At 72.8% G+C, this 57,671-nt stretch carries 42 protein-coding genes and 1 tRNA gene (2 of these 43 cut by a window edge); 28 read left to right on the plus strand and 15 right to left on the minus strand.

All coding sequences use genetic code 11. The annotated features are described in order from the left end of the window. On the minus strand, positions 1-525 hold the 5' end (the start) of the coding sequence (locus ACGRHY_RS20895; protein ID WP_394636853.1) for a monocarboxylic acid transporter. The gene continues 1,176 nt to the left of window position 1, outside the view; 525 of the gene's 1,701 nt are visible here — the first part of the coding sequence; it begins with the start codon at positions 523-525; the stop codon falls past the left edge of the window. Further along, a complete protein-coding gene (locus ACGRHY_RS20900) occupies positions 522-911 on the minus strand; it encodes a DUF485 domain-containing protein (protein WP_394636854.1) in 390 nt (129 codons plus the stop codon). The genes ACGRHY_RS20895 and ACGRHY_RS20900 overlap by 4 nt, the downstream gene beginning before the upstream one ends. Positions 912-1,275: 364 nt before the next feature. Here ACGRHY_RS20900 and lgt point away from each other — a divergent pair, with 364 nt between their 5' ends. The 6 genes from lgt (at position 1,276) to pepN (ending at position 12,751) form a co-directional block, all read left to right on the plus strand. Next, positions 1,276-2,277: a prolipoprotein diacylglyceryl transferase gene (lgt, locus tag ACGRHY_RS20905; RefSeq protein WP_394636855.1), complete on the plus strand. Its 1,002-nt coding sequence runs from the start codon at positions 1,276-1,278 to the stop codon at positions 2,275-2,277. 220 nt (positions 2,278-2,497) lie between these two features. Next, on the plus strand, positions 2,498-3,253 hold the full coding sequence (locus tag ACGRHY_RS20910; RefSeq protein ID WP_394636856.1) for a VIT1/CCC1 transporter family protein: 756 nt from the start codon (positions 2,498-2,500) through the stop codon (positions 3,251-3,253). Positions 3,254-3,610: 357 nt separating this feature from the next. Next, positions 3,611-8,179: a glutamate synthase large subunit gene (gene gltB, locus ACGRHY_RS20915; protein WP_394636857.1), complete on the plus strand. Its 4,569-nt coding sequence runs from the start codon at positions 3,611-3,613 to the stop codon at positions 8,177-8,179. Further along, positions 8,172-9,635: a glutamate synthase subunit beta gene (locus ACGRHY_RS20920; protein WP_394636858.1), complete on the plus strand. Its 1,464-nt coding sequence runs from the start codon at positions 8,172-8,174 to the stop codon at positions 9,633-9,635. Before gltB ends, ACGRHY_RS20920 begins: the two co-directional genes overlap by 8 nt. A 190-nt stretch (positions 9,636-9,825) precedes the next feature. Beyond that, positions 9,826-10,131: a chorismate mutase gene (locus ACGRHY_RS20925; protein WP_394636859.1), complete on the plus strand. Its 306-nt coding sequence runs from the start codon at positions 9,826-9,828 to the stop codon at positions 10,129-10,131. A 103-nt stretch (positions 10,132-10,234) separates the two neighbouring features. Further along, entirely contained in the window at positions 10,235-12,751 is a 2,517-nt protein-coding gene (pepN, locus tag ACGRHY_RS20930; protein WP_394636860.1) for an aminopeptidase N, read from the plus strand. 113 nt (positions 12,752-12,864) lie between these two features. Here the strand turns inward: pepN and ACGRHY_RS20935 are convergent, their stop codons facing one another. After that, entirely contained in the window at positions 12,865-13,155 is a 291-nt protein-coding gene (locus ACGRHY_RS20935) for a hypothetical protein (RefSeq protein WP_394636861.1), read from the minus strand. A 347-nt stretch (positions 13,156-13,502) separates the two neighbouring features. Between ACGRHY_RS20935 and pyk the strand changes: the two genes are divergently transcribed. Beyond that, positions 13,503-14,936: a pyruvate kinase gene (gene pyk, locus ACGRHY_RS20940; protein WP_394636862.1), complete on the plus strand. Its 1,434-nt coding sequence runs from the start codon at positions 13,503-13,505 to the stop codon at positions 14,934-14,936. An 87-nt stretch (positions 14,937-15,023) separates the two neighbouring features. Here pyk and ACGRHY_RS20945 read toward each other — a convergent pair whose 3' ends face one another. After that, entirely contained in the window at positions 15,024-15,806 is a 783-nt protein-coding gene (locus ACGRHY_RS20945; protein ID WP_394636863.1) for a transcriptional regulator, read from the minus strand. Positions 15,807-15,916: 110 nt separating this feature from the next. After that, a tRNA-Leu gene (locus ACGRHY_RS20950) sits at positions 15,917-15,991 on the minus strand. 123 nt (positions 15,992-16,114) lie between these two features. On the opposite strand from ACGRHY_RS20950, the gene ACGRHY_RS20955 reads away from it, so the two are divergent. The 6 genes from ACGRHY_RS20955 (at position 16,115) to ACGRHY_RS20980 (ending at position 22,629) form a co-directional block, all read left to right on the plus strand. Further along, positions 16,115-16,768 carry an ANTAR domain-containing response regulator gene (locus ACGRHY_RS20955; RefSeq protein ID WP_394638138.1) on the plus strand — a complete coding sequence of 218 codons (654 nt, stop codon included), beginning with the start codon at positions 16,115-16,117 and terminating at the stop codon, positions 16,766-16,768. Between the two features lie 487 nt (positions 16,769-17,255). Beyond that, positions 17,256-18,416, plus strand: coding sequence for a branched-chain amino acid ABC transporter substrate-binding protein (locus ACGRHY_RS20960; RefSeq protein ID WP_394636864.1), 1,161 nt, complete (start codon positions 17,256-17,258; stop codon positions 18,414-18,416). Positions 18,417-18,588: 172 nt separating this feature from the next. Continuing rightward, positions 18,589-19,512, plus strand: coding sequence for a branched-chain amino acid ABC transporter permease (locus ACGRHY_RS20965; RefSeq protein WP_394636865.1), 924 nt, complete (start codon positions 18,589-18,591; stop codon positions 19,510-19,512). After that, positions 19,509-20,909 carry a branched-chain amino acid ABC transporter permease gene (locus ACGRHY_RS20970; RefSeq protein ID WP_394636866.1) on the plus strand — a complete coding sequence of 467 codons (1,401 nt, stop codon included), beginning with the start codon at positions 19,509-19,511 and terminating at the stop codon, positions 20,907-20,909. Before ACGRHY_RS20965 ends, ACGRHY_RS20970 begins: the two co-directional genes overlap by 4 nt. Then, positions 20,906-21,868 carry an ABC transporter ATP-binding protein gene (locus tag ACGRHY_RS20975; RefSeq protein WP_394636867.1) on the plus strand — a complete coding sequence of 321 codons (963 nt, stop codon included), beginning with the start codon at positions 20,906-20,908 and terminating at the stop codon, positions 21,866-21,868. The genes ACGRHY_RS20970 and ACGRHY_RS20975 overlap by 4 nt, the downstream gene beginning before the upstream one ends. Then, positions 21,865-22,629: an ABC transporter ATP-binding protein gene (locus tag ACGRHY_RS20980; protein ID WP_394636868.1), complete on the plus strand. Its 765-nt coding sequence runs from the start codon at positions 21,865-21,867 to the stop codon at positions 22,627-22,629. Before ACGRHY_RS20975 ends, ACGRHY_RS20980 begins: the two co-directional genes overlap by 4 nt. A 105-nt stretch (positions 22,630-22,734) precedes the next feature. On the opposite strand, the gene ACGRHY_RS20985 is transcribed toward ACGRHY_RS20980, so the two are convergent. From ACGRHY_RS20985 to ACGRHY_RS20995, 3 genes are all read right to left on the minus strand, one after another. Beyond that, the gene (locus tag ACGRHY_RS20985) at positions 22,735-23,625 is read right to left on the minus strand and encodes a trypsin-like serine protease (protein WP_394636869.1); all 891 of its coding nucleotides are present in this window, start codon (positions 23,623-23,625) and stop codon (positions 22,735-22,737) included. A gap of 111 nt (positions 23,626-23,736) precedes the next feature. Continuing rightward, the gene (locus ACGRHY_RS20990) at positions 23,737-24,210 is read right to left on the minus strand and encodes a PaaI family thioesterase (RefSeq protein WP_394636870.1); all 474 of its coding nucleotides are present in this window, start codon (positions 24,208-24,210) and stop codon (positions 23,737-23,739) included. Between the two features lie 79 nt (positions 24,211-24,289). Next, positions 24,290-26,590: an FdhF/YdeP family oxidoreductase gene (locus tag ACGRHY_RS20995; protein ID WP_394636871.1), complete on the minus strand. Its 2,301-nt coding sequence runs from the start codon at positions 26,588-26,590 to the stop codon at positions 24,290-24,292. Between the two features lie 91 nt (positions 26,591-26,681). On the opposite strand from ACGRHY_RS20995, the gene polA reads away from it, so the two are divergent. Both polA and ACGRHY_RS21005 read left to right on the plus strand, forming a co-directional pair. After that, positions 26,682-29,426, plus strand: coding sequence for a DNA polymerase I (polA, locus tag ACGRHY_RS21000; RefSeq protein WP_394636872.1), 2,745 nt, complete (start codon positions 26,682-26,684; stop codon positions 29,424-29,426). A gap of 426 nt (positions 29,427-29,852) precedes the next feature. After that, complete coding sequence (locus ACGRHY_RS21005) at positions 29,853-31,352, plus strand: lytic transglycosylase domain-containing protein (RefSeq protein ID WP_394636873.1); 1,500 nt, start codon at positions 29,853-29,855, stop codon at positions 31,350-31,352. A gap of 51 nt (positions 31,353-31,403) precedes the next feature. Here ACGRHY_RS21005 and hrpB read toward each other — a convergent pair whose 3' ends face one another. Then, positions 31,404-33,953, minus strand: a complete 2,550-nt coding sequence (gene hrpB, locus ACGRHY_RS21010; RefSeq protein ID WP_394636874.1) for an ATP-dependent helicase HrpB — start codon at positions 33,951-33,953, stop codon at positions 31,404-31,406. Between the two features lie 42 nt (positions 33,954-33,995). Further along, a complete protein-coding gene (locus ACGRHY_RS21015) occupies positions 33,996-34,814 on the minus strand; it encodes a class I SAM-dependent methyltransferase (RefSeq protein WP_394636875.1) in 819 nt (272 codons plus the stop codon). A 422-nt stretch (positions 34,815-35,236) separates the two neighbouring features. On the opposite strand from ACGRHY_RS21015, the gene rpsA reads away from it, so the two are divergent. From rpsA to ACGRHY_RS21035, 4 genes are all read left to right on the plus strand, one after another. Then, positions 35,237-36,739, plus strand: a complete 1,503-nt coding sequence (rpsA, locus tag ACGRHY_RS21020; RefSeq protein ID WP_394636876.1) for a 30S ribosomal protein S1 — start codon at positions 35,237-35,239, stop codon at positions 36,737-36,739. A 275-nt stretch (positions 36,740-37,014) separates the two neighbouring features. After that, entirely contained in the window at positions 37,015-38,010 is a 996-nt protein-coding gene (locus tag ACGRHY_RS21025) for a PAC2 family protein (protein ID WP_394636877.1), read from the plus strand. A 124-nt stretch (positions 38,011-38,134) separates the two neighbouring features. After that, complete coding sequence (gene coaE / locus ACGRHY_RS21030) at positions 38,135-38,740, plus strand: dephospho-CoA kinase (protein ID WP_394636878.1); 606 nt, start codon at positions 38,135-38,137, stop codon at positions 38,738-38,740. Between the two features lie 252 nt (positions 38,741-38,992). Then, positions 38,993-39,364, plus strand: a complete 372-nt coding sequence (locus ACGRHY_RS21035) for a tetratricopeptide repeat protein (RefSeq protein ID WP_241712776.1) — start codon at positions 38,993-38,995, stop codon at positions 39,362-39,364. Positions 39,365-39,463: 99 nt separating this feature from the next. Here the strand turns inward: ACGRHY_RS21035 and ACGRHY_RS21040 are convergent, their stop codons facing one another. After that, the gene (locus tag ACGRHY_RS21040) at positions 39,464-40,252 is read right to left on the minus strand and encodes a hypothetical protein (RefSeq protein WP_394636879.1); all 789 of its coding nucleotides are present in this window, start codon (positions 40,250-40,252) and stop codon (positions 39,464-39,466) included. 169 nt (positions 40,253-40,421) lie between these two features. Between ACGRHY_RS21040 and ACGRHY_RS21045 the strand changes: the two genes are divergently transcribed. From ACGRHY_RS21045 to ACGRHY_RS21065, 5 genes are all read left to right on the plus strand, one after another. Next, a complete protein-coding gene (locus ACGRHY_RS21045; RefSeq protein ID WP_394636880.1) occupies positions 40,422-41,186 on the plus strand; it encodes an HNH endonuclease family protein in 765 nt (254 codons plus the stop codon). 111 nt (positions 41,187-41,297) lie between these two features. Then, a complete protein-coding gene (locus tag ACGRHY_RS21050) occupies positions 41,298-41,996 on the plus strand; it encodes a S1 family peptidase (protein WP_394636881.1) in 699 nt (232 codons plus the stop codon). Between the two features lie 143 nt (positions 41,997-42,139). Beyond that, complete coding sequence (locus ACGRHY_RS21055) at positions 42,140-43,381, plus strand: hypothetical protein (RefSeq protein WP_394636882.1); 1,242 nt, start codon at positions 42,140-42,142, stop codon at positions 43,379-43,381. A gap of 1,082 nt (positions 43,382-44,463) precedes the next feature. Continuing rightward, positions 44,464-44,922 carry a type II toxin-antitoxin system PemK/MazF family toxin gene (locus tag ACGRHY_RS21060; protein ID WP_394638139.1) on the plus strand — a complete coding sequence of 153 codons (459 nt, stop codon included), beginning with the start codon at positions 44,464-44,466 and terminating at the stop codon, positions 44,920-44,922. A gap of 85 nt (positions 44,923-45,007) precedes the next feature. Then, the gene (locus ACGRHY_RS21065; protein ID WP_394638140.1) at positions 45,008-45,724 is read left to right on the plus strand and encodes a PIG-L deacetylase family protein; all 717 of its coding nucleotides are present in this window, start codon (positions 45,008-45,010) and stop codon (positions 45,722-45,724) included. An 88-nt stretch (positions 45,725-45,812) separates the two neighbouring features. On the opposite strand, the gene ACGRHY_RS21070 is transcribed toward ACGRHY_RS21065, so the two are convergent. The 3 genes from ACGRHY_RS21070 to ACGRHY_RS21080 all read right to left on the minus strand — a co-directional run bounded on the left by ACGRHY_RS21070 (position 45,813) and on the right by ACGRHY_RS21080 (position 48,978). Continuing rightward, a complete protein-coding gene (locus ACGRHY_RS21070) occupies positions 45,813-47,099 on the minus strand; it encodes an MFS transporter (RefSeq protein ID WP_394638141.1) in 1,287 nt (428 codons plus the stop codon). Between the two features lie 202 nt (positions 47,100-47,301). Beyond that, entirely contained in the window at positions 47,302-47,862 is a 561-nt protein-coding gene (locus ACGRHY_RS21075; RefSeq protein WP_394636883.1) for a methylated-DNA--[protein]-cysteine S-methyltransferase, read from the minus strand. A 78-nt stretch (positions 47,863-47,940) separates the two neighbouring features. Continuing rightward, positions 47,941-48,978, minus strand: a complete 1,038-nt coding sequence (locus ACGRHY_RS21080; protein ID WP_394636884.1) for a glycerophosphodiester phosphodiesterase — start codon at positions 48,976-48,978, stop codon at positions 47,941-47,943. Between the two features lie 204 nt (positions 48,979-49,182). On the opposite strand from ACGRHY_RS21080, the gene uvrB reads away from it, so the two are divergent. The 4 genes from uvrB to ACGRHY_RS21100 all read left to right on the plus strand — a co-directional run bounded on the left by uvrB (position 49,183) and on the right by ACGRHY_RS21100 (position 55,288). Continuing rightward, entirely contained in the window at positions 49,183-51,339 is a 2,157-nt protein-coding gene (gene uvrB, locus ACGRHY_RS21085) for an excinuclease ABC subunit UvrB (RefSeq protein WP_394636885.1), read from the plus strand. 159 nt (positions 51,340-51,498) lie between these two features. Then, positions 51,499-52,077, plus strand: coding sequence for a TerD family protein (locus ACGRHY_RS21090; RefSeq protein ID WP_394636886.1), 579 nt, complete (start codon positions 51,499-51,501; stop codon positions 52,075-52,077). Between the two features lie 78 nt (positions 52,078-52,155). Further along, a complete protein-coding gene (locus ACGRHY_RS21095; protein ID WP_394636887.1) occupies positions 52,156-54,108 on the plus strand; it encodes a TerD family protein in 1,953 nt (650 codons plus the stop codon). Between the two features lie 196 nt (positions 54,109-54,304). Beyond that, positions 54,305-55,288: a TerC family protein gene (locus tag ACGRHY_RS21100; RefSeq protein ID WP_394636888.1), complete on the plus strand. Its 984-nt coding sequence runs from the start codon at positions 54,305-54,307 to the stop codon at positions 55,286-55,288. A 66-nt stretch (positions 55,289-55,354) separates the two neighbouring features. Here the strand turns inward: ACGRHY_RS21100 and ACGRHY_RS21105 are convergent, their stop codons facing one another. Next, a protein-coding gene (locus ACGRHY_RS21105; protein ID WP_394638142.1) for a phosphodiester glycosidase family protein crosses the window boundary here: on the minus strand, positions 55,355-57,671 show its 3' portion. Its footprint extends 953 nt past the window's final position; only the last 2,317 of its 3,270 coding nucleotides appear in the window; its start codon lies off the right edge, out of view; its stop codon occupies positions 55,355-55,357.

Below are 57,671 nucleotides of genomic sequence, written 5' to 3' on the forward strand. Positions count from 1 at the left end.
GCCCAGGTACGTCTCGCCCGGCCGGATGCCCAGCAGAAGGGCGACGACCGCGCCGGCGCCGACCATCTGGGCCAGCAGGTAGAAGATCGACACGGTGATGGTGGACACGGCCGCGGCGGTGCGCACCGGGCGCTGCTGCATCCGGTACGACAGCACGTCGGCCATGGTGAACCGGCCGGAGTTCCTCAGCAGCTCGGCGACCAGCAGCAGGGCCACCAGCCAGGCGACGAGGAAGCCGATGGAGTAGAGGAAGCCGTCGTAGCCGAACAGCGCGATCATGCCCGCGATGCCCAGGAAGGACGCGGCGGACATGTAGTCGCTGCCGATGGCGAAGCCGTTCTGCATACCGGAGAACTCGCGTCCGCCGGAGTGGAAGTCGGTCGCGGACTTCGTCTGGCGTCCCGCCCACACCGTGACGCCGAGCGTCACGGCGATCATCACGATGAACACCAGGATGGTGAGGGTGCGGCCGCTGGAGCTGACCTCCTCGGCCGCCAGGAGCATGCCGGAAGCAGTGGTCGTCATGCCTGTCCTCCCGTCCGGCCGGCGGACGCGCCCGCGGGCGCACCGGTCAGTTCGGCCCTCAGGCCGTCCGCGAGCGGGTCGACCTTCCGGTCGGCGTAGCGCGCGTACATGATCGCGATGCCGAAGGTGCTGGCGAACTGGAGGATCCCGAACACCAGGGCCACGTTGACATCGCCGAAGAGGACCGTGGACATCACGTCACGGGCGTAGGCGGACATCAGCACGTACAGCAGGTACCAGGCGAGGAAGCCGACGCTCACCGGGAGCACGAACCTCATCAGGCTCCGCCTGAGCTGGTCGAAACGCGGATCGCTGTGCATGGCCACCATGCGGTCCTCCGCGTCCCCGGCGGGGTCCAGGGTTTGTTGTGGACGGTCTGCGGACACTGCCGCCTCCTTCATCGACACGACGCGATACGACACGACGTACGGGAGCGGAAAAGGAATGCGGGGAACGTAAGGTGCGTCACACTCGCGGTGAAGAAGCTGATCGGGGTGTGCGGCGAACGCCGGATACGCGCGCCGAACGGTAGACCGTCGTGCGCCGAACGGTCGCCTTTCCGCGCCGAGCGGTCACCCCTGCGGGGGAAACGGCGGCGGAGCACGCACCCGGGCGCGGCGACGGCCCGCCCCCGAACCCGGGCCTCCCCGCACGTGTCGCGGGGCTCGACGACGTCCGCACGCGCGTTACGCACCCGTTGCCGGTCGAAGCGGCGCCTCCGGGGCCCGACACGGTAGCGTTCGTGACGTCATGGAAACCCTTGCCTTCATCCCCAGCCCGTCGTCGGGCGAGATCGTCATCGGACCGATCCCGCTGCGGGGCTACGCGTTCTGCATCATCCTCGGCGTCTTCGTCGCGGTCTGGCTCGGCGGGAAGCGCTGGGTCGCCCGTGGCGGACAGCCCGGCACGGTCGCCGACATCGCCGTGTGGGCGGTGCCGTTCGGCCTGGTCGGCGGCCGTCTCTACCACGTCGTCACCGACTACCAGCTCTACTTCGGCGAGGGCCGCGACTGGGTCGACGCCTTCAAGGTCTGGGAGGGCGGCCTCGGCATCTGGGGAGCGATCGCGCTGGGCGCGGTGGGCGCCTGGATCGCCTGCCGCAGGCGGGGCATCCCGCTGCCCGCCTACGCGGACGCCATCGCGCCCGGCATCGCGCTCGCCCAGGCCATCGGCCGCTGGGGCAACTGGTTCAACCAGGAGCTGTACGGGCGCCCCACGGACCTGCCGTGGGCCGTGGAGATCGACAACGGCGTCGACACCGGCACCTTCCACCCCACCTTCCTGTACGAGTCGCTGTGGTGCGTGGGCGTCGCCCTGCTGGTGATCTGGGCCGACCGCCGCTTCCGTCTCGGCCACGGCCGCGCCTTCGCCCTGTACGTCGCGGCGTACACGGCGGGGCGCTTCTGGATCGAGTACCTGCGCATCGACGAGGCCCACCAGTTCTGGGGCCTGCGTCTGAACAACTGGACCTCGATCGCCGTCTTCCTGGCGGCGGTGGTCTACATCGTCCTCTCGGCCAGGCTCCGTCCGGGGCGTGAGGACGTGGTGGAGCCGGCGGCGGAGAAGACCGGCGACAGCGCGGACGGTGACACCGGTGGTGACACCGGCGGCGGCGCCAAGGGCTCCGCCGAGGGGCAGGAGAGGGCCGGAAAGGGCCCGGAGGCCGGGCCGGAGCGTGCCGAGCCCGCCGAGTCCGCCGGGCCCCCGGAATCCTCCTCAGCCGGCGGGACGTCCGCCTCCACCACCGGCTGACCCCGGCCGCGGGACGAGAACCGCACCGGCCCCGGCCGCGCCCGTCCGGCGCGGCCGGGGCCGGAGCCTTTCCCGCTCAGAGATCCCCCCGCTCACCGCGCCGAAGCGAAAGCCCAGGTCAGGGAGGTAAGTTCGGCCTGCCTTGCTGGAATCGCACCCCGGGATGGACGTACGGTCGAGACATCGGGCACCAGACGGGGGAAACAGGAGGCGTAGGCGGATGTCGTCCATAGCCGGAGACGGGACCGAGATCACCCTGCGGCCCGGAGCTCCGAACTCCGCGCACCGCGACAACCACACCCACCGCGACGTGACCGGCGGCTGGCTGCGCCCGGCCGTCTTCGGGGCGATGGACGGGCTGGTCTCCAACCTCGCACTGATGACGGGCGTCGCCGGCGGTGACGTGGACCGCACCGTGATCATCATCAGCGGTCTGGCCGGACTGGCCGCCGGAGCCTTCTCCATGGCGGCCGGCGAGTACACCTCGGTGGCCTCCCAGCGCGAGCTGGTCCTGGCCGAGCTGGACGTGGAGCGGCGCGAGCTGCGCCGCAACCCCGAGGGCGAGCAGCAGGAGCTGGCCGAGCTGTACGTGGGCCGGGGCGTGGAACCCGGGCTGGCGGCGAAGGTCGCCGAGCAGCTGTCCAGGGACCCCGAACAGGCCCTGGAGATCCACGCCCGCGAGGAGCTGGGCGTGGACCCGGGCGAGCTGCCCTCGCCCGCGGTCGCCGCGGTCTCCTCCTTCGGCGCCTTCGCGGTGGGCGCCCTGATACCCGTACTGCCCTATCTGCTGGGGGCCGCCGCGCTGTGGCCCGCCGTGCTGGTGGCGCTGTTCGGCCTGTTCCTGTGCGGCGTGCTGGTCTCCAAGATCACCGTGCGCCCGTGGTGGTACAGCGGGCTGCGGCAGCTCACCCTGGGCGGCGCGGCCGCCGCGGTGACCTACGGGCTCGGTACCCTGTTCGGAGTGGCCGTGGGGTGAGCCCGCGGAGCGGGCCCGCACCCGGCCCGGCCCATCCGGTGTGAGCTGTTCAACTCCGAAATCCTCCGCTCATCTGTTACCCGCCGGTTTCAGCCGTGTCACCGTTGGGAATGAACAACGAGCGCTTCTGGCAGTGTCGCCGGCGCCATCCGGATCCACGCAGCGGCTGTACGCCGTATGTCCGATTCGACCTCTTTCGTAGGTCCGCATGATGGACCGAGGTGTCCGCCCTTCGGGAGAAACCTCATCATGTAACCTGCACGAAAATTTGTTCCGCAGAGGGCCAACGTCGTCCCTCGGCGCCCCGGACCCGGTCCGCGAGGCGCCACCAAGCCCCACAAGACGACGGGAGAGCCGATGCGTGCTGCGCCCCTGACGGCCTACCCTGCCAAGCAGGGAATGTACGACCCGCGCGACGAGCACGACGCCTGCGGCGTCGGCTTCGTGGCCACCCTCACCGGTGAGGCGAGCCACACGCTGGTCGACCAGGCGCTGACCGTCCTGCGGAACCTGGAGCACCGCGGCGCCACCGGCGCCGAGGCCGACTCCGGCGACGGCGCGGGCATCCTGGTACAGGTCCCCGACGCCTTCCTGCGCGAGACCACCGGCTTCGAGCTCCCCGAGGCGGGCTCGTACGCCGTGGGCATCGCCTTCCTCCCCAACGGTGAGACCGACAGCGCCGAGGCCGTCACGCGCATCGAGGCGATCGCCGCCGAGGAGGGCCTGAACGTCCTGGGCTGGCGCGAGGTCCCCGTCGCCCCGCAACTGCTGGGCAGCGGAGCGCGCGCGACCATGCCCGCCTTCCGCCAGCTGTTCGTGGCCGACGGCGTCAACACCGGCCTGGCCCTGGACCGCAAGGCGTTCGTGCTGCGCAAGCGCGCCGAACGCGAGGCCGGCACCTACTTCCCGTCGCTGTCAGCGCGGACGATCGTCTACAAGGGCATGCTGACCACCGGGCAGCTCGAACCCTTCTTCCCCGACCTGTCCGACCGCCGCTTCGCCAGCGCCATCGCCCTGGTCCACTCGCGGTTCTCCACCAACACCTTCCCCAGCTGGCCGCTGGCCCACCCCTACCGCTTCGTCGCCCACAACGGCGAGATCAACACCGTCCGCGGCAACCGCAACTGGATGCGCGCCCGCGAGTCCCAGCTGGTCTCCGACCTCTTCGGGGACAGGGACGCCAAGGGTCTCGCGCGGATCTTCCCCGTGTGCACCCCGGACGCCTCCGACTCCGCCTCCTTCGACGAGGTCCTGGAACTGCTCCACCTCGGCGGCCGCCCCCTGCCCCACGCGGTGCTGATGATGGTCCCCGAGGCGTGGGAGAACCACCCCTCCATGGACCCCGCCCGCCGCGCCTTCTACCAGTACCACTCCACGATGATGGAGCCCTGGGACGGACCGGCCTGCGTCACCTTCACCGACGGCGTCCAGGTCGGCGCCGTCCTGGACCGCAACGGACTGCGCCCGGGCCGCTACTGGGTCACCGACGACGGCCTGGTCGTCCTCTCCTCCGAGGTCGGCGTCCTGGACATCGGCCAGGACAAGGTCGTCCGCAAGGGCCGCCTCCAGCCCGGCCGCATGTTCCTGGTGGACACCGCCGAGCACCGCATCATCGAGGACGACGAGATCAAGGCATCCCTCGCCGCCGAGCACCCCTACCAGGAGTGGCTCGAGGCCGGGATCATCGAGCTGGAGGACCTGCCCGAGCGCGAGCACATCGTCCACACCCACGCCTCGGTCACCCGCCGCCAGCAGACCTTCGGCTACACCGAGGAGGAACTGCGCGTCCTGCTCGCCCCGATGGCCCGCACCGGCGCCGAGCCGATCGGCTCGATGGGCACCGACTCGCCCATCGCCGCGCTCTCGACACGCCCCCGGCTGATCTTCGACTACTTCACCCAGCTGTTCGCCCAGGTCACCAACCCGCCGCTGGACGCCATCCGCGAGGAACTCGTCACCTCGCTGATCTCCTCCCTCGGCCCCCAGGGCAACCTGCTGGAGCCCACCGCGGCCTCCTGCCGCAGCGTCACCCTGCCCTTCCCGGTGATCGACAACGACGAGCTCGCCAAGCTCGTCCACATCAACGCCGACGGCGACATGCCGGGGATGACGGCCGTCACCCTCTCCGGTCTCTACCGCGTCGGCGGCGGGGGAGCGGCCCTGGCCGAGCGGATCGACGAGATCTGCGCCGAGGCCGAGGCCGCCATCACCGACGGCGCCCGCCTGATCGTCCTGTCCGACCGCCACAGTGACGCCGAGCACGCGCCGATCCCGTCACTGCTGCTCACCTCCGCCGTCCACCACCACCTCATCCGCACCAAGCAGCGCACCCAGGTGGGCCTGCTGGTCGAGGCCGGAGACGTCCGCGAGGTCCACCACGTCGCCCTGCTCATCGGCTACGGCGCCGCCGCGGTCAACCCCTACCTGGCCATGGAGACCGTCGAGGACCTCGTCCGCGCCGGCACCTTCCTGCCCGGCGACACGGACCCCGAGACCGCCATCCGCAACCTGATCAAGGCACTCGGCAAGGGCGTGCTGAAGGTCATGTCCAAGATGGGCATCTCCACCGTCGCCTCCTACCGCGGCGCCCAGGTCTTCGAGGCCGTCGGCCTGGAGCAGGAGTTCGTCGACACCTACTTCCACGGCACCGCCACCAAGATCGGCGGCGCGGGCCTGGACGTCATCGCCAGGGAGGTCGCCGCCCGCCACGCCAAGGCCTACCCGGCCTCCGGCATCGCGCCGGCCCACCGCAACCTGGACATCGGCGGCGAGTACCAGTGGCGCCGCGAGGGCGAACCGCACCTGTTCGACCCGGAGACGGTCTTCCGCCTCCAGCACGCGACCCGCACCCGCCGCTACGACATCTTCAGGCAGTACACCCGGCGCGTGGACGAGCAGTCCGAACGCCTGATGACGCTGCGCGGCCTGTTCGGCCTCAAGTCCGGGCGGCCCTCGATCCCCGTCGAGGAGGTCGAGCCCGTCTCCGAGATAGTCAAGCGGTTCTCCACCGGTGCCATGTCCTACGGCTCCATCTCCCAGGAGGCCCACGAGACCCTCGCCATCGCCATGAACCGGCTGGGGGGCAAGTCCAACACCGGCGAGGGCGGCGAGGACCCCGAGCGGCTGTACGACCCGGCCCGCCGCTCCTCGATCAAGCAGGTCGCCTCCGGCCGCTTCGGCGTCACATCCGAGTACCTGGTCAACTCCGACGACATCCAGATCAAGATGGCCCAGGGCGCCAAGCCCGGCGAGGGCGGCCAGCTGCCCGGCCACAAGGTCTACCCGTGGGTCGCCAAGACCCGGCACTCCACGCCCGGCGTGGGACTCATCTCCCCGCCGCCGCACCACGACATCTACTCCATCGAGGACCTCGCCCAGCTCATCCACGACCTGAAGAACGCCAACCCCGCGGCCCGCATCCACGTGAAGCTGGTCTCCGAGGTCGGCGTCGGCACGGTCGCGGCCGGCGTCTCCAAGGCCCACGCCGACGTCGTACTGATCTCCGGCCACGACGGCGGCACCGGCGCCTCCCCGCTCACCTCCCTCAAGCACGCGGGCGGCCCCTGGGAGCTGGGCCTGGCCGAGACCCAGCAGACCCTGCTGCTCAACGGTCTGCGCGACCGCATCGTCGTCCAGACCGACGGCCAGCTCAAGACCGGCCGCGACGTGGTCATCGCCGCCCTGCTGGGCGCCGAGGAGTACGGCTTCGCCACCGCCCCGCTGGTCGTCTCCGGCTGCGTGATGATGCGCGTGTGCCACCTGGACACCTGCCCCGTGGGCATCGCCACCCAGAACCCGGTGCTGCGCAGCCGCTACAGCGGCAAGGCCGACCACGTGGTGAACTTCTTCGAGTTCATCGCCGAGGAGGTCCGCGAACTCCTGGCCGAACTCGGCTTCCGCAGCCTGGACGAGGCCGTCGGGCACGCCGAGGTCCTCGACGTCAGCCGCGCGGTCGACCACTGGAAGGCCCAGGGACTGGACCTGGCCCCGCTGCTGCACGTCCCCGAACTGCCCGAGGGCGCCGCCCGCCACCAGGTCGTCCCCCAGGACCACGGCCTGGCCAAGGCCCTGGACAACCAGCTCGTCAAGCTCGCCGCCGACGCGCTGTCGGCCGAAACCGCCGAGGACGCCCGGCCGGTACGCGCCCAGGTGCCCATCCGCAACATCAACCGGACGGTCGGCACCATGCTCGGCCACGAGGTGACCAAGAGGTTCGGCGGCGCCGGCCTGCCCGACGACACCATCGACATCACCTTCACCGGCTCCGCCGGCCAGTCCTTCGGCGCCTTCCTCCCGCGCGGCATCACCCTCCGCCTGGAGGGCGACGCCAACGACTACGTCGGCAAGGGCCTCTCCGGCGGACGCGTCGTCGTCCGCCCCGACCGCGGAGCCTCCCACCTGGCCGAGTACTCCACCATCGCGGGCAACACCCTCGCCTACGGCGCCACCGGCGGTGAGATGTTCCTGCGCGGCAGTGTCGGCGAGCGCTTCTGCGTCCGCAACTCCGGTGCGCTGGTGGTCTCCGAGGGCGTGGGCGACCACGGCTGCGAGTACATGACCGGCGGCACGGCCGTCGTCCTGGGCCGCACCGGCCGCAACTTCGGCGCCGGCATGTCCGGCGGCACCGCGTACGTCATCGACCTCGACGCCGACGACGCCAACCCCGATGTCGCCGGAGCCGTCGAACCCCTCGACGACACCGACCGGCGGTGGCTGCACGACGTCGTGCGCCGCCACCACGAGGAGACCGGCTCCACCGTCGCGCACAAGCTGCTCGCCGACTGGGAGAAGGCAGCCGGCCGCTTCAGCAAGATCATGCCCCGTACCTACAAGGCAGTGCTCGCCGCCAAGGAAGCCGCCGAGCGAGCCGGACTGTCCCAGGACAAGACCCACGAGAAGATGATGGAGGCGGCGACCAATGGCTGATCCCAAGGGCTTCCTGAACACCGACCGCGAGGTCGCCGAGACCCGCCCCGTACCCGAGCGCGTCAAGGACTGGAACGAGGTCTACGTCCCCGGCTCCCTGCTGCCGGTCATCGGCAAGCAGGCCGGCCGGTGCATGGACTGCGGCATCCCGTTCTGCCACAACGGCTGCCCGCTGGGCAACCTCATCCCCGAGTGGAACGACTACGCCTGGCGCGGGGACTGGCAGGCCGCCGGCGAGCGGCTGCACGCGACCAACAACTTCCCCGAGTTCACCGGGCGGCTGTGCCCGGCCCCCTGCGAGTCCGCCTGCGTACTGGGCATCAACCAGCCCCCGGTGACCATCAAGAACGTCGAGGTCACCATCATCGACAGGGCCTGGGAGGCCGGCGGCGTCACCCCGCAGCCGCCCGAGCGCCTGTCGGGCAAGACCGTCGCCGTCATCGGCTCCGGCCCCGCCGGCCTGGCCGCCGCCCAGCAGCTCACCCGCGCCGGCCACACGGTCGCCGTCTACGAGCGCGCCGACCGCGTCGGCGGACTGCTGCGCTACGGCATCCCCGAGTTCAAGATGGAGAAGCGTCACATCAACCGCCGCATCGAGCAGATGCGCGCGGAGGGCACCAAGTTCCGCACCGGAGTGGAGGTCGGCCGCGACATCGACGCCGCCGGCCTGCGCAAGCGCTACGACGCCGTCGTCATCGCCGCCGGCTCCACCACCGCCCGCGACCTGCCCGTGCCCGGCCGCGAACTGGGCGGCATCCACCAGGCGATGGAGTACCTGCCCCTGGCCAACAAGGTCCAGGAAGGCGACTACATCACCCCGCCGATCACAGCCGAGGGCAAGCACGTCGTCGTCATCGGCGGCGGCGACACCGGCGCCGACTGCGTCGGCACCGCCCACCGCCAGGGCGCGGCCTCCGTCACCCAGCTGGAGATCATGCCCCGGCCGAACGACGAGCGCGACCCGGTCGGCCAGCCCTGGCCCACCTTCCCCATGCTCTACAAGGTCACCTCCGCCCACGAAGAGGGCGGCGAGAGGGTCTACTCCGTCTCCACCACCCACTTCGAGGGCGACGAGGACGGCAACGTCCAGGCCCTGCACCTGGTCGAGGTCGAGTTCAAGGACGGCAGGCCGCAGCCCAGGCCGGGCACCGAGAAGCGCATCCCGGCCCAGCTCGTCACCCTGGCCATGGGCTTCACCGGCATCGACAAGGACAACGGCCTGGTCGAGCAGTTCGGCCTGGAACTGGACGAACGTGGCAACGTCGCCCGCGACGCCGACTACGCCACGGGCGTCGACGGCGTCTACGTCGCCGGCGACGCCGGCCGCGGCCAGTCCCTGATCGTGTGGGCCATCGCCGAAGGCCGCTCCGCGGCCAGGGCCGTGGACCGCTACCTGACCGGCGCCAGCTCCCTGCCGGCCCCGGTCGGGCCGACCGACCGCGCACTGACCGCCTGACACACCCCGGCCGTCCGTGCGCCGCAGACCGGCCGGCCGCTCCGGACGGCCGGTCCGCACCGGCACGGATGCACGACCGCGGCGCCGACCCCCTCCCCGACCGGGGGCCGGCGCCGCGGCACGCACAGCCCGTATCCGCCCACCGGACCGGGCGGGGAGACAGGGCCTTGAGCACATAGAGTCGGTGACCATGACGAACAGCGAGATCGACCCGTCGGTGCAGGCAGAGCTCATCCGGCTGCGCGACAGCATCGACAACATCGACGCCGCCGTGGTGCACATGCTCGCCGAGCGGTTCAAGTGCACCCAGCAGGTCGGCCGCCTCAAGGCCGAACACCGGCTGCCCGCCGCCGACCCCGCCCGCGAGGCCCAGCAGATCGCCAGGCTGCGCTCTCTCGCCGAGAGCGCCAAACTCGACCCGGCCTTCGCCGAGAAGCTGCTGAACTTCATCATCGCCGAGGTCATCCGCCACCACGAGACCATCGCCCGCTCCTGACCACTCCCGGCCGCACGGGCTTCGGGCCGCACGACCCCGGCCGGAAGGCACGGCACGGGACGTCCGGTGCGCCCCGCACGGCCGATACGGCAGCATGAGCCCCATGCCCGCACTCACCCACGAAGAGGCGCGGAGCCGAGCCCGGCTCATCGACGTCCAGCGCTACACCATCGACCTCGACCTGACCCGGGGCGAGGAGGTCTTCGGCTCCACCACCACCGTCCGCTTCACCACCCGCGAAGCGGGCGACACCTTCGTCGAGGTACGGCCCCACACCCTCCACCGGGCCGTCCTCGACGGACACGCACTCGACCCCGCCTCCCTCACCGACGGGCGCCTGCCGCTGACCGGCCTGAGCGCGGGTGAGCACGAACTGCGCACCGAGGCCGACATGGCCTACTCGCGCACCGGCGAAGGCATGCACCGCTTCACCGACCCCGCCGACGGCCGCACCTACCTCTACACCATGTGCTTCCAGACCGAGGCACCCCGCGTCTTCGCCGCCTTCGACCAGCCCGACCTCAAGGCTCCCTTCACCGTCGCCGTCACCGCCCCCGAGGAGTGGACCGTCCTCGGCAACGGCACCGCCCACCGTGCCGAGGGAGAGCCCGGCCGCTGGGAGTGCGCCACCACCCCACCGCTGAGCACCTACCTCATGGCACTGGCCGCCGGCCCCTGGCACTCGGTGCGCGTCGAACACGCCGGCATCCCCTTCGGCCTGCACGTACGCCAGTCCCTCGGCAGCCACCTCGACGACGACGCGCAGGAACTGTTCGACATCACCCGGGCCTGCTTCGACCGCTACCACGAGATCTTCGACGAGCCCTACCCCTTCGACTCCTACGACCAGGCGTTCGTCCCCGAGTTCAACGCCGGCGCCATGGAGAACCCCGGACTGGTCACCCTCCGCGACGAGTACGTCCACCGCTCCGCCGTCACCGACACCCAGCTCCAGACCCGTGCCGTGACCATCGCCCACGAGATGGCCCACATGTGGTTCGGCGACCTGGTCACCCTGCGCTGGTGGGACGACATCTGGCTCAACGAGTCCTTCGCCGAGTACATGGGCTACCAGATCCTCACCGAGGCCACCCGCTTCACCGACACCTGGACCGAGTTCGCCGTCGACCGCAAGTCCTGGGGCTACGACGCCGACCAGCGCCCCTCCACCCACCCCGTCGCCCCCGAGCCCGAGGCGGTGCCCGACACCGCCACCGCCCTGCTCAACTTCGACGGCATCTCCTACGCCAAGGGCGCCTCCGCACTGCGCCAACTGGTCGCCTGGCTCGGCGAGAAGGCATTCCTGGCCGGCATCAACGACCACTTCGCCCGCCACCGCTTCGGCAACGCCACCCTCGCCGACTTCCTCGGCTCCCTCGCCCGCGCCTCCGGCCGCGACGTCCACGCCTGGGCCGACCGCTGGCTGCGCACCACCGGCGTCGACACCCTCACCCCGCACATCACCACCGACGGCCGCCACTGGCGCCTGGAGACCGCCCACACGGGCAACCGCCCCCACCGCCTCACCGTCGGCCTGTACGACCTCGACGGCACCGGAGCAGCGGACCGCCTGACACCCCGCGAACCACTCACCGCCGACATCCCCGCCGACGGCGGCCACACACTGACCGCCGACGGCCCGCGCCCCGACCTCGTCCTGCTCAACGACCGCGACCTCACCTACGCCAAGGTCCGCCTGGACACCGACTCCTGGCACACCGCGCGGCGCGCCCTGGCCCACCTGCCCGACCCGCTCACCCGCGCCACCGTCTGGAACGCGGCCCGCGACATGGTCCGCGACGGCCGGCTACCGCCCGCCGACTACCTGGACACCGCACGCGCCCACCTGCCCCACGAGAGGGACAACGCCGTCGTCGCCGGCGTCCTGGACTTCGCCCGCCACGAGATCGCCGACCGCTACCTGCCGCCAGGGCAGCGCACCGCCGCCCTGGAGACCCTCACCGGCCTCGCCCGCACCCTGCTGGAGAGCGAACCGGCCGGCGGCGTACGCGACGGGGGAGTCCACCTGACCGCCGTACGCGCCGCCATCGACAGCGCCACCACCCCCGGCGAACTCCACCACTGGTGGACCACCGGCACCCTCCCCGGCGGTCGTCCCCTCGACCACGAACTGCGCTGGCGGCTCCTGCACCGCCTCGCCGTCCTCGGTGCCGTCAACACCTCCGACATCGGCGCCGCCCTCGGCGCCGACCCCAGCGCCACCGGCACCGAGGGCGCCGCACGCTGCCGCGCCGCCATGCCCGACCCCGCCGCCAAGTCCGCCGCCTGGCAGGACCTGTTCGACGAGGCCGACACCCTCTCCAACTACCTGCTCAAAGCCACCTTCCAGGGCTTCTGGCACGGCGAGCAGCACGACCTGCTGCGCGACTACGTCCCCCGTTACTTCGACCGGGCACCCGCCCTCGCGGCCCGCCGCGGCCCCGCCATCGCCCAGACACTGGGACGGCACGGCTTCCCCCGTCCCTTCACCGACCCCGACACCCTGGACCTGGGGCAGCGGTGCCTGGCCGACGACTCCCTCACCCCCGCCCTGCGCCGCCCCCTCGCCGACGAACTCGACGACCTCGCCCGCGCCCTGCGCGTACGCGCGGCGCACTGACGCACGCGGGCGGCGGGGCCCGTACGTGGACGGGCCCCGCCGCCCACGCGCCCACCGGACGGTGCACGGATCGCTTTTCGGGAAATCCCCGCGGCATGCGACGACGAACTTCTTCACGGCATCGGCATTCGGTGTCCCACCGTTCCCGCCTCCGGCCGTGAGGAGGACATCCCGTTCCTCTCCCCGCTCCGTACAGCCGCCGTGTTGTGGCCGTGAACGGCATCGGTACGGGCATCGCTCATGATGCCCGCCGTCACGTCGCCGGGAGCGACCGCGCCGCCGACCATCTGCTCCAGGGACACCCGCGACCGGGTCTCCTCGTAGAAGACCCCGTCCACCGTCAGCGGCGTGTACGACTGCTGAGCGCTGGTGATCGCGGCGTACGCGTCCGGATCCCGACCCACCCGGCTTGGGGAGCCGCACCACGTGGCTGCTGTTCCCGAAGGGGGTGAGGAAGTCCGCGTCGTGGTTCCCACGGCGCATGATGCCGCTCGTCGAACGACACATGCCCTCCCCGGGGCCGGCAATCCAGGGCATGACCGGGCGACAACAGTGCGGGTTCGGCGTGTGTGCGGACGTCCCGGAGCGGAGGCTCGTACACACCGTCATATGCCGGCCGGAAAAACCGAAACGCTCATCCGAGCAACCCTGCGCCCATTTCACAAGTTGTTAACGGCCCTGCACGGAACAGCTGTTGAACAGTTCCCTTCCCACAGTTTTTTACCCGCAGGTAAGTCATAGGCTCGCTGCCATGCGCCGCGCGAAAATCGTCTGCACACTGGGCCCCGCCACCGACTCGTACGAGCAGATCAAAGCACTCACCGAAGCCGGAATGGACGTCGCACGCCTCAACCTCAGCCACGGCGCCCACGCCGAGCACGAGGAGCGTTACCACCGGGTGCGCCGGGCGTCCGAGGAGACCGGCCGCAGCGTCGGCGTCCTCGCCGACCTTCAAGGCCCGAAGATACGGCTCGGACGATTCCGTGAAGGCCCCGTACTCCTCGAACGCGGCGATGAGTTCACCATCACCACCGAGGACGTCGAGGGCGACCGCGAACAGTGCGGCACCACCTACGCAGGACTCGCCGACGACGTCACCCCCGGCGAACTCGTCCTCGTCGACGACGGCCGCGTCACCCTGAAGGTCACCGCCGTCGACGGTCCCCGCATCCGCACCGAGGTCACCGAGGGCGGCATGGTCTCCGACCACAAGGGCCTCAATCTCCCCGGCGTCGCCGTCTCCGTGCCCGTCCTCTCCGACAAGGACCTCGACGACCTGCGCTGGGCACTGCGCACCGGCGTGGACCTCATAGCCCTCTCCTTCGTCCGCAGCGCACGCGACATCGCCGACGTCCACCGCGTCATGAAGGAGGAGGACCGCCACCTCCCCGTCATCGCCAAGATCGAGAAACCACAGGCGGTGGAGAACCTTTCCGAGATCGTCGACGCCTTCGACGGCCTCATGGTCGCCCGCGGCGACCTCGGCGTCGAGATGCCCCTGGAAACCGTCCCCCTGGTGCAGAAAAGCGCCGTCGCCCTCGCCCGGCGCAACGCCAAACCGGTCATCGTCGCCACCCAGATGCTCGACTCGATGATCGACGCCTCCCGGCCCACCCGCGCCGAGGCCTCCGACGTCGCCAACGCCGTCATGGACGGCACCGACGCCGTGATGCTCTCCGGCGAGACCAGCGTCGGCAACCACCCGGTCGAGACGGTCAGGACCATGGGCCGCATCGTCGCCGCCGCCGAGCAGGACATGCTCTCCCAGGGCCTGCGCCCGCTCACCGAGAGCGCCAAACCCCGCACCCAGGGCGGCGCCGTGGCCCGCGCCGCGGCCGAGATGGGCGACTTCCTCGGCGCCGAGTTCCTCGTCGCCTTCACCCAGTCCGGCGACACCGTCCGCCGCCTGTCCCGCTACCGCTCACCGATCCCCGTCCTCGCCTTCACCCCCGACCCGGCCACCCGAGCCCAGCTCAACCTCACCTGGGGCGTGGAGACCTTCCTCGGACCCACCGCGCGCAGCACCGACGAGATGGTGGAGCAGGTCGACGAGCGGCTGCTGGAGCTGGGGCGCTGCGCCAGGGGCGACAAGGTGATCATCACCGCCGGCTCGCCGCCCGGTGTCCCCGGCACCACCAACATGGTCCGCGTCCACCGCATCGGCGACGGACACCCCGCCCGCTGACCCGGCCCCGACCGGCCGCCCCTCGAACCGGGAAGCCCCGGCCGCCGCCTCGCGCCAGCGGCGGCCGGGGCTTCCCCGTCCCGCCTTTCAGTGTTTGGGACCGATATGCGCGTCCATCAGCGCCACGGACGCCCGGCGGGCGACGGAGACGTTGTACGCCCCGGTGGGGCGGCATACGGCCCGCCACTCGACTCCCAGCCGGACCAGGGTTTCGCCGTAGATGCGCACGATGTCCTCGGAGGTGTTGGTGAAGAAGTACCGCGGGTACTCGTAATGCTTGCGTCTGCCGCCGACGGGACGTGTCGTCCAGTTGGTGATCCGGCAGCCGTCGGAGTGGATGAGCCCCCGGACCAGTTCCCAGGGGTGCTCGTCGGTGACATCACGCTGCCAGGATTCCAGGGCGATGCGCCGCTCGTGCTTCCTGCCCGGCCAGTGCTGGGGGAACAGGCAGGTCCAGTGGCGACCGTGGGAGGTGACCATGACGCACCCCTGCGCCTGTACGAGGTAGGCGTTCCGGTCCGGCAGGACGGCGGTGATCGCCCCGCGGCATGCAGTGATCAGCCCGGGCCAGGTGTCCGCGCAGGCGATCCGCAGACAGTGGCCGTCGCGCCTGGGGTGCGCGCTGAGGCAGTCGTCGCCCAGATAGAGGCCGAGCAGGTATGCGTAGGCGGGCCGGTCGGAGGGGAGGGAGGGCTCGGGTCCGCACCGGAAGCAGTCCGCCTCCCGGGAGATGTTCGGGAGCGGCTGGACGCGTGTCTGCCAGGCGCGGATCGCGGAGCGGGATATGCCGGTCTGCTTGCTGACGGAGTTGAGGCTGCGGCCCTGGTCGACGAGGGCGAGGACGCGCTTTCGCGTGGCGAGGTCGTACATGCTCGCGAGCGTGTACGAGGGGCTGTTCCCAGGGGGAGGACCGGAGGGGCGTTCCCTCTGATCAGTGAAGTTTTCCCGCTTTGCTTGCAACCTTGGAAACAAAGGTAAAGTGCCCCGGGTCGGATTCGAACCGACACTGTATGGGTTTTGAATCCATTGCCTGCTGCCAATTGGGCTACCGGGGCCATGTGAATCGAAGGCTGGGGCCTCCCGACGTAGGTACACCTTACAGGAACTAGGTAGGCTCTTGTGGTCCACCTGGCCGGAAAACGAGGAGCCCAGTGAGCACCGCGGACACCCCCGAGCCCATCAGCACCGACGGCGGCGCCGACAGCACGGCCGGCGCAGCCGGCGAGCGGGCGCATGTGCCTCCGGAGACGACGCGGGTCGTCATCGCGGAGGACGAGGCGCTGATCCGCCTGGACCTCAAGGAGATGCTGGAGGAGGAGGGCTACACCGTCGTCGGCGAGGCCGGGGACGGGCAGCGGGCCGTGGATCTGGCCCGGGAGCACCGGCCGGATCTGGTGATCATGGACGTGAAGATGCCCGTGCTCGACGGGATCTCGGCGGCCGAGAGGATCGCCGAGGAGTCGATCGCCCCGGTGCTGATGCTGACCGCCTTCTCGCAGCGCGAGCTGGTGGAGCGGGCGCGGGACGCGGGCGCGATGGCGTATCTGGTGAAGCCGTTCAGCAAGAGCGATGTCGTGCCCGCCATCGAGATGGCGGTGTCGCGGTTCAACGAGATGAAGGTGCTGAGCCGGGAGGTCGCCGACCTGTCGCAGCGGCTGGAGACGCGGAAGCTGGTGGACCGGGCCAAGGGGGTGCTGCAGACGCAGTACGGGCTGGCCGAGCCGGCCGCGTTCCGGTGGATCCAGAAGACCTCGATGGACCGCCGGCTGTCGATGCGGCAGGTGGCCGAGGCCGTGATCCAGGACGCGGAGGAGAAGAAGCAGCAGCGGTGACGCCCGTGCGGGACCGCCGGGGGCGGTCCCGCACGGATCGGTGGCGCGGTCCGGTTCCGGGCGGGCGCGGCCGGGGTGCCGCCGGTGCCGTGCCGCAGGGGGCCGCGGCCGCCTCCGGCGGCGCCCCGGCCCCGCGTGGGCCGGGGGCACCGGTGGGGAGCGGGGATTCCGGATCCTCGTGATCTCCGTGCGGGCCGCGGGCGGTCGCAAGTGGGGCGCGGCGGCGGGGCCTTGCGGCCCGCGGTTCGAGAATTCACGGAGTCCGACCCCTGATGATCTTTCCCTTTCTGTCCGTTCTCCGGTAAGGAGTGTTCTGTTTTCGGCGCATGGCGCAGGTTACAGGGAGATCACATCTGCCGCTCTCACCTATCTGGTCTGCTTCTGGGGCAATAGATTCCGGGCCACGCCGCACGTACGTACGTGCGGACCGCGACGCCGGAACGGTACGGCGATCGTCGTGATCTGAGCAGGCTCCAGGGGGTTCCACGTGCTCAACAAGACCATCGTCAAGCTGGCCATTCCCATGGCCGTCGGCGCGCTCGCGCTGACCGGTTGCGGCGGAGGGGACAGCGGAAGTGGCGACGCATACAAGATCGCCTTCCAGGGTCCGCTCTCCGGCGACAACGTGCAGCTCGGCCAGAACATGGAGAACGGCATCAAGCTGGCGATCGACCAGGCGAACGCCGAGGGAGACCTCGGGTTCGAGGTCGAGTACGTGCCGGTCGACGACCAGGGACTGCCGGACAAGGCGACGACCGCCGCGCAGAAGGCGATCGACGACGAGGACGTCGTCGCGGTGATCGGCCCGGCGTTCTCGGGTCCGGCGGACACCGCCGCCGAGGTGTACGGGGCCGCGGGCCTGGTGGCGCTGTCGTCGTCGGCGACGCGCCCGGACCTGACGACCAAGGGCTACGAGACGTTCCTGCGCGCGGTGCCCAACGACAGCGCCCAGGGCGCCGGGATGGCGAAGTACCTGTCGGACAACGTCAAGGCCGAGAAGGTCGTGGTGGTCGACGACAAGACCGACTACGGCATCGGCCTGGCGGACGTCGCCGAGAAGGACCTGAAGGCCGCCGGTGTCGAGGTGGTGCGCCAGAGCGTTCCGCAGAAGACGCCGGACTACAGCGCCGCGGCGAAGAACGTCACGAAGAACAAGCCGGACGCGCTGGTCTACGCGGGCTACTACCAGGACGCCGGCCCGTTCGCCAAGAAGCTCAAGGAGGCCGGCTTCGACGGTGTGGCGATGTCGGGTGACGGCACCAACGACGCGCAGTTCATACAGCTGGCGGGCGACGCCTCGGACGGCTGGCTGCTGACCTGCCCGTGCACGGACGCCACCAAGGAGGACGCGACGAAGAAGTTCGCCGCGGACTACGAGAAGGAGTTCAAGCAGGCTCCGGGCACGTACTCGGCCGAGTCGTACGACGCCGCGATGATGATCATCGAGGAGATCAAGAAGCTCCACGAGGACGGCGGTGTCGAGCGCCAGGCGCTGGTGGACGCTCTGCGCGCGGCGGAGTACAAGGGTCTGACGAAGGAGTTCTCCTTCGACGACAAGGGTGAGTTCACCAACCAGACCATCTACCTGTACCAGGTCAAGGGCGAGGGCATCGAGTACCAGGGCAGCATCGACGAGCTGGCCGGCTGAGCCGGCCGACGCTTCCGGCCGGCGCGGTGGGTTCGCCCCCGCGCCGGCCGGCGTGACACCCGGCGGATACCGCCTTCTCAACGGGCGTCCGCCCCCGTGATCCTCGCGCCGCCCGTTCCCCGAGTGCTGAACGCACGGCCGGGCGGCACATTCCCACAAGGAAGACAGTTCGATGTCCCTCAGTGAGTTCTGGGACTTCCTCGTCCTAGGGGTGGTGCTCGGCAGTCTCTACGCCGTCATCGCCATCGGCTACACGCTGGTGTACGGCGTGCTCCAGCTTCTGAACTTCGCGCACAGCGAGGTCTTCATGTTCGGCGGTTACGGGGGCCTGCTGGCCCTGACCGCCCTGATCCCCGAGTCGACGCCCTCCGGCATGGGCTCGGTCACCTACGTCCTGATCGGCATGCTGGCGGGTGCCGCGCTGGGCGGCGCGGTGGCCTTCGGCCTGGAACGGGTGGCGTACCGGCCGTTGCGCAGGCACCGCGCGCCGCGCCTGGTGTTCCTGATCACCGCGATCGGCGCCTCGTTCTTCCTGTACAACCTGGCGGGCAAGCTGTTCGGCCGCAATCCGCTGCCGATGCCGTCGATGTACGAGAACAAGAAGGTGCTGAGCGTCTTCGGCGCCGAGCTGACGATCACGCAGGTGCTGATCCTGGTGTCGGCGTTGGCGATGATGATCGGCCTGGACTACGTGGTGAACCGCACGAAGATGGGTTCGGGTATCCGCGCGGTCGCGCAGGACCCGGAGGTCGCTTCGCTGATGGGCGTGGACATCGACAAGGTGGTGTCCCGGACGTTCGTGCTCGGCGGTCTGCTGGGCGGTGCGGCCGGCTTCCTGTTCGGCACCAACAGCCAGGTCTGGTACACGATGGGCTTCCTGCCCGGTATCACGGCCTTCGCGGCGGCGGTGCTGGGCGGTATCGGCAATGTGCGCGGCGCGATGCTGGGCGGTCTGGTCCTGGGCGTGGTGGAGACCATGACGGTGGGCCTGTGGGGTGACGACTGGCGTTACGTCGGCGCCTTCGTGGTGCTGGTGCTGGTGCTGATGGTCCGTCCGACCGGCATTCTCGGCGAGCGTGTGGGGAGGACGGCGTGAGCATCAAGACCTCGACCGCGGAAGGGGCCGGGCAGGACTCGCCCAAGAGCACCACGGCGCCGCTTTCGGCGGCGGCCCGGCTGCGGAAGGTGCACTGGTACCAGGAGCCGCGCTGGCGGCGGCTGGGGGCCCTGCTGGCGCTGGCGGTGACGCTCAGGCTGGTGACGGGCGAGGAGGGGACCACCCAGGACCTTTTCCTGGCGCTGCGCGAGGACTTCACCGGTGTCGGCCTGTGGATCTGGCTGGCGATCGCGGTGGCGGTCTGGGCGGTGCGGGAGTTCCTCACCGACCAGACCTCCCGCGCGGTGGAGGGCACGAAGAAGGTCTCCGCCGGCCCGCTGGAGCGCGTCCGGCAGGTGTGGGCCGACGACAAGCGGGTCCGTATGGGCGTGCTGACGGCCGTGCTGGCGCTGGTGGTGTTCGGGCCGCTGGGGGTAGAGCGGTACTGGCAGCAGGTGCTGGTGGACCAGATCGCGATCTTCGTGCTGCTGGCGATCGGCCTGAACGTGGTGATCGGCTGGGCGGGCCTGCTGGATCTGGGCTTCATCGCGTTCTTCGCGATCGGCGCGTACAGCGCGGCGTACTGGACCGGGGCGCTTCCGGTCCAGCCGCCGGTGGCGCTGAACAACTTCCTGGTGCTGCCGATCGCGGTGCTGACCTGTCTGGTGGCGGGTGTGATCCTGGGTGCTCCGACGCTGCGGCTGCGGGGCGACTACCTGGCGATCGTGACGCTGGGCTTCCACGAGATCGTCTACCTGATGGCGAAGAACGCCGACGGGGTGACGCAGGGCGCGCGCGGTGTGAAGGTCGAGCGGTTCAGCATCGACCTGGGCTTCCTCTCCTACGAGTGGAAGCTGGACCCGATGCCGTACTACTGGCTGCTGGTCGTCTTCATCGTGCTGGCCATCTTCCTGTTCCTGCGGCTGGAGCACTCCAAGGTGGGCCGGGCGTGGACCGCGATCCGCGAGGACGAGGTGGCCGCGGCGGCCACGGGTGTGCCCACGGTGCGCTACAAGCTGATGGCGTTCGCGATCGGTGCGTCGACCTCCGGTGTGGCGGGGGTGGCGTACGCGAGCAAGGCCGGGTACTTCAACCCGGAGAACTTCGCGATCCTGCTGTCGATCCTGGTGCTGGCCTATGTCATCTTCGGCGGCATGGGGTCGATCCCCGGAGTGCTGTTCGGCGCCGCGTTCCTGGTGTGGCTGCCGGAGTACCTGCGCGAGTGGGTGGATCCCAAGGACCGCTACATGTACCTGGGCGCTCTCCTCGTCATCATGATGATCTACCGGCCGCAGGGTGTGCTGCCCTCCCGCCGCCGCAAGCGTGAGCTGCGGCTGGCGGAGGCGGGGGTCGGCGGAGCCGACGCGACCGGCCCGGCGGAAGGCAGGCAGCCGTGACCACCGAGACGGTGAAGAAGGAGCAGGGGCCGGCGGGCGGTCCGGCCGACGCCGGTGAGCTGGTGCTGGAGACGTCGGGCGTGACGCTGCGGTTCGGCGGTCTGACCAGTCTGGACGACGTCGAGCTGCGGATGCGGCGCGGTGAGGTGCTGGCGGTCATCGGGCCCAATGGTGCGGGCAAGACGTCGCTGTTCAACTCGCTGACGGGCGCGTACGTGCCGCAGGAGGGGCGGATCGTCTTCCGTCCGCGCAAGGGCGGTGAGCACTCGCTGCTGGCCGCCAAGCCGCATGTGGTCAGCCAGTGGGGTCTGGCGCGCACGTTCCAGAACATCCGGCTGTTCGGGGCGCTGACCGCGCTGGAGAACGTCAAGATCGCGGCGGAGACGCGGCTGAAGGCCGGCCCGGTGTCGATCATGCTGGGGCTGCCGAACGCGCGGAAGGCCGAGCGGGCCAGCGACCGCCGGGCGCACGAGGTGCTGTCGTACGTCGGCCTGCTGGAGAAGATGAACGAGCTGGCGGGGTCGCTCAGCTACGGCGACCAGCGACGGCTGGAGATCGCGCGGGCGCTGGCGACGGATCCGGAGGTGCTGCTGCTGGACGAGCCGGCGGCGGGCACCAACCCGACGGAGAAGCTGGAGCTCGAGGAGCTGATCCGGCGGATCAACACCGAGCTGGGTGTGAGCGTGCTGCTGATCGAGCACGACATGCGGCTGGTGATGTCGGTGGCGGACCGGGTGATGGTGCTCAACTTCGGCAAGAAGATCGCCGAGGGGTCTCCGTCGCAGGTGCAGCGGGATCCGGCGGTGATCGAGGCGTACCTGGGCGCGGTGGCCGAGGAGGACGAGGCCGAGGGCGCCTCCGCCCCGGCCGCCGGGGGGACCGGCACGCAGGAGGACGCCGGGTCCGGGGCCGACACCGGGGCCGAGGCGCCGCAGCGGGACACCAAGGAGCACGAGTGAGCGTCACCACGGATCTGAAGAAGGAGCCGCAGGGCGGCGAGCCGGCCGCCCCGGTGGTGCTGGAGCTGCGTGATCTGCGGGTGTTCTACGGCGCCATCGAGGCGCTCAAGGGCGTCAATCTGACGGTCCGCCGCGGAGAGGTGGTCGCGCTGCTCGGCGCCAACGGCGCGGGCAAGACGACCACGCTGCGGACGGCGTCGGGGATGATCGCGCCGCGCGAGGGGCAGGTGCTGCTGCACGGGGAGCGGATCGACGGCATCAAGCCGCACGATCTGGTCCGGTTCGGCATCGGCCATGTCCCCGAGGGCCGTGGGGTGTTCCCGCGGATGACGGTCCGGGAGAACCTCCAGATGGGGGCGTACCGGTTCAAGTCGGTGGACAAGGCCGACATGGACCGGGTGTTCACGCTGTTCCCGCGGCTGGGGGAGCGCAAGAGCCAGCTCGGCGGGACGCTGTCGGGCGGTGAGCAGCAGATGCTGGCGATCGGCCGCGCGCTGATGGGCAAGCCGGAGGTGCTGCTGCTGGACGAGCCGTCGATGGGCCTGGCGCCGCTGATCGTTCAGCAGATCTTCGAGATCGTCAAGGAGATCAACGAGCAGGGCACCACGGTGCTGCTGGTGGAGCAGAACGCCGCCCAGGCGCTCCGGATGGCCGACCGCGGCTATGTGCTGGAGACCGGTGCGGTGGCGATGGAGGGCGAGGCATCCGAGCTGCTGTCCGACCCGCGGGTGCGGGCGGCCTATCTGGGCGAGGGCGCCTGACGGCTTCCTCTCGTCGGGCAAGGAGGCGGTGCCGCGGCGGCCGGGAGGCCGCCGCGGCACCGCCGTTTCCGCCTCCGGCCGGGGCTCGCCGGTCCGGTGTGCCGGTCAGGGCAGGTCGGTGTACGGGGCGAGGAAGGCGCGGGCGCCGGGCGCGTCGAGCCGGTAGGCGACGTTCGTGGCGTAGCAGGGGGCGTCGCCGGTGATGGTGGTGCCGACCAGGACGCGCTCACCGTCGATCTCGGCGAAGTTGGGGCCGCCGGAGTCGCCGTAGCAGGCGCCGCCGTTGCCCTGCGGGGCGGTCATGGCCACGCGTACCCATGCCTTGTTGAGGGCGTTGAAGGAGGTGGGGGCCTTCATCCGCACGCCGCCGCCGGGGTGGGTGTGGCCGCCGGGGCCGCGCTGGGCCTCCTGGGTGCCGTAGCCGGCGACGGTGAAGCCGGCGCCGTCCAGCGCCTGGGGGCCCAGCGCGTCGAGCCGCCCGGCGGTGGGCAGGGTGGCCGGGGTGAAGTCCCAGCGGTCGGCCATCCGGCCGGCGGGGACCTCCACGACGGAGATGTCACGGGTGTCGGTGGCGGGGCCGGGGTATTCCGGGTGGTTGTGCGCGGTGCCCTCGACGGCGACTGCCGCGGCGACGGCGTGGGGGGCGCCGGGGTGCTCCTGCGCGGCCGCGTCGAGGGCGGCCTGTACGTCCTGCTCCAGGGAGACGTGGAAGCGGGCGCCGGCCGGCCAGTCGGTGGTGCAGTGGGCGGCGGTGAGGAAGGTGTCGCGGTCGATCATGGTGCCCGAGCAGAACCAGTCGACGCGGTCGGGGGTGGTGGCGTCCTCGTCGTGGTCGTAGGTGACGACCAGTGCCCCGACCTCGGTCCGCTCCGGGGCGGGGGAGGAGTTGTAGGTGCTGATGGCCGCCGCGGGTAGCGCGGCGGCCGCTGCCAGAGCGGCCGCGGCGGTGGTGACGGCGGCGGCGCGCTTCCGGGATGTCAGGCGTGTGGCCCGCACGATCGGTGCCCTTTCGGTCCTGGCCGCCCCGGTGGCGGCCCGGACCGGTATCAAAGCGCACCGGCCGGGTCCCGCAGAACCCTTTGACCTGTGGTTTTTCGGTGAGGATCGTCAGTTGCCGTACGCGCCCGCGGGTGCGTCCCGCAGCAGGCAGGTGAGCCGGGCGCTGCACACGCGGCGGTCCTGCTCGTCGGTGACGGTGATCTCGTAGGTGGTGGTGGACCGGCCGCGGTGCACGGGGGTGGCGGTGCCGGTGACGGTGCCGGAGGTCAGTCCGCGGTGGTGGGTGCAGTTGAGGTCCACGCCGACGGCGAGCTTGGTGGGGCCGCCGTGGAGCATGGCGCCGACGGAGCCGAGGGTCTCGGCCAGGACGGCGGAGGCGCCGCCGTGCAGCAGCCCGTAGGGCTGGGTGTTGCCCTCGACGGGGAGGGTGCCGACGACCTTCTCGGGCGCGGCGTGGGTGATGACCAGACCCATGCGCTCGCCGAGGCGTCCGGCGGAGAACAGGGCGGGCAGGTCGATGCCGAGCCCGGCCCACTGGTCGAGGATCTCCCGGGGGAAGACGGTGCTGGTCGGCTCGCCCATGGGCGCGTGGCTCCGATCGTCGTGCCGGGGCCGGTGGGGCACGGCCGTGCGGCGGGTGATGGATGTGCTCTACACCGTCTTACTTACCAGAGGGGCCCGCGGGCCCGGTGGCGGGGGTGAGGCGGATCACCACGGACTTGCTGGCGGGGGTGTTGCTGGTCTCGGCGGTGGCGTCGAGGGGGACCAGGACGTTGGTCTCGGGGAAGTAGGCGGCCGCGCAGCCGCGGGCGGTGGGGTAGTGGACGACGCGGAAGCCGGGCGCGGTGCGCTCGCGGCCGTCGTCCCACTCGCCGGTGAGGTCGGCGTAGGAGCCGTCGGGCAGGCCGAGCGCGGCGGCGTCGCCGGGGTGGACGAGGACCACGCGGCGGCCTCCCCTGATGCCGCGGTAGCGGTCGTCGAGGCCGTAGACGGTGGTGTTGTACTGGTCGTGGGAGCGCAGGGTCTGCAGCAGCAGGCGGCCGGGCGGCAGGCGCGGCCAGGTCAGCGGCGCGGCGGTGAAGTTGGCCTTGCCGGTGGCGGTGGGGAAGCGGCGCTCGTCGCGCGGGGCGTGGGGCAGGGTGAAGCCGCCGGGGCGGGCGACGCGGGTGTTGAAGCCGGCGAAGCCGGGGATGGTGCGGGCGATGCGGTCGCGGATCGCGGCGTAGTCGGCCTCGAACTCCTCCCAGGGCACTGGGTGGCCGGGACCCAGGGCGCGGCGGGCCAGCCGGCAGACGACGGCGGGCTCGGACAGCAGGTGCTCGCTCGCGGGGGCGAGGCGCCCGCGGGAGGCGTGGACGACGCCCATGGAGTCCTCGACGGTGACGAACTGCTCCCCGGAGGCCTGTACGTCGCGCTCGGTGCGGCCGAGTACGGGCAGGATCAGGGCGCGGGCGCCGGTGACGCAGTGGGAGCGGTTGAGCTTGGTGGACACGTGCACGGTCAGCCGGGCCCGCCGCATCGCCGCCTCGGTCACCTCGGTGTCGGGGGAGGCTGCGACGAAGTTGCCGCCGAGGGCGAAGAACACCTTCGCCCTCCCGTCGCGCAGGGCGCGGATGGCGTTCACCACGTCCAGGCCGTGCTCGCGGGGCATGGGGACGCCGAACTCCGCCTCCAGGGCGTCCAGCAGGGCGTCGGAGGGCTTCTCGACGATGCCCATGGTGCGGTCGCCCTGGACGTTGCTGTGGCCGCGCACCGGGCAGACCCCGGCGCCGGGGCGCCCGACGGCGCCGCGCAGCAGCAGGAGGTTGACGATCTCGCGGATGGTGGGCACGGCGTGCCGGTGCTGGGTCAGGCCCATGGCCCAGCACACCACGGTGCGCTCCGAGGCCAGGACCAGCTCTGCGGCGCGGTCGATGTCGGCCGGGGCGAGCCCGGTGGCGCGCAGCACGTCGGCGGGGTCGGTGGCACGGGCAGCGGCGGCGAACTCCTCGTAGCCGTGGGTGTGTTCGCGGACGAACGCCTCGTCCACCCCGCCGCCGGCCTCCAGCACCCGGCGGCACAGCTCGCGGAAGAGGGCCTGGTCGCCGCCGATGCGGATCTGCAGGAACAGGTCGGTCAGCGGTGTGCCGGAACCGGCCAGGCCGCGCAGGGTCTGCGGGTTGTCGAACCGCTCCAGGCCGGCCTCGGGCAGCGGGTTGACCGTGATGATCCGCGCACCGCCCCGCTTGGCCTTCTCCAGCGCGGAGAGCATCCGCGGGTGGTTGGTGCCCGGGTTCTGCCCGGCGACGATGACCAGGTCGGCGCGGTGGATGTCCTCCAGGAGCACGCTGCCCTTGCCGACACCGAGGGTCTCGGTCAGCGCGGCGCCGGACGACTCGTGGCACAGGTTGGAGCAGTCGGGCAGGTTGTTGGTGCCCAGGCAGCGGGCCAGGAGCTGGTAGAGGAAGGCGGCCTCGTTGCCGGTGCGGCCGGAGGTGTAGAAGACGGCCTCGCCGGGCGAGTCCAGGGCGCGCAGTTCGCCCGCGACGATCTCGAAGGCCTCGTCCCAGCCGATCGGCTCGTAGCGGTCGGAGCCCTCCGCCAGGTACATCGGGTGGGTGAGGCGGCCCTGCTGCCCCAGCCAGTGTCCGGAGCGCCCGGCCAGGCCGGCCACGGGGTGCTCGGCGAAGAAGGCGGGGGTCACCCGCCGCAGCGTGGCCTCCTCGGCGACGGCCTTGGCACCGTTCTCGCAGAACTCCGCGGTGTGCCGCCGCTCCGGCTCGGGCCAGGCGCAGCCGGGGCAGTCGAAGCCGTCCTCCTGATTGACCCTCAGCAGGGTCAGCGCGGTGCGCCGCACTCCCATCTGCTCCCCGGCCATGCGCAGGGAACGGGCGACGGCGGGCAGCCCGGCGGCACGGCGGCGCGGGGCGCCGACCCGGGGGGCGTCCTGGACGGGATCGGTGGCGGGCGGCCTGCGTCTCATGGCCGCAGATCCTGCCATGCCCCACGGGGGCGCGACAGGGCTCCGAGGCGGCCCGTGAACCGGTGTCGGTGGTGCGTGGCAGGATCGGGGCGTGGCCAACAAAGCATCGAAAGCGACCGCAGCGAACTCCTCCGATCCGCCCGAGCCCCAGGACAGGCGCCTGCTCCTGCTGGACGGGCACTCCCTCGCCTACCGGGCGTTCTTCGCGTTGCCCGAGGAGAACTTCTCCACCATCACCGGGCAGCCGACGAACGCGATCTACGGCTTCGCCTCGATGCTGGCGAACACGCTGCGCGACGAGGCCCCCACCCATCTGGCGGTCGCCTTCGACGTGTCGCGCAAGACCTGGCGCACGGAGGAGTTCGCCGACTACAAGGCGAACCGCTCCAAGTCCCCGGACGGCTTCAAGGGGCAGGTGGAGCTGATCGGCGAACTGCTGGACGCGATGGGCATCCGGCGGTTCGCGGTGGAGGGATTCGAGGCGGACGACATCATCGCCACCCTGGCCACACGGGCGGTGGCCGAGGGCTTCCACGTCTCGATCGTCACCGGTGACCGCGACTCCTTCCAGCTCGTCAACGACGCGACGACGGTGCTGTACCCCACGCGGGGAGTGTCGGAGCTGACCCGCTTCACTCCCGGGAAGGTGGAGGAGAAGTACGGCCTGACCCCCGAGCAGTACCCGGACTTCGCGGCCCTGCGCGGCGACCCGTCGGACAACCTGCCCGGCATCCCCGGGGTGGGTGAGAAGACCGCCGCGAAGTGGATCAGACAGTTCGGCTCCCTCGCCGAGCTGCTGGAGCGTGCCGACGAGGTCAAGGGCAAGGTCGGGGAGAAGCTGCGCGACCACCTGGACAGCGTCCGGCTCAACCGGCGGCTGACGGCGCTGGTGTGCGACGTGGAGCTGCCGGCCGGCCCGGCGGACCTGGCGCGGGCGCCGTACGACCGGGGGGCGCTGGAAGTGGTGCTGGACGCGCTGGAGTTCCGCAACACCGGTTTCCGCGACCGGCTGTACGCGGTCGACCCGGGCGCGTCCGGCCAGGGGGAGGCCGTCCCGGCGGACGGCGTGGAGGTCGACGGTGTGGTCGCCGGCGCGGGCGAACTGGCCCCCTGGCTGGCCGAGCACGCCGCATCCGGCACCGGTCCGCTGGGCGTGGCCACCGTCGACAGCTGGAAGCTGGGCTCGGGCAGCGTCGGCGAGATCGCCCTGGCCACCGGGCAGGGGCCGGCCGTGTGGTTCGACCCGGTCCAGCTGGACGAGGCCGACGAGCGGGCGTTCGCGGCGTGGATCGCCGACGGGGCCCGGCCGAAGGTCATGCACGACGCCAAGGCGGTGATGCGGGTCTTCGCCGAGCACGGCTGGAGCGTCGCTGGCGTCACGATGGACACCGCGCTGGCCGCCTACCTGGTGCAACCGGGCCGCCGCTCGTTCGCCCTGGAGGCGCTGTCGGTGGAGTTCCTGGGCCGGGAGCCGGCCCGGCCCGCCGAGAGCAGCGGGCAGCTTGCGCTGGGCGCGGACGAGGAGGCCGAGGCGGACGCGCTGATGGCCCGGGCCCGCACCGTCCTGGACCTGGGCGGGGCACTGGCCGGGCGGCTCGAGGAGGTCGGCGCGTCCGATCTGCTCCAGGACATCGAGCTGCCGACCTCGGGCCTGCTGGCGCGGATGGAGCGGGCGGGTATCGCCGCGGACCGCGAGTGGCTGGACCGCATGGAGCAGCAGTTCGCCGCGGCCGTCCAGCAGGCGGTGCGCGAGGCGCACACCGCGGTGGGCCACGAGTTCAACCTCGGTTCGCCCAAGCAGCTGCAGGAGGTGCTCTTCGGCGAGCTGGGCCTGCCCAAGACCAAGCGGACCAAGACCGGCTACACCACGGACGCCGACGCGCTGGCCTGGCTGGCGACGCAGACCGAGCACGAGCTGCCGGTGGTGATGCTGCGCTACCGCGAGCAGTCCAAGCTGCGCACCACCGTCGAGGGCCTGATCAAGACGATCGCCGCCGACGGCCGCATCCACACCACCTTCAACCAGACGGTGGCCGCCACCGGACGGCTGTCCTCCACCGACCCCAACCTGCAGAACATCCCGGTGCGCACCGACGAGGGCCGGGCCATCCGGCGGGGCTTCCTGGTCGGCGAGGGGTACGAGTCGCTGCTGACGGCCGACTACAGTCAGATCGAACTGCGGGTGATGGCGCACCTGTCGGAGGACGAGGGCCTGATCGAGGCGTTCACCTCCGGCGAGGACCTGCACACCACCGCCGCCTCCCAGGTCTTCGAGGTCCCCAAGGACCGGGTGGACCCGGAGATGCGCCGCAAGATCAAGGCCATGTCGTACGGGCTGGCCTACGGACTGTCGGCCTTCGGCCTGTCGCAGCAGCTCGGCATCACCGCCGACGAGGCGCGCAGGCTGATGGACGCCTACTTCGAGCGCTTCGGCGGGGTGCGCGACTACCTGCACAGAGTGGTGGAGGACGCCCGGGCCACCGGCTACACCCACACCATCCTCGGCCGCCGCCGCTACCTGCCCGATCTCAACAGCGACAACCGCCAGCGTCGCGAGATGGCCGAGCGGATGGCGCTCAACGCCCCGATCCAGGGCACCGCCGCGGACATCGTGAAGATCGCGATGCTGAAGGTGGACCGGGCGCTGGGCGAGGCGGGACTGCGCTCGCGCATGCTGCTCCAGGTGCACGACGAGATCGTGCTGGAGGTCGCCCCGGGCGAGCGGGAGGCGGTGGAGGAGCTGGTGCGCCGGGAGATGGCCGGGGCCGTCCGGCTGAGGGCGCCGCTGGACGTCTCCGTGGGTTCCGGCGAGAACTGGGAGGACGCCGCCCACTGAGGCGGTCGCGGAAGGCCGTGTGCCGCCCGGGAGCCGGACGACGGCCCGGGCGGCACACGGCGGCCGGGGGACACCGGAGGCGTTCGAGGGGCGGTCGGCCGCCAAAGGGGCGGGCGGCGGTGAACGTCCGGTGGAACGGTCGTGTGCGTTGCCGCGTCGTCTTCGGGCGCGGTGGATCGGGTGCCGAACTTGCCGTAGTGTCCCGTTCGTTACTCCTCGCGGGGAGGCGGTACGGCCGGAGTACGGACACGCGGCAGGTGCCGGGCGGACCGGACACACAGCACGTACACAACCGTACAGAGCGTTTGAAGGGCGCCGCATCCGGCAGGTGTGGCGCGGCAGCGCGTGACAACAGCGTGGAGGGTCTGGCAGATGGCGGCTCGGCGGCTCGTGGGCAGGGTCCGAAGGGGCGTTACCAGTACCGCGGTGGCGGCGGCGGCGATGGCCGCGCTCACCGCGTCACAGGGGCCCGGCCTGGAACTGGTGCAACCCGGCGGCAGGGAGGCCGCAGGCTCCCCGGATGCGCCCGACCTTCCCGCCGACGGCAACTCCCCCTACCACACAGAGCTTCCGCCGCTGATCAAGCCGGACAAGCCCGGGTCCTCCAGCGACCTGCCGGATGTCGCCGGTCCCACCGAGTCCGGCATACCCGCCACCGTTCTGGCCGCCTACAAGCGGGCGGAGCGGACCCTCGGCGAGGAGCGGCCCGGCTGCAACCTTCCCTGGCAACTCCTGGCCGCGATAGGCAAGGTGGAGTCCGGGCAGGCCCGCGGCGGAGCCGTGGACGCCCAGGGCACCACCCACAAGCCGATCCTGGGACCCGCGCTCAACGGTGTGGGCTTCGCGCACATCTCGGACACCGACGGCGGCGCGTACGACGGCGACACCCGCTACGACCGGGCCGTCGGGCCGATGCAGTTCATCCCGTCCACCTGGGCCAACTGGGGCGCGGACGGCAACGGCGACGGCCGCGAGGACCCGAACAACATCTACGACGCCGCCCTCGCCGCAGGGCGCTACCTGTGCGCGAGCGGCAGGAATCTGTCGGACCCGGCCGACCTGGAACGGGCCGTCCTCAGCTACAACCAGTCGCGGGAGTACCTGCGGACGGTGCTGTCCTGGCTGGACTTCTACCGCAAGGGCGCCCACGAGGTGCCCGACGGCGAGGGAACGCTGCCCGACAGCCCCGGTGCGGGCAACGAGTCGCGGCCCGTACGGCCGGGCGGCGAGAAGGCCGGCGACGGCAAGGGCGGGGACGGCGGCGAGGACGGCCGGGACGGAGAGGGCGGGAAGCCCTCTCCGAAGCCGCCCGTATCCGGTGGCGGGACGATCACCCCTGTCCCGCCCGCCGACTCCGAGGATCCGGACGAGCCGGGGGAGGAGCCCGAGGACCCGGACGAGCCGGGGGAGGAGCCCGAGGACCCGGACGAGCCGGGGGAGGAGCCCGAGGACCCGGACGAGCCGGGGGAGGAGCCCGAGGACCCGGACGAGCCGGGGGAGGAGCCCGAGGACCCGGACGAGCCGGGGGAGGAGCCCGAGGACCCGGACGAGCCGGGGGAGGAGCCCGAGGACCCGGACGAGCCGGGGGAGGAGCCCGAAGACCCGGACGAGCCCGGCTGCCCGGCGGAGCCGGAGGACCCCGAGAACCCGGAGGAGCCCGGCGTCGGAACCGAGGAGCCCGCCGGCTCGCCCTCCCCCACCCCGGCCGGGGAGCCGGGCGGGGACTCCGAGGACTCCGAGAACCCGGAGTCCTCCGAGAACCCGGAGGAGCCGGGGGAGGACCCGGAGGACCCCTGCGGGGACGAGGACCCGGAGAACCCGGACGAGCCCGGAGAGGGCGAGGACGGCAGCGGGCAGCAGGACGACGAGCGGCAGACTCCCGCCCCGACCGCCGGCGCCACCGTCCAGGCCCGCCAGGAGGACTGAACCGGCGGCCGCAGGGCCGCCGGCCCCCGCGGCCCCGGGCGGGGGCGCCGCTCAGCGCCCCCGCCCGGTCGCACCCCGCGCCGCGGCGGCCGTACGCCCGGTCGGCTCCGCGGTCGCCGGGTCCTCGGGCCAGGGGTGCTTGGGGTAGCGGCCGCGCAGCTCGGCCCGCACCGAGCGGTAGCCGTCGCGCCAGAACGACGCCAGATCCGCGGTCACGGCCGCCGGCCGCCCCGCGGGCGACAGCAGGTGCACCAGCAGCGGCACCCGGCCGCCCGCCAGCCGGGGCGCCTCCTGCCAGCCGAACAGCTCCTGGAGCTTGACCGCGAGCACCGGCCGCTCCCCGCCGTAGTCCACCCGTATCCGCGAGCCCGAGGGCACCTCGATCCGCTCCGGCGCCAGTTCGTCCAGCCGTGCGGCGTCCCCGGAGGCCCAGGGCAGCAGCGCGTTCAGCAGCCGGCCGGCGTCCGCGCGTTCCAGATCGGCCCGTTGCCGTGCCGGGCCCGGCACTCCGTCCAGCCACTCGTCCGCCCGTGCCAGCAGCGCCTCGTCCGACACGTCCGGCCACGGCTCACCCAGCTCCCGGTGGAGGAAGACCAGCCGCTCCCGCAGCGACCCGGCCTCCCGCGTCCAGCGCAGCAGCCCCACGCCCTCGCGCCGCAGCCCCTCCAGCAGAGCAGCCCGGACCGGTGCGGGGCCGGGGTCGCGCAGCGGGCGGGAGGACAGCTCGATCGAGCCCAGCCGCTCCACACGCCGGGCCACCACATCGCGCCTCCCGGCGGACCAGCCGACCTCCTCGGTTTCCGAGTACAGCGCCCCGGCCGCCTCCCGCACCGTGTCCCCGTCGGCCACCGCGGCCAGCCGTATCCGCGCGGAGGCGGCCCCCACGGGCCGGTCCGCGACGGCGACCGCCAGCCAGGGGGCGTCGCGCAGCCCGGTTCCCGGGGCGAGCTCGGCGCGGGTGCCGGAGGCCATCAGATACGCCCGCCCTCCGCGTGAGCGCGCCACCCGCTCGGGGAAGGCCAGCGCCACCACCAGCCCGGCGGCCGCGTCGTCGGCCGCTCCCGCGGTGTCCTGCCCGCCGCGCCCGCCGGGCAGCGCGCCTGCCAGCCGGCGCGCCTCCCGGCGCCAGCGGGCGGCGTACGCGTCCCGGCCCCGGCGCGCGGTACGCCACACCGCCGCCACCTCGTCGCCGTACTCCCGGGGCGGCTCCTCGCTCAGCAGCGCCACCACCTCGGCCGCCCGCCGTGCCCCCACCAGGGGAGCGGCGTCCAGCAGGGCGCGCGCCAGCCGGGGGTGCAGGCCCAGCGAGGCCATCGCCTTCCCGCGTTCCGTGACCCGTCCCTCCGCGTCCACGGCGCCGATCGCCCGCAGCACCTCGCGGGCCGCCGCCATCGCGCCCTGCGGAGGGGCGTCGGGCAGGGCCAGCCCGCGTGCGTCAGGATCGCCCCAGCAGGCCGCACGCAGCGCGAAGGCGGTGAGGTCGGCGACATCGATCTCGGGTGAGGGGAAGCGCGGCAGCCGGTCGTGCTCGGCCTCCGGCCAGCAGCGGTAGACCACTCCCGGCGCCTCGCGCCCGGCCCGTCCCGCGCGCTGCCGGGCCGATGCCCGCGAGGCCCGCACCGTCGCCAGCGCGCTCAGCCCCCGGGCGTGGTCGGTGCGCGGCTCGCGGGACAGCCCGGCGTCCACCACCACCCGCACCCCCGGCACCGTCAGGCTGGACTCGGCCACCGCCGTGGCCAGTACCACCCGCCGCCGTCCGGCCGGACCCGCCAGCACCGCGTCCTGGACGGCGGCCGGGGCCCGCCCGTGCACCTGGAGCACCTCGGCGCCGGCCCCGTCGTCCAGCAGAGCGGCCACCCGGGCGATCTCCCCGGTCCCCGGCAGGAAGCACAGCACGTCGCCCCCCTCCTCCCGCAGTGCCCGGCGCACCGTGTCCGCGACGTGCTCCAGCAGGGCCGGATCCACCCGTGTGCCGTGCGCGGGGCGCACCGGGCGGGCCGGAGGCGCCCACACCACCCGCACCGGATGGGAGGCGCCGGGCGCCTCCACCACGGGCGCGTCCAGCAGCCGGGCCCAGGCCCCGGCGTCGGTGGTGGCCGAGGCGGCGACCAGCCGCAGCTCCGGCCGCAGCGCGGCGCGTACGTCCAGCAGGAAGGCGGCGGCGGTGTCCGCGTCCAGGTGCCGCTCGTGGCACTCGTCCAGCACCACCGTGTCCACCCCGGGCAGCTCCGGGTCCCGCTGGAGCCGCTGGAGCAGCACCCCGGTGGTCACCACCTCCACCAGGCATCCGGGGCCGACCGCCCGCTCCCCGCGCACGGTGAACCCGACCCTTTCGCCGGCGGGCTCGCCCAGCAGCCAGGCCATCCGCCGCGCAGCGGCCCGCACCGCGATCCGGCGCGGTTCGGCGACCAGCACGCGCCGCACCGGGGCCCCCTCCCGCAGGCCGGAGAGCCCGGCCAGGGCGAGCGGCACCAAGGTGGTCTTGCCCGTGCCCGGCGGGGCGCACAGCACGGCCGCCCCGCGCGTTCGGAGCGCCGCCTCCAGCGCCGGCAGGACGGTGCGTACGGGAAGCTGGCGCAGGGCGTCGGTCCGCAGGGGCATGCCCCCATCCTCGCAGCGCCCCGCAGGCGCCCCGGAAGATCCCTAGTCCCGCTCGCAGACGAAGATCGCGGTGCCCGGGATCAGCCGGCCGCGCAGTGGCGACCAGCCTCCCCACTCCTGCCGGTTCCACTCGGGCCACTCCGGCTCCACCAGGTCCACCAGGCGGAACCCGGCGGCGACGAGGTCGCGCACGCGGTCGCCGAGGGTGCGGTGGTGCTCGACGTAGACGGCGCGCCCGCGCTCGTCCTGCTCGACGTAGGGCGTGCGGTCGAAGTAGGAGGCGGCGGCCGTCAGCCCCTCCGCCCCCGGTTCGTCGGGGAAGGCCCACCGGACCGGGTGCGTCACGGAGAACACCCACCGGCCGCCCGGCCGCAGGACGCGGCGCACCTCGCGCAGCACCCGCACCGGGTCGGCGACGAAGGGCAGCGCCCCGTACGCGGAGCAGGCCAGGTCGAAGGAGCCGCCGGCGAAGGGCAGTGCCCCGGCGTCGGCCTGCACCAGGGGGAACGCCGGGGCGGCGCCGTCGATGCGCAGCGCGTGCCGGAGCTGCCGGTGCGAGATGTCCAGGGCCACCGGACGCGCCCCGCGCGCCGCCAGCCAGCGCGAGCACTGTGCCGCACCCGCGCCGACCTCCAGCACCGAGCGGCCGGCCAGCCGCTCCGCCGGTCCCAGCAGACCGGCCTCCTCCTCGTCCAGGCCCTCCGGGCCCCACACGAAGCGGTCGTCACCGAGGAAGCCGCCGTGCTCGCGCTGGTACTCGTCGGCGTTCCGGTCCCACCAGCCGCGGCTGGCCCGGCTGCTCTCGGCGGCGTCCGCGTCGCGGCGGGCGGCCTCCGGCTCCGGTTCGCTCTCTTGGTTCATCTCGCCCGTCGTCGTAGCCTTCGGTTCCGGCGGGAGCCGGAGGGGAAACGCCGGAGGCGCCGTGCGGGCCCCTGGGAGCCCCGGCCTCCGGGCGCCGGCGGGCCCGGGAGAGGCGGGAACGGGACATGGAGCCAGCGACTTGTGCCGGATTTGGGATCATTGTCCCGCGTGTCCTCGTTCGCGCATTGACCCTGCCCGCCTGCCCCCGTATGCTACAAGTTGCGCTGCGGGCCTGCGCGCCTCGGACGGAGCAGGTCGCGCTCGCATCTGTTGTATGTCCCCTCGGTTGTCGAGGTGCTCGTGGTTTCCTCGGAGATCTTCGGTGAAGCACCTCTCAGGCTGTCCGGCTTCGGCAGTGCGATACGGGCTCTCGGCGTAGCAGTACCTACGACTTCAATGTCCGTACCGGAGCCCTTTTCCACATGACGAGCAGCACCGAGACCACCGTGACCACCCCGCAGGTTGCGGTTAACGACATCGGTTCCGAGGAAGCCTTCCTCGCCGCGATCGACGAGACGATCAAGTACTTCAACGACGGCGACATCGTCGACGGCGTCATCGTGAAGGTCGACCGGGACGAGGTCCTGCTCGACATCGGCTACAAGACCGAAGGCGTCATCCCTTCCCGAGAGCTGTCGATCAAGCACGATGTCGACCCGAACGAGGTCGTCGCCGTCGGTGACGAGATCGAGGCCCTGGTCCTCCAGAAGGAGGACAAGGAGGGCCGCCTGATCCTCTCGAAGAAGCGCGCCCAGTACGAGCGGGCCTGGGGCACCATCGAGAAGATCAAGGAAGAGGACGGCATCGTCACCGGTACCGTCATCGAGGTCGTCAAGGGTGGTCTCATCCTCGACATCGGCCTCCGCGGCTTCCTGCCGGCCTCCCTGGTCGAGATGCGTCGCGTCCGCGACCTCCAGCCGTACGTCGGCAAGGAGCTCGAGGCCAAGATCATCGAGCTGGACAAGAACCGCAACAACGTGGTCCTCTCCCGCCGCGCCTGGCTGGAGCAGACCCAGTCCGAGGTGCGCCAGACCTTCCTCACCACCCTCCAGAAGGGCCAGGTGCGGTCCGGCGTCGTCTCCTCGATCGTCAACTTCGGCGCCTTCGTGGACCTGGGCGGCGTGGACGGTCTGGTCCACGTCTCCGAGCTGTCCTGGAAGCACATCGACCACCCGTCCGAGGTCGTCGAGGTCGGCCAGGAGGTCACGGTCGAGGTCCTGGACGTCGACATGGACCGCGAGCGCGTCTCCCTGTCGCTCAAGGCGACCCAGGAAGACCCGTGGCAGCAGTTCGCCCGGACCCACCAGATCGGCCAGGTCGTGCCCGGCAAGGTCACCAAGCTGGTGCCGTTCGGCGCGTTCGTCCGGGTCGACGAGGGCATCGAGGGCCTGGTCCACATCTCCGAGCTGGCCGAGCGCCACGTGGAGATCCCGGAGCAGGTCGTCCAGGTCAACGACGAGATCTTCGTCAAGGTCATCGACATCGACCTGGAGCGCCGCCGCATCAGCCTCTCGCTGAAGCAGGCCAACGAGTCCTTCGGTGCCGACCCGATGGCGGTCGAGTTCGACCCGACCCTGTACGGCATGGCCGCGTCCTACGACGACCAGGGCAACTACATCTACCCCGAGGGCTTCGACCCGGAGGCCAACGACTGGCTGCCGGGCTACGAGAAGCAGCGCGAGGAGTGGGAGCGCCAGTACGCCGAGGCGCAGCAGCGCTTCGAGCAGCACCAGGCGCAGGTCCTCAAGTCCCGCGAGGCCGACGCCCAGGCCGAGGCCGAGGGTGCCGGCGGCGGTGCCCCGCAGGGCGGCGGCGCCGGTGGCGGCGGCTCGTACTCCTCGGAGTCGGGCGACAACTCCGGCGCCCTGGCGTCGGACGAGGCCCTGGCGGCCCTCCGCGAGAAGCTCGCGGGCGGCCAGAGCTGACCCGTCGGGCCACCGCGGCCGACAGGCCGGCACGCGGCAACCCGCGGTAGCGCATGAAGCATGGCCCCCTCCCCGCCCGGGGAGGGGGCCATGCGGCGTTCCCGTGCCTCGTCGTCTCCCCGTCCGGGGACGCCGGGCGGCCCCCGGTGCCGGGGGCCGTGCCGGAGATGGCACGATGCGTTGCCGGAGAGGTCTTCCGGTCACCCGATCAGGGGAATGCGCACGCGGCGGCGGATGTTGCCGACAGACGGAAGCGACACGGAGGAGCGGCGAAGGTGCTGGACCCACAGGGTTTGTACGCATGGGATCCGACCGGCCTGGCGGAAGCCGAGGCGGTCGTCGGCGGGCCGGGCAGTGACGGGCCCGTCATGCTCTACCACTTCGAGGGCTTCATCGACGCCGGCGAGACCGGCGGGCAGATCGTCGAGGGGCTGCTGGACGGCGGCCCGCGCACGACCGTGGCCCGCTTCGACGTGGACCGCCTCGTCGACTACCGCGCCCGCCGGCCGGTGATGACCTTCCGGCGCGACCACTGGGTGTCCTACGACACCCCCCGGCTGGAACTGCGGCTGCTGCGGGACGACACCGGCACCCCCTTCCTGCTGCTGGCCGGACCCGAGCCGGACGTCGAGTGGGAGCGGTTCGCGGCCGCCGTGCGCGAAATCGTCGAGAGGCTCGGTGTGCGGCTGTCCGTCGGCTTCCACGGCATTCCCATGGGCGTGCCCCACACCCGCCCCGTCGGCCTCACCCCGCACGGCAACCGCCTGGACCTCACCCCCGTGCGGCAGACGCCCTTCGACGAGGTACAGGTTCCCGGCAGCGCCGCCTCGCTGCTGGAGCTGCGGCTGGCCGAGTCCGGCCACGACGTACTGGGCTTCGCCGCACACGTCCCGCACTACGTGGCCCGCTCCACCTATCCCGAGGCCGCCCTGACCGTGGTCGAGTCGATCACCGCGGCCACCGGGCTGGTGCTGCCGGAGGTCACCCAGGCGCTGCGCACGGACGCGCACCGCGTACGGGAGGAGATCGAGCGGCAGCTCGCGGAGGGGGACGGTGAACTGGTCGCGGTCGTCCGCGGTCTGGAGCAGCAGTACGACGCCGTGGCCGGGGCCGAGACCCGCGGCAGTCTGGTCGCCGAGCCCGCCGAACTGCCCTCGGCGGAGGAGCTCGGAGAGGTCTTCGAGCGTTTCCTGGCCGAGCGCGAGGGCGGTGACGGGACCGGGGACGGGGGCCCCGGCGGCGAAGGGGACACCGGTGGCTCCCGGCCCTGACGGGGCCCCACCCGCGCTTCGGTAGGGTGACGGCAGCCGCCCCGGGTGAACCCGTGTGCGGCACGCGGCCCCGCCGCCCGGCGCGGGGCGCGATGCGGACACAGACACGTGTGGAGGCGCGGCCATGCTCTCCGTGGGGCTGACGGGCGGAATCGGCGCGGGCAAGAGCGAGGTCTCGCGGCTGCTCGGCGCCCACGGCGCCGTGATCGTCGACGCCGACCGGATCGCCCGTGAGGTCGTCGAGCCGGGCACCGAGGGGCTCGCCGCGGTGGTCGCCGAGTTCGGCGAGGAGGTTCTCGCCCCGGACGGCACCCTGGACCGGCCCCGGCTCGGCTCGATCGTCTTCGGCGACCCGGAGAGGCTGAAGGCGCTCAATGCGATCGTCCATCCGCTGGTCGGGACGCGCTCGGCCGAACTCCAGCGGGCGGCCGGCGAGGACGCGGTGGTCGTACACGACGTACCGCTGCTGACGGAGAACGCTCTCGCGCCCCTGTACGACCTGGTGATCGTCGTCGACGCCTCCCCGGCCACCCAGCTCGACCGGCTGGTGCGGCTGCGCGGCATGGACGAGGAGGACGCCCGGGGCCGGATGGCCGCCCAGGCGACGCGCGAGCAGCGGCTGGCGGTCGCGGACGTCGTCATCGACAACGACGGCCCCCTGGAGAAGCTGGAACCCCAGGTCGCCGACGTCTGGCGGCGGCTGAGGGAACGCGCCGGCGGGCGGACCTGAGAGCGGCGGACCGGGCGCGGCGCGGTCCGCGGCCGCGGCGGCGTGCTTGACCGCACCCCGTGCCGGGAAGAATCCCCGCACCGGGGCAGCGGGAATATGCCCGCGTGGCGGCGCGTTGCCGTGGCGGTACACCAAGGCGTCCCAGGACGTTCTCGGACCTCCCGTGACGCCCCCGGAACACCCCCGTACCCGAAGGACCCGTGATCCCGCGGCCAGTGCGACGCGGCCGATCCCGGTCGAGGAGGCGTCGACGTGCCCGAGACCACGCCCGAGACCCATGTCATCCAGTACCGCGCCGCGGAGCAGCTGCTGGCCGCCCGCGACCCCAGGGGCGCGCTCAAGCTCCTGGAGTCCGTCGTCACGGCCTTCCCGGAGAAGACGTCCGTCCGCCTGCTGCGCGCCCGCGCGTTCTTCCTCAGCGCCCAGCTGCGCGCCGCCGAGGAGGAGTTCCAGGTCGTCCTGGAGCGCGAGCCGGACAACTCCTTCGCGCACTTCGCCCTCGGCCGCACGCTGGAGCGCGCGGGCCGTGACGAGGAGGCGCTGCGCCACTTCCGCCTGGCGGCGGCGCTGGACCCCCGGCCGGACTTCTGGGAGGCGGCCCGCTTCGGCGACCGCGCCGCCTGACCGCCGCCCGGCCCCCTGCCGGGCGAGCTCCTCCGGAGGAATCGCACGAACCGCCCGCCGCAGTGCCCCCGGGCGCCGCGGCGGGCGGCCCGCGTCCTCTCACCGATCCGCGCACCGGGGCATCCCCAGCCCCAGCGAACCGGTCATGGAGAAGGCCCCCTCCACCCAGCGGCCCGCCCACCGGCCCGGTGCCGGGGCGTGCGGGAGCTGAGCATCGGCGGCGGCGACGTCCACCTCGATCCCGCCGAGCGTCCGCACCCTCAGGCGGTGGAAGACCTCACCGCTGATCTCGCTCTCGGTGCGCTCGGCGGCCACCACACCGCCCGCGAACAGGGCCTGCGCCGCGGGCGCCCACTCCCGGCCCGAGTCGTCGGGGCGGAACAGCCCGGAGGGGATGAGGTACTCCGGTGCGAACCCCGGCTCGCGCTCCCGCTGCGCCGCGTCGTACGCGGCCCGGTCCTCGTACAGGTCGATCCGCTCGGCGAGCGCGCTCAGCCGCAGAAGCCCCCCGGTGGGCGCGCCGCCCTCCTGCCGCCCCAGCGCGCGCAGTTCCGCGCGGTCGGTCAGTCCCACCGGCAGCGGGCACAGCGTCCGGCCGCCCTCGCCGTCCAGCAGCTCCATGTGCGCGACCCCGTCCGGGGCCAGGGCGATGCCGCGCACCGGCACCGGCGCCCCCCGGGGCACCAGGGCGGGCAGCACGTACGTCAGCGAGCCCTCGCCGTCGATCTCCAGTTCGACGCGTGCGCCGCCCGTGCCGGTCCACACCACCCGCACCGCACCCCCGCCGACGGGCTCCGCGCGGCCGAGGGCGTACAGTCGCCGCAGCAGTCCGCCGTACTCCTGCCTGCCGCCCACCTCGAGGCCGATGGCTCCGAAGTGACTGGTCATCACGCACCCCCGTGGGATCGATCGGCCTCGACAGCCCCTACCGTCCTCCGCCCGCCGGGAGAGGGCAATCGGATTTCGTCCCGGGCGCCGGGGAAGGATGGACGGTGGGCCGGGCCTGTCCGCAGCGGCCGGTCCACCGCGTACACCCGCCCCGATCCCTGGACAGCCCGTGCCGATACCAGTCCTCCGCCCGGTTTCCGCCTCCGCCCTCGCGCTGAGCGCCGCCCTGTTCCTGGCGGGCTGCGAGTCGATCGACCTCGAAGCCCCGTCCTCGGCGACGGAGTCCGGCTCGTCGGCCGGACGCGCCGTCAGTCCGCTGGAGAACGAGGAGGGCACCGAGCCGGGACTGGCGCCCGTGTCCTCCGCCGCGGACCGTGAGCGGGCCCGCGAGATCGTGTCGGAACTGGCGACCAGGGGACGCGGGCCCAGGACGGGTTATGACCGGGACGAGTTCGGCTACGCGTGGATGGACACCGCCGACGGGGTGCCGCTCGCGAGGAACGGGTGTGACACCCGCAACGACCTGCTCGCCCGCGACGGCGAGGAGTTGCGCTTCCGTTCCGGCTCCGACTGCGTGGTCGTCGCCATGACGCTGGCCGACCCGTACACGGGCGAGGAGATCGCCTGGAAGAAGCAGGACGCCGCCGAGGTGCAGGTCGACCATGTGGTGCCGCTGTCGTACGCCTGGCAGATGGGCGCGTCCCGCTGGCCGGAGGGCAAGCGCGAACGGCTCGCCAACGACCCGCTGAACCTGCTGCCGGTCGAGGGCCGTGCCAACTCGGCCAAGGGCGACTCCGGTCCGGCCTCCTGGCTGCCGCCGAACAAGCGGATCCGCTGCGCCTACGCGGTGCGCTTCGCGCAGGTGGCCCTGGAGTACGAGCTGCCGGTGACCACGGCGGACAGGGGGATGATGCTGCGGCAGTGCGGGGGCTGAGGCCCGCGGCACGGGCGACCGGGCCGGACCGGGCGGTCTGGTGGGGAGGGCCGGTTTTCCCCAACATTGGGGTATCGGCATTCACCGGCACCGTCCCCACCGGGAGGAAACATGAGACGCCCGCCCGTCCCCGCAACCGCCTTGGCGTTACTGGCCGCCCTCGCCACCGTGTTCCTCGGCGTCCCCGCCGCCTCCGCCGCTCCCGCCTCCGCCGCTCCGGCGGCGCTGACCGTCGTGCGCGGCGGCGACGTGCTCTACGGCATCGACGGCCGCCACTGCACGGTGGCCTTCAACGCCCGCGGCGGCGGCGAGTTCTACGGTCTCGTCGCGGGGCACTGCATGAGTGAGCAGGCCATCACCTGGTACGCCGACGCCGCGCGGACCGTGCCGGTCGGCACCACCGCGGCCCGGAGCTTCCCCGGCAACGACTACGGGCTCATCCGCTACACCAACACCCTCCTGTCCTACCCCGGCGTGGTGAACCTGGGCGGGGGCGTCGTCCAGGACATCACCGGGGCCGCCTCCCCCCGCGTGGGCCAGTCCGTCTGCCACGTGGCCCGGGCCGGCGGGCTGCACTGCGGCACGGTCACCGCGGTCAATGTCACGGTCAACTACGGCGGCGGCGTCGTCTACGGGCTGTTCAGCTCGAACGCCTGCTCGGAGCCGGGCGACACCGGAGGCCCCGCCTTCTCCGGGACCACGGCCCTCGGCGTCGTCGTGGGCGGAAGCGGCAACTGCACCTACGGCGGCGTCACGTACCACCAGCCCGTCGCCTGGGTCCTGGCCGCGTACGGGCTGAGCCTGTACTGAAGCCGGCGACGGCGCCCGGACGGGAGACCCCGGGCCCGTGGAGGCGTACTTGGCAGAGGATGCGGCACCTTCTAATTTGACGGTGGCCATTCAAATCGGAGGTGCCGCCGCAAGCGGTGCCTCCGGCTGCCGAGGAGGACCGCATGTTCGGCTGGAGAAGACCCGAAGCCCGTCGGATCACCGGAATCACCACCGCCGTGCTGACCCTGGCGGGGGCGCTGTCCCTGGCCGCCCCGGCGGGGGCCGCCGCCGGTGACCGGCAGGGCGCCGGCCCGGAGGCGGCCGTGGCCGAACGCCTCGTGGAACGCGGGCGCGCCGGGGCCGAAGCCGCGGCGGCGCACGACACTACGCGCGTCAACATCACCCGCGGCGCGGGAGGATGGGCCTTCGGAACGGCCGTACTGGCGACCGAGCCCGGCTCGGAACGGATGCCCAGGGGCTGGCTGTTCCTCGCCGAGCGCGAGGGCGGAACATGGCGGGCCGCCCTGGAGGGCGAGGAGCGGTTCGCCGAGCTGTCCCGGCGCTCCCCGCTGGTCGAGCCCGAGGAGAAGCCCCTGTTCGCCGGGCTCGACGGCAGGCAGGGCAGGGCCCCGGGAGGCGGCGGCCCGGGCGGCGGCGAGGTCGTCGCGTACGGCGCGGGCGACTACCGCACCGGCATGGCGCTGCCGACGACCGTCGGAGCCAGCACGGTCATGACAAGCGGCCCCCACGGCTGGAGCGGCAGCGCGGCGCCGTGGAGCTCGCTGGACTTCGCAGGGGGCGACGAGGTGGTGCGCGCCGCCCGGCAGGGCACGGCCTACACCATGTGCCGGGGCTGGATACGGGTCGTCCACGACCGCGGCTACGCCACCGACTACTACCACCTGTGGAACAACATCAACACCGACGGCGGCTGGGTCAACACCGGCGCGTTCCTCGGCTACACGGGCACGGACGTCACCTGCGGCGGCGCCGCCTACGGCCGCCATGTCCACTTCGGTCTGATCCAGAACGGCTCGTACATCCCGCTCGCGGGCCACAACCTGGGCAAGTGGGTGATCTACAACGGCTCCGCCGCCTACCAGGGCTCGGCGATGCACGGCAGCAGGCGGGTGAACGCCGGCGGGACCCTGTACAACTACGGAGCGCTGGGCCTGAACCAGGCCGTGGTCGACGCCAACGGAGGCGGTCACGTCAACAAGCGCACCGGACCGGGCACCGGTCACGCGATCGCGGGCTCGGCCGCGGACGGAGCCACGGTCACCGTCTCCTGCTCCGCCTCCGGCACCTCGCACACCGGCCGCTACGGCACCACGAGCCTGTGGAACAGGCTCAGCGACGGCACCTGGGTCAGCGACGCCTATGTGTGGTCGGGCGTCAACGGCCCGGTCAGCGGCTGGTGCTGAGACCCCTCGCCCGCCGCACCGCCTCCGCGCGGTGCGGCGCGGTCGCCCGGACGGGGAGACGAACCGACCGGCTTTCCTCCCGGGTACGGCCGTGTCCCCGCACACCGCCATCACGGTGGTGACGGCGAAGGTACCGTGCGTCGCCGAACGAACGGACCGGAGGCGGGAGTCGTGGGCACGACACGGCGAACGGTTGCGACCGCACTGGTGGCGGCCGGTGCTGCTGCTGGGCGGACGCGGTCAGACGGACGGCGCCGGCGGACCGGACGGCGCCGCCGGGGAGGCCGCCGGCGACGGCCGGTCCGTCCCCCCCCCGGAACCGGTGGGCAGCCGGAGCACCGACCGGTCCGCCGACTACGACACGGCCGTCCTCGGCTTCCACGAGGACGGCGTCTTCACCCGGGAAGCCGGGACGGGCATGGTCACGGGCCGCTACGAGGTCAGGAACAGCACGCTCGTGACCTTCCCCGAGGAGGGGAGACCGAAGGCGTACGCCCGGCGGACGGGAGAGGGCGGCTGCCTGTGCCTCGGCGGGGTCCGGCACTGCCCGTACTCCTGGACCCGCGCCCCCGGAGGCGGCCGGTGCGGTGGTCAGTGGGCCGCGGTCGGGGGCGGCAGGTGGCCGCACAGCCGCGGACAGACGACCGTCCGTCCGGGCTGCGCCCCGGCCCTGCCCGGCGGGCGCCCGGTGTGCTCTCTCCCGGCCGCCGGACGGCACCGCGCCCGCAGGGGGCGCCGGTGGAGGGATCCGTTGAGACAGCAGAGCCTGTGCGGGGACCGGGACAGAAAGCGGGGGGAAGGCAACACGCTCACACCGTATCGGCCCCGGCCCGTTTCCGGGCCTGCCGTGTGAGTACCGGCACACCGGCCGCAGAGCGCACGGGACTTCCGCCGCGTCGGCCGGACGTCCGTCCGGCCGGACGCGGCTCGCCCGGGCACACGATCACGAACCCCGCACCGTCCAAACCGAGTCGGACCGCCTCACCGGAACCCGGGACCCCGGCGGGTCGCCGCGCTCGGCCCGGCCAGCGGACCGTGCGGCGGGAGAGTGGCTGCGGCGCCGATAGCGTGTGCCCATGGCGATGGACGGGATGACGGCGGCCGACGGGCTCGGGGACGCCCCGGGAGGCCGGGGGCCGACCGCGACGACACAGGCGCGGGCGGACGAGGTGGGCGCCGTGCGGACGGTCTACGCGCCCGACCCGGACGGTGCCCCCGACCCCGGCGAGATCGTCTGGACCTGGGTGCCGTACGAGGAGATGGACGGACGGGGCAAGGACCGGCCCGTCCTGGTCGTGGCGCGCGAGGCGGCCGGCACCCTGCTCGCCGTCCAGCTCTCCAGCAGGAGGCGGGACGGCGAGCACGACTGGGTGCCGCTCGGCTCCGGTCCCTGGGACCGCTCCGGGCGGGACTCGTGGGTGGATCTGGACCGGGTGCTGCGCGTCCACCCTCGGGGGATGCGGCGCGAGGCGTGCGCGCTGGACCGGGCGAGGTTCAACCGGGTGGTGCACAGCCTCCAGCGGCGGTACGGCTGGCGCTGACCCGGGCGCATACTGACCCGGTACGGCACAACCGACTCACAGCGCTGCCGCGAAGGAGGCCACCGTGGACGGTCGGCTCAGCCCCATGCCCGAGGACTGGAACCGCGCGCTCGCGATCGTCGCGCACCCCGACGACCTGGAGTACGGTGCCGCCGCCGCGATCGCCCGGTGGACCGCCGCCGGGCGGGAGGTCGCCTACCTGCTGGTGACCCGGGGCGAGGCCGGGATCGACACCATGGAGCCCGAGCGGGCGGCACGGGTGAGGGAGGCGGAGCAGCGGGCGAGCGCGGCCGTGGTCGGGGTGGAGCAGGTGGAGTTCCTGGACCACCGGGACGGGGTCATCGAGGAGGGCGTCGCCCTGCGCCGCGACCTGGCCGCCGCGATCCGCCGCCACCGGCCCGAACTGGTCGTCACCCTCAACCACCACGAGACCTGGGGCGGCGTCAACTGGAACACCTCCGACCACCGGGCCGTCGGCCGCGCGGTGCTGGACGCGGCCGGGGACGCGGGCAACCGCTGGATCTTCACCGATCTGGCCGGCCAGGGCCTGGAGCCGTGGGACGGGGTGCGCTGGGTGGCGGTCGCGGGGTCGCCGCAGCCGACGCACGCCGTGGAGGTGGGCGAGAGGGACGTGGACCGGGCCGTCGCCTCGCTCGCCGAGCACCGCGCGTACATCGGGGCGCTCAGCGACGAGGAACCCGCCGAGTACGCCCGCGATTTCGTCACCGGCGTGATGGACATGCTCGCCGAACGCACCGGCGGGCGGCGGGCCGTGGCCTTCCAGGTGTACCCGAGGGGATGACCGGGGCGCCCGGCCCGCGCACCGGAGTGGTGCGGTGCGCGCGCGGTCGCGGTGTTCCGCTGTGCCGCGGTGCGGGAGGGACGGGGGGTCACCGGCCGTCCGGGGCCGGCGGGCGGAGCCTCAGGTGCAGGGTGAGCGCTGCGATGGGCAGGAGCAGGGCCGCGCCCATCGCGTTGAGCCAGCCGTAGCCCGCCTGCGCGACGACCAGGCCGGCGAGCGCGCCGCCCGCGCCCGCCGCGGCGTTCATGGACAGGTCGGACAGCCCCTGGACGGCCGCGCGGGAACCCTGCGGCACCGAGTCGGTGAGCAGGGTGGAACCGCCCACCAGCCCCGCCGACCAGCCCAGCCCGAGGAGGAACAGGCCCGCGGCGCTCCGGACGTGGTCGCCGTCCGCCGTACCGGCGATCAGCGCCGCGCACGCCAGCAGCGCGACGCCGACGGAGATGACGGAGATCCGGCCGATGCGGTCGCACAGCCAGCCCATCAGCGGGGAGAAGGCGTACATGCCCGCGATGTGGCCGCTGATCACCAGGCCGATCAGCTCGATGCCGGCGCCGTGGTGACCGAGGTCGACCGGGGTCATCACCATGATCGAGACCATGGTGGTGTGCGAGCCCGCGATGGCCACCAGGGCCAGCCGGGCCCGCGGCGAGGCGGTCACGGCACGGAGTCCGGCGCGCAGCGAGCGGCTCTCGGCGGACGCCGGGGGGTACCCGTCGGCGGCGGCCAGGGCGCGGGCGGTGAGCAGGGGGTCCGGCCGCAGCAGGACGAACACCAGTGCCGCCGCCAGCAGGAAGACGCCCGCACCCCACAGGAACGGGCCCGCCGCCTCGGGAACGCCGAGGCCCCTGACGCTCCGCCCGGCCGGGGCTGCGATGTTCGGACCGAGGACCGCGCCGATGGTCGTGGCCCACACCACCGTGGAGATGGCCCGCCCGCGGTGGGCGGGGTCGGCGAGGTCGGCGGCGGCGAAACGGGCCTGGAGATTGGCGGCGGAGCCCGCGCCGAAGGCCGCCGTGCCCAGCAGCAGGAGGGGGAAGCTGCCCAGGACGGCGGCGAGCACCACCATGCCCCCGCCCACCGCTCCGACCAGATAGCCCAGGGCGAGGCCCGCGCGGCGGCCGCGCGCGGCGGTCAGGGCGGCGAGCGGCAGGGACAGCACGGCCGTACCCAGGACCGACGACGTCATCGCCAGACCGGAAAGCCCCTCGGAACCGCTGACCTCCTCGGCCAGCACGGCGGCCAGCGCGATGCCCGTGGCCACGCCCAGTCCGCCCAGGATCTGGCCGGCCACGAGCACGGCGGTGGTGCGGCGGCGCAGTGCGGTCAGGTCGTCTCCGCGGGAGACCGCGGCGGTGCCGCGGGGGCCGGGTATGCCCGAGAGGCCGTCAGCGGTGTCGGCGGTGTCGGCGGTTCGGGAGGTGTCCTTCACAGGGGGAAGTCTGCCAGCCGGATGCGGCCGGGCAGATCGGCGGGGGCACGTGGAGAGCGAGGTTCGCCACAGGCGGACCGGAAGGGAGCGGAGCCGGAGGGGAGCCGCTGCCCCGGGCCCGCGGGCAGGGCACGGGGCGAGGAGGTCAGAACAGCGGTGCCGGAAGGACCCCCTCCAGCGTGAGCAGCGCCCGCTTGGTCTCCAGCCCGCCGCCGAAACCGCCCAGCCCGCCGCCGCTCTCCACCACCCGGTGGCACGGAACCACGACAGGCAGTGGATTGGACCCCATGGCGACGCCCACCGCGCGTGCCGCGCCCGGCTCGCCGACGCGGTCGGCCAGGGTCTGGTAGCCGACGGTGCTGCCGTAGGGCACGGAGGCGGACAGCGTCCGCAGCACCCGCCCGTTGAACCCGGAGGTCAGGGACCAGTCCAGGGGCACGGAGAACTCCCGCAGCCCGCCGCGGAAGTACGCGTCCAGTTCCCGGGCCGCTTCGGCCAGGACCGGATCGTCCCCACCGGGAGCCGGCTCTGCGCCCAGCCGCCCGGCGAGCCGGGCCAGGCACCGGCGCACCGTCCGCTCCCCGGCGTGGAAGACGACGGTCACCAGCCCCCGTCCGGTGGCCGCGAGCAGCAGTGGGCCGACCGGGGTTTCCCGTACGGTCCAGGCCGGGGCCGTGACGCCGCCATCGGCCGATGTCTCGGTCATGGGGCGAGTCTACGGAAACGGCCCCCGCCGCGGACCGGTACGCGGACGCGGCCCGCGGCGGGTCCGGCTGCCGGGCGGTCAGGCGGCCGGGGAAGAGGCCCCTGCTTCCCGGGCCGCTTCCCGGGCCGACTCCCTCGCTTCCCCCACCGCCTCCTCCAGTGCTTCCTCCAGCTCCTCCCGGGACTCCTCCTGCGAGTCCTCCCGCCCGCCGCCCCGGACGGCGTCCCCGGCACCGGACCGGGTGGCGTCCCGGACGACGTCCGGGTAGTTGGAGATGATCCCGTCCACCCCCATGGCGGCGACCCGGCGGGCCGCCTCCGTGCCGTTCACCGTCCAGGTGAAGACCTCCAGCGGCTTGCCGTGGGGGCCCTTCAGAGCGTGTACCCGCCGCACGTACTCCCCGGTCAGGGTGGTGTGGGGCGGATTGATCTGGTCGCTGAACCGCGCGTACCGCGGCAGCTCCTCGACGGCGGGAGTGCCCAGGAAGCCGGTCCTGACGGCCGGCGCCTGCTCGTGCACGGCCCGTACCGAGTCGGCCCCGAAGCTCTGGACGACCAGCTTGCTCCGCACGTGCTGCCGGTCCAGCCACCCCTCGCCGCGAAGCTCGCCCAGGATGTCGGCCTCGATGCCCGGGTAGAGCTCGGGCCGCTTGATCTCCAGCAGCAGGTTCTGGCCGGTGCGGTCCAGGTGCCGCAGGTACTGCTCCAGGGTGGGCACCCGCTCACCCGCGTACAGCGGGTCGAACCAGCTCCCCGCGTCCAGCCGGGCGATCTCGGCGGCGGTGAAGTCCGCGACCCTCCAGGGCGCGCGGTCGGGGAAGACCTCCTCGACGTCCGTGGTGCGGCTCAGGGTGGCGTCGTGCATCACGACGAGTTCGCCGTCCCTGGTGCGCTGCACGTCGTTCTCCACCCACTTGATGTCCAGGGCGCGGGCGGCGTCGACGGCGGCCAGGGTGTTCTCGGGCGCGTAGCCGGAGGCCCCGCGGTGCGCGACCGGGACGGGGGCCCCTGCCGGCGGTGCGGCCTGCGGGGCGGCCTGGGCGGGGGCGGCTGACAGGACGAGCGCGCAGAGGCCGGCGAGTGAACCGGTGACGGTGGCAGCGGGGCGTAGGGGCACGGGGGACTCCTCACGTCTTCGGTGCACTGACCCCAGAAGCATTCCGGCATCGGTGGCCGGTTACATGGGTGAGAAGTGGACAGAACCTGAACGCTTCAGGGAAAGCCCCTCGCCGGTGGCGCACCGGCCGCGCCCGGACCGGGCTTCCGGGCGGGGCCCGGAAGCCGCACCCGGTTGTCGGTGAGGGGACGTAACGTGGTGGACATGCGGCCCCAGACCCAGATCGAACGCAGGACGGCGCCCTTCGAGGTCGTCAGTCCCTACCAGCCCAGCGGCGACCAGCCGGCGGCCATCGAGGAGCTGGCCAGGCGCGTCACGGCCGACGAGAAGGACGTCGTCCTGCTGGGCGCGACCGGCACCGGCAAGTCGGCGACCACCGCGTGGATGATCGAGAGGCTCCAGCGGCCGACTCTGGTGATGGCGCCGAACAAGACGCTCGCCGCGCAGCTCGCCAACGAGTTCCGTGAACTCCTGCCGAACAACGCCGTCGAGTACTTCGTGTCGTACTACGACTACTACCAGCCCGAGGCGTACGTTCCGCAGACGGACACCTACATCGAGAAGGACTCCTCCATCAACGAGGAGGTCGAGCGGCTGCGCCACAGTGCGACGAACTCGCTGCTCACCCGGCGCGACGTCGTCGTGGTCGCCTCCGTCTCGTGCATCTACGGCCTGGGCACGCCGCAGGAGTACGTCGACCGGATGGTGCCGCTGAGGGTCGGCGAGGAGACCGACCGGGACGCGCTGCTGCGCCGCTTCGTCGACATCCAGTACACCCGCAACGACATGGCGTTCACCCGCGGCACCTTCCGGGTGCGCGGCGACACGGTCGAGATCTTCCCGGTGTACGAGGAGCTGGCCGTCCGCATCGAGATGTTCGGTGACGAGATCGAGGCCCTCTCCACGCTCCACCCCCTCACCGGCGAGGTCGTCTCCGAGGACCGGGAGCTGTTCGTCTTCCCCGCCTCCCACTACGTCGCGGGCCCCGAGCGGATGGAGCGGGCCATCGCGGGGATCGAGTCGGAGCTGGAGGAGACCCTCGCCCGCATGGAGAAGCAGGGCAAGCTGCTGGAGGCGCAGCGGCTGCGGATGCGGACGACGTACGACATCGAGATGATGCGGCAGATCGGCACCTGCTCCGGCATCGAGAACTACTCGCTGCACATCGACGGCCGCGGGAAGGGCTCCCCGCCGCACACCCTGCTCGACTACTTCCCCGACGACTTCCTGCTGGTCATCGACGAGTCCCATGTCACCGTCCCGCAGATCGGCGCCATGTACGAGGGCGACGCCTCGCGGAAGCGGACACTGGTCGACCACGGCTTCCGGCTGCCGTCCGCGATGGACAACCGGCCGCTGAAGTGGGAGGAGTTCCAGGAGCGCATCGGACAGACGGTCTATCTGTCGGCGACACCGGGGCAGTACGAGCTGTCGCGTTCCGACGGCGTCGTGGAGCAGATCATCCGCCCCACCGGCCTGGTCGACCCGGAGGTCGTGGTCAAGCCCACCGAGGGCCAGATCGACGACCTGGTGCACGAGATCCGCACCCGCACCGAGAAGGACGAGCGCGTCCTGGTCACCACGCTGACCAAGAAGATGGCCGAGGACCTGACCGACTACTTCCTGGAACTGGGCATCCAGGTCCGGTACCTGCACAGCGACGTGGACACCCTGCGCCGGGTGGAGCTGCTGCGCGAACTGCGCGCCGGCGAGTACGACGTGCTGGTCGGCATCAACCTGCTGCGCGAGGGCCTGGACCTGCCGGAGGTCTCGCTGGTGGCCATCCTCGACGCCGACAAGGAGGGCTTCCTGCGCTCGGGTACCTCCCTGATCCAGACCATCGGCCGCGCGGCGCGCAACGTCTCCGGCCAGGTGCACATGTACGCCGACAAGATCACCCCGGCGATGGCCAAGGCCATCGACGAGACCAACCGGCGCCGGGCCAAGCAGATCGCCTACAACGAGGCGAACGGCATCGACCCGCAGCCCCTGCGCAAGAAGATCGGCGACATCGTGGCGACGATCGCCCGCGAGGAGGTCGACACCCGGGAGCTGCTGGACAGCGGCTACCGCAAGACGGGCGCCGGAGAGGAGCGCCGGGCCAAGGCCCCGGTGCCAGACCTCGGTCGCGCGGCCGGTGGGGACGGCGGCCGCGCACGGGGCGGGGGAGGCGGGGGCCGGGAGGCCGCCCGGCCCACCGACCGGCCCGCCACCGAACTCGCCGAACTCATCGAGGAGATGACCGAGCGCATGCGGGCCGCGGCGGCCGAGCTGAAGTTCGAGGTGGCCGCCCGGCTGCGCGACGAGGTCGGGGAGCTGAAGAAGGAGCTGCGGCAGATGAAGGAGGCGGGCCTGCGGTGATGTGAGGGGCGGTGCGGGGCGGCGGAGCAGGGAGGAAGTGTTGCAGGAACGACACAAAGCCCGACCGTCCCGCCCGTGCCGCCGACGGCGGTGCGTAGGGTTCGTGGCAGTCGCCGGAGACGGCGGCCGATCGCAACGGCTGGAAAGAGGGGAACGCACGTGACGGTCAACTTGTCCAAGGGACAGGCGATCAGCCTGCAGAAGTCCGACGGGGGCACCCTGACCGCGGTGCGGATGGGGCTCGGCTGGCAGGCGGCTCCCCGCCGAGGCCTGTTCGGCCGGCGCACCCAGGAGATCGACCTGGACGCCTCGGCGGTGCTCTTCGCCGGTCAGCAGCCCGTGGACGTCGTCTTCTTCCGCCACCTGGTGAGCGACGACGGCTCCGTGCGGCACACCGGCGACAACCTCGTCGGCGGCGCCGGGCAGGGAGGCGACGACGAGGCGATCCTGGTGGACCTCCAGCGGGTCCCGGTCCACATCGACCAGATCGTCTTCACCGTGAACTCCTTCACCGGTCAGACCTTCGCCGAGGTGCAGAACGCCTTCTGCCGGCTGGTGGACGAGACGAACGGCCAGGAACTGGCGCGCTACACCCTCACCGGCGGCGGCCAGTACACCGCGCAGATCATGGCCAAGGTCCACCGCCAGGGCGAGGGCTGGCAGATGACCGCCCTGGGCACCGCGGCCAACGGCCGCACCTTCCAGGACCTGATGCCCTCGATCACTCCCCTCCTGTAGGAGGCTGCGAGCGGACGCGGGGAGGCCACGGGGGCCGCGGCGGGGCACAGCGGAACACACGGGGGAGGGGGCGCGGCGATGGCGGCCGAACTGGTCCGGGGGCAGAACCATCCACTGCCCGGGAGCCGTCTGGAGATCCGGGTGTCGGCGGGAGGGCCGGTCGTGGCCGGGGCGACGCTGGGCGACGAGGCCGGGCGGCTGCGCGAACCGGGCTGGATCGCCCACCCGGGCTCTCCCCGCCTGCCCGGGCTGGAGGTCTCCCGGCAGGCCGCCGCCGACCACCGGATCGCGGTGGACCTGGAGGCGCTCCCCGGGACCGTGCACCGGGTCAACGTGCTGCTCGCCCTGCCCGCCGGGGCCGGCGGGCCGCTCTCCTTCGGAGCGCTGGCCGCCCCCGTGGTGACCGTCACCGCCCCCGACGGCACCGAGGCCGCCGGGTACACCGTCACCGGGCTCGGCACCGAGTCCGCCGTCGTCGCGGTGGAGCTCTACCGCCGACAGGGTGCCTGGAAGGTACGCGCGGTCGGCCAGGGCTACGCGGGCGGGCTCGCCGCCATGCTGGAGGACCAGGGGCTGCCCCGGGCCCGTGAGCTGGCCGCCGCTGTCGAGGAGGCCATCGCCTCGGGTGCGGCCCGCGCCGTGGCACCGCCGCCGGCCCGTACCGGGGGTCAGGAGCGCGGCCGGCGCACCGCACCGGTCGGCGGGCCGCCCGGCGCACCGGGCACCGCTCCGGAACCGCTCCCGCGATCGCTTCCGGACGCGCCGCCGCAAGCCCCCGCGGCGCTCCGGCCCGCTCCCGCCGGAGCGCCCGGACCGCCCGCGCCCGCCGCCGCCCCGGGGCCCGTGGACTACCGTCACCCCCGCCGTACGCCCCGTACGGCGGATGCACCGCCGCCCGACCGGCCCGTGGCGGGCGACGCTGCGGGCCGGAGCACGGAGGAACGGCTCTACAACCAGGTCTGGGGCATGTTCGAGGACCTGGCCCGCACCACCGCCGCCTACCGCAGCGCCGTCGACTTCGCCGACTCGCGCATGGAGCAGGAACTGGACGAGGCGCTGGCCGACCCGCGCTCGCGGCTCGGCCCGGGCGCGGACGCCGCCCGTGCCCGGGCCGGGGAGCGCCGCGCCGAGCTCGTCGACCGGGCCCGTGCCGCCTTCGAGCGCGATCTCGCCCAGCTCACCGCCGAGTCCGGGGTCGTCGAACCGGCCCTGCCACCCGCCCTCGCCCGCTGGGACAGCCCCGTCTGGGACGCCTACCGGGTGCCCACGGAGGCGCCGACGGCGGTGCGCCTGGGCGATCTCGGCCTTCCCGAGCACAGTGGCCTGCGCGTGCCCATGCTGATGCGGCTGCCCCTGGAGCGCGGGCTGTGGATCGACGCCGGACGCACCCCTCCGACCGCCTCCCGCACGGCAGGCCCGCACCGGACGCGCCGCCTGGCCGGTGAGCTGGCAACCGCCGTCGCGGGCCGGCTGCTCGCCGTCCACCCGGCCGGCGACTTCGCCGTGCACGCGCTCGACCCCACCGGCGCCGCCGCGCCCGCCCTGGCCCCGCTGGCCGAGTCCGGCGCGCTGCGCGAGCCGCCCGCGACGGGCCCGCAAGGTGTCGCCTCGGTGCTCGGCGGACTGACCCGCCGCGTCGATCTGGTGCAGATGGCGTTGCGCACCCGTGCCACCGACGCGCTTCCGCCGGATGTGGACCTGGCCGGGCAGTTGCTGATCGTCCACGACTTCCCGCACGGGTTCGACGACCGGGCCGTCACCCGGCTGCGCTACCTCGCGGACGAGGGGCCGTCCGCCGGGGTCCACCTGATGATGGTCGCCGACCGGGAGGAGGCGCGGGAGTACGGACCCGTGCTCGACCCGCTGTGGCGGTCGCTGCTGCGGCTCACCCCCGTGCCCGACGACCACCTCGCCGACCCCTGGGTCGGCCACGCGTGGACGTACGAGCCGCCGCTGGTGCCGGCCGGCAGCCCGGTCCTGTCCCGGGCGCTGGGGCGGCTGGCCGAGGCCTTCCGGCGGTACGGGCGCTGACGAACGGGGCCGCAACTCCCAGGCTTTGCCTTTTCTTGGCTCTGCTTTACTCTTCCTTGAGCGGAGGGGAGTACTCCCGTATGCGGCGTTCCCGTCAGTACGGGCCGGGTGTGACCGGCCCCGGGGCGCCGGCCCGTGGGCCGACCGGGCCCCGGGCGGAGGAGACCTCCGGCAACCGGAGCCGGAGGATTCCTGCATGGACGTTTCCACGACCACCTGGGCGCTGACCGTCGTCGGTCTGTGTGCCCTGATCGCGGTCGACTTCTTCATCGGCGGACGCAAGCCGCACGAGGTCTCCATCAGGGAGGCCGGCGTCTGGACAATCGTCTGGGTCGTCCTGGCGATCCTCTTCGGCACCGGGCTGTACGCCGCAGGGGAGGGCCGGGCGGCGGGCGAGTTCGCCGCGGGCTACATCACCGAGAAGTCGCTCAGCGTCGACAACCTCTTCGTCTTCGTCCTGATCATGGCGAAGTTCGCGGTGCCCACCATCTACCAGCAGCGCGTGCTGATGATCGGCGTGCTCATCGCCCTGGTGATGCGCGCGATCTTCATCGCGGTCGGCGCCGCGCTGATCTCCACCTTCTCCTGGGTGTTCTTCATCTTCGGAGGCTTCCTGATCTGGACGGCCTGGAAGCTGGTGCGCGAGGCCCGTGCCGAGGCCGAGGGCCACGAGGACGAGGCTTATGAGGAGAACCGCCTGCTGAAGCTGGTGGAGCGGCGATTCCCCTCCACCTCCCAGTACCACGGCACCAAGCTGTTCGTCGTCGAGAACGGCAAGCGGCTGATGACGCCGATGCTGATCGTCATGCTGGCCATCGGCAGCACGGACCTGCTGTTCGCGCTGGACTCCATCCCGGCGATCTTCGGCCTGACCCAGGACCCGTACATCGTCTTCACCGCCAACGCCTTCGCCCTGATGGGCCTGCGCCAGCTCTACTTCCTCATCGGCGGACTGCTCAAGAGGCTGGTGCACCTGTCCTACGGGCTGTCGATCATCCTCGGCTTCATCGGCGTCAAGCTGGTGCTGCACGCCCTCCACGAGCAGGGCGTGCACGTCCCGGAGGTCTCCACCCCGGTGTCGCTGGCCGTCATCTGCGGCGTTCTGGTCGTCACCACGATCACCAGCCTGCGCGCGTCCCGGAAGCTGGGGCGCGAGGAGCAGGCCGTCCCGCGCGACTGAGCCGGCGGCCCGTCCCGAAGCGGCGGTACGGCCCGCCCCTGGACCCGGCCGTACCGCCGCGGTGCGTCACCGCACCACCGCGACCCGCCGCTCCCGCCGTTCACCGCTCACGGCCACCGCCACGGTCACCGTTCCCGGACGCAGTCCCGTCAGGGTGCCCGCCACCGGGTCGAGGAGGGCCACGCAGCCCGCCCGTGCCCGTGCCCGCCCCGCATCTCCGGTGCACAGGCCCCGCGAGCCGGTCCAGTCCGCGCTCAGCGGCCAGCCCACCGGCACCGTGCGCGCGGTGTCCCCGACGCCCTGGACGACCGCCGCGGAGACCCTCCCCGGCGCGCCGCCCGCCGCCACGGACGCGGGCGCGGTCAGGGAGAGCCCGTCCACATGGGCCCGGGTCCGGACCGAGATCCAGTCCCGGCCGGAGCCCTTGTCGATCCCGACCAGCGACCAGCCGCTGAAGCCGCCCTCACCGGCGGGCGCGGCCGGCGCCTTGCCCGCGTTGCCGTTGACCAGATACGGCACGCCGTCCACCCGGGAGGCGTGGAAGACGCCGACGTGCGCCCCGATGAACGCCGCCCCCTTGCCGGTGCGGCGGCGGAAGTCGCCGAGCCAGTCCTCCAGGAGGTCCGCCTCCAGCCGGTCGGTCAGCCGGCTGCCCCGCTGCGGGGTCGGATCGCGCGGCGGTACGTGCGCCAGCACCACGACCGAGCCGATCCCCTCGTCCCGCGCGGCGGCGTCCAGCCGCTCCCGCAGCATCCGGATCTGTTCCCAGCCGCCGCCGCGCAGGGTCAGTGAGGAGGTGTCGAGGGTGATGAAGCGCGTGCCCTCGTGGTCGAAGGAGCGGTGGGCGTCGCCGAACTCCGCGCGGAAGTTCTCGGTGGAGCCGCCCATCACCTCGTGGTTGCCCGGCACGTAGTACCAGGGCACCTCCCCGCCCAGCTCCTCGTCGAGCACCCGGCGGGCGAAGGCGAGGTCCTCGGGCGAGCCCTCGTCCACCCAGTCCCCGTTCACCACGGCGAAGTCGGGCCGGGCCGCCCTCACCTCCCGCAAGGTGCGCCGGGCCTTGCGCACCGCTTCGCCGTCCGGCTCGCGGGCGACGAACTGGGCGTCGGAGACCACCGCGAACCGCCAGTCGCGCCCGGCCGTGCCGGCGGCCGTCGAGATCAGCGGGTCCCGGTGGGGGCCGGCGGCGGGCAGGCCGACGTCCGGCGGGGTCCGGGCGGTCAGCCCGTCCAGGACGATCTCGCCGCGGTACAGCTCGCCGGGCCGGGTCTCGGCCAGATAGAGCCGCCGGACCTTCAGCGGATGGGCGACGCCCTCGGGCACCTCGAAGGCGATCCTCCGCCAGCCGGTCCAGGTGATGTGCGGACCGCGCAGTATCTGCGAGGTGCCGGCGGCGTCGGTGAGGTGGAGCGAGGGCCAGGCGCCGTGGCCGTCGCCCTTCAGCCACAGGGTGAAGCTCTGCGGCTGGCCGGGGACGGGGATCTGCTCCGGGGGGTTGGCGTAGGCGGCGCGGGTCGCGGTGGAGCGCGTGAAGTCGTACTCCATCCGCAGCCCGGTGCCCTCGTGCCCGGCGGGATCGGCGGTCAGGGAACCGGAGGCGCGTGCGGCGCTGAAGGCCCACCGCCCGGCGTCGTCGAAGCGCGCCACGCCGCGGTCCGTCAGGCCGACGGTGACGGCCAGGACCGTCTTCTTCCCCGCGACGGTCGCTCCGACCAGTCCGGAGGCGGACTCGGTGCCGTCGGTGGCGGCGACGGTGAAGCCGCCGCGCGCCGGGTCGGGGTCGACACGGAAGAGCGAGCGGTCGTAGTCGAGCGCCACGTCCGAGGGGTCGACGGGGGCGCTGTGTCCCCCGGCGTCGAAGCCGGTGAAGCCGAAGGGGGCCCGGGCGCCGGGCCCGGGGAGCCCGACCCGCCCCCGGGTCGGGGCGACCCGCTCCAGCGGGCCCAGCACCGTCAGGGTGGTGGAGCCGCGGGCGCGGCCGCGGCGCGCGACGGCCTCGGCCCTCCCCGCCGTGCGGGCGTGGAAGACGCCGTCGCCGTCCACCCGGCCGACCTCGGGTCGGGAGCTGTGCCAGCGGGCGGCTGTTCGTGCCGGATGTTCCGCCGGAGCGTCGGCCGGGCCGTGTGTCTCGTCATGGCCCGCGGCGGTGAGCGCGCGGGTCAGACCGGGGAAGACACGCTCCGGATGGCCGCCGGGCACATTGTCCGCCGAGGGGGCCTCGGCCGGCTCCGCGGCCGTCTCCACCCAGAAGCCCTCCAGACTTCCGCTGCCGTCGGGGGCGGTGACGGCCAGCCCGTTGGGGACCTCCCGCTCGGAGCCGTCGGAGGGGCTGTTCTCCACCCGCGGGATGTCCGAGCCGGGCTCGCGGGCGACCAGTGTGGAG

Source organism: Streptomyces shinuiensis (genome assembly GCF_043660855.1).
In the GTDB taxonomy this organism is placed as follows: domain Bacteria; phylum Actinomycetota; class Actinomycetes; order Streptomycetales; family Streptomycetaceae; genus Streptomyces.

Bases quoted from the DNA above. Each gene is read 5' to 3' on its own strand.
- lgt (WP_394636855.1), top strand. From the start codon at position 1,276: ATGGAAACCCTTGCCTTCATCCCCAGCCCGTCGTCGGGCGAGATCGTC.
- ACGRHY_RS20910 (WP_394636856.1), top strand. From the start codon at position 2,498: ATGTCGTCCATAGCCGGAGACGGGACCGAGATCACCCTGCGGCCCGGA.
- gltB (WP_394636857.1), top strand. From the start codon at position 3,611: ATGCGTGCTGCGCCCCTGACGGCCTACCCTGCCAAGCAGGGAATGTAC.
- ACGRHY_RS20920 (WP_394636858.1), top strand. From the start codon at position 8,172: ATGGCTGATCCCAAGGGCTTCCTGAACACCGACCGCGAGGTCGCCGAG.
- ACGRHY_RS20925 (WP_394636859.1), top strand. From the start codon at position 9,826: ATGACGAACAGCGAGATCGACCCGTCGGTGCAGGCAGAGCTCATCCGG.
- pepN (WP_394636860.1), top strand. From the start codon at position 10,235: ATGCCCGCACTCACCCACGAAGAGGCGCGGAGCCGAGCCCGGCTCATC.
- pyk (WP_394636862.1), top strand. From the start codon at position 13,503: ATGCGCCGCGCGAAAATCGTCTGCACACTGGGCCCCGCCACCGACTCG.
- ACGRHY_RS20945 (WP_394636863.1), bottom strand. From the start codon at position 15,806: ATGTACGACCTCGCCACGCGAAAGCGCGTCCTCGCCCTCGTCGACCAG.
- ACGRHY_RS20965 (WP_394636865.1), top strand. From the start codon at position 18,589: ATGTCCCTCAGTGAGTTCTGGGACTTCCTCGTCCTAGGGGTGGTGCTC.
- ACGRHY_RS20990 (WP_394636870.1), bottom strand. From the start codon at position 24,210: ATGGGCGAGCCGACCAGCACCGTCTTCCCCCGGGAGATCCTCGACCAG.
- ACGRHY_RS20995 (WP_394636871.1), bottom strand. From the start codon at position 26,590: ATGAGACGCAGGCCGCCCGCCACCGATCCCGTCCAGGACGCCCCCCGG.
- hrpB (WP_394636874.1), bottom strand. From the start codon at position 33,953: ATGCCCCTGCGGACCGACGCCCTGCGCCAGCTTCCCGTACGCACCGTC.
- ACGRHY_RS21015 (WP_394636875.1), bottom strand. From the start codon at position 34,814: ATGAACCAAGAGAGCGAACCGGAGCCGGAGGCCGCCCGCCGCGACGCG.
- rpsA (WP_394636876.1), top strand. From the start codon at position 35,237: ATGACGAGCAGCACCGAGACCACCGTGACCACCCCGCAGGTTGCGGTT.
- coaE (WP_394636878.1), top strand. From the start codon at position 38,135: ATGCTCTCCGTGGGGCTGACGGGCGGAATCGGCGCGGGCAAGAGCGAG.
- ACGRHY_RS21040 (WP_394636879.1), bottom strand. From the start codon at position 40,252: ATGACCAGTCACTTCGGAGCCATCGGCCTCGAGGTGGGCGGCAGGCAG.
- ACGRHY_RS21050 (WP_394636881.1), top strand. From the start codon at position 41,298: ATGAGACGCCCGCCCGTCCCCGCAACCGCCTTGGCGTTACTGGCCGCC.
- ACGRHY_RS21055 (WP_394636882.1), top strand. From the start codon at position 42,140: ATGTTCGGCTGGAGAAGACCCGAAGCCCGTCGGATCACCGGAATCACC.
- ACGRHY_RS21060 (WP_394638139.1), top strand. From the start codon at position 44,464: ATGGACGGGATGACGGCGGCCGACGGGCTCGGGGACGCCCCGGGAGGC.
- ACGRHY_RS21065 (WP_394638140.1), top strand. From the start codon at position 45,008: ATGCCCGAGGACTGGAACCGCGCGCTCGCGATCGTCGCGCACCCCGAC.
- ACGRHY_RS21075 (WP_394636883.1), bottom strand. From the start codon at position 47,862: ATGACCGAGACATCGGCCGATGGCGGCGTCACGGCCCCGGCCTGGACC.
- uvrB (WP_394636885.1), top strand. From the start codon at position 49,183: ATGCGGCCCCAGACCCAGATCGAACGCAGGACGGCGCCCTTCGAGGTC.
- ACGRHY_RS21095 (WP_394636887.1), top strand. From the start codon at position 52,156: ATGGCGGCCGAACTGGTCCGGGGGCAGAACCATCCACTGCCCGGGAGC.
- ACGRHY_RS21100 (WP_394636888.1), top strand. From the start codon at position 54,305: ATGGACGTTTCCACGACCACCTGGGCGCTGACCGTCGTCGGTCTGTGT.